Here is a 55,968-nt window from a genome sequence, read left to right as displayed (position 1 = left end):
AGACTTCTCCAAGCGCGCCCGCCTCCTGCCCGGAGATGCGTGCCGCCAGCCGCTCGGCGATGCGCTGGCCGGCCGCCCGTATGGAAGAACGCGTGGTGGCGAGCGGCACCGGGAAGTTTTCCGGCTTCAGCCAGGGGAAAACGTCGTCATGGGCGATCAGAGACAGGTCGCGCGGAATGCTGCGGCCCAGGTCGCGCGCTGCGCGCACCACGCCCAGCGCCATGATCAGGCTGGAACACACGATCGCCGTCGGCGCCTCGTCCTGCATCAGCAGGCTTCGGGCGGCGCGATAGCCGTTTTCCTCCGTCATCGCCACCGAGCGAAGCATGGTCGGCGGCAGCACCAGTCCGCTGGCGTCGAGCGCGCGCCGGACGCCGCGCTCGCGGCAGATGGCGAATGTCTGCGTCTCGTCGCCATTCACCAGCGCGATGCGCTTGTGTCCAAGCTGGACCATCAGCCTTGCCGCGTCGTGAAAGGCAGCCTCGTTGTCGATGTCGAGGAAGGGATAGTCGAAGTCGAGCTCCTCGCTGCGGCCGTGAACGATGTAGGGAATGCCCAGTTGCTGGACCAGCGCGATGCGGCGGTCGGCATGGCGCGGGGCCGAGATATAGACGGCATCCACCTGCTTGTTGGCGACGATCCGGCGATAGGTCGTCTCCTCGTCATCCGCCTCGGCCGGGGAGAGCACCAGGTCCAGCTCATGCGCCCGGGCATAGTCGCCGAGCCCGGACAGGAACTCGACGAAATGCGGATCGATGTCGACGCTGGCGCCTGTGGGCATGACATAGCCGATCATTCCGGCCTTGCCGGTGGCCAGCCGGCGCGCGCTCGGGTTGGGCCTGTAGCCGTGCCGCCTTGCGGCGTCCGCCACGCGCCGGCGCGTTTCCTCGCTCACCTCCGGATAGCCGTTGAGAGCCCGGCTGACCGTGGTCTGCGACAGGTCCAGCATGCGGGAGAGCTGTTTGAGGTTCACTGATTCTCTTCCCAAAGCGCTTCAAAAGATTTCAAAGTTGCATTCCCGCTAACACAAATCAGCATAGGCCGGACGGCACAATTTCAGAAGTGGAAATTGCCAGTGCAATGCAAAACCATGCTGCAATGCACCAGAAATACGCACTTAAATCGATTCATCCCATATGGCGCTTGACTCGTTGCTTTTTCCCCAGCGATGATACTCATCAGCCAAAGCGCTTTGGAAACTTTCGGAAGAAAGTTCGTTCGAAAGCCTGCGAGCCCGCCAGAAGCGGGGCGCCCGGGGCGGTGTCGGCGGGACGAAGGGAGGTTCGTCCGGGGAGTGACCGAACGGGAGGACAATCGATGAAGAAGTGCCTTTTTCTGGGCGTTGCACTGGCAGCACTCGCGCTCGGCGCGCCCGCGCATGCGGAGCTGAAGTTCAAGCCGGGCGAGGACACCCGCTTTCACTGGGCCGATCTGGACGAGCTGAAGAAGGTCGACCTGAAGGGCGAGACGCTGACCATCTTCGGCCCGTGGCGCGGCGAGGACGAGGCGCTGGTGCGCAACGTGCTCGAATATTTCATCGATGCCACCGGCGTCGACGTGAAATATTCCTCGTCCGAAAACTACGAGCAGCAGATCGTCATCGACACCCAGGCCGGCAGCCCGCCCAACATCGCCATCCTGCCGCAGCCTGGCCTGATCCAGGATCTTGCCTCCAAGGGTTTTCTCACGCCGCTCGGCGACGACACGGCCGCGTGGCTCAAGGAGAACTATGGCGCGGGCCAGTCCTGGGTCGATCTCGGCACCTATACCGACAAGGACGGCAAGCCCGGCTTCTTCGCCTTCCCCTACAAGGCCGACGTGAAATCGCTGGTCTGGTACTCGCCCGACAATTTCGAGGAAGCCGGCTACAAGGTTCCGAAGACGCAGGAGGAATTGCAGGCACTGTCGGACAAGATCGTGGCCGATGGCGGCAAGCCCTGGTGCATCGGCCTCGGCTCCGGCGGCGCAACCGGCTGGCCGGCCACCGACTGGGTCGAGGACATCATGCTGCGCACGCAGTCGCCCGAGACCTACGACAAATGGGTGACGAACGAAATCCCGTTCACCGATCCGGCGGTGGTCGGCGCGCTCGACATCTTTGCCAAGATCGCCACCGACGACAGACTGGTGGATGGCGGCGCTGCCGCCGTGGCCGCGACCGACTTCCGCGACAGCCCCAAGGGCCTCTTTGCGGTGCCGCCCAAGTGCTACCTGCACCATCAGGCCTCCTTCATCCCGTCCTTCTTCCCCGAAGGCACCAAGCTCGGCCAGGATGCGGATTTCTTCTACTTCCCGCCCTATGCCTCCAAGCCGGAGCTCGGCAATCCGGTGCTGGGTGCCGGCACGCTGGCCATGATCACCAAGGATTCGAAGGCGGCGCGCGCCTTCATCGAATTCCTGAAGATGCCGCTGGCGCATGAGCTGTGGATGGCGCAGGGCAGTTTCGTCACCCCGTTCAAGGCGGTCAACAAGGACACCTACGCCAGCGACGCGCTGAGGAAGCAGGGCGAAATCCTCGCGGAGGCCTCGACCTTCCGCTTCGACGGCTCGGACCTGATGCCGGGCAAGATCGGCGCCGGCGCCTTCTGGACCGGCATGATCGATCTCGTCGGCGGCAAGCCGGCGGCCGACGTCGCCGCCGAGGTTCAGAGGAGCTGGGACGCGATCAAGTAAGGGGGGCGCCTCGATCGATGCCCCTCGCCCGCCCTCCGCAATGCTCGGGCACTTTTCCGCACTGGGGCGGGGTTATCGACCCCCACTCCGGTTTGCTTCGCAAACCACCTCTCCCCCGCTCGACGGGGGAGAGGAATCGCCGTCCGCAAGCTTGGCACCCTTCCTCTCCCCTTTTGAGGGGGAGAGGTGCCGAGCGAAGCGAGGCGGAGTGGGGGTAGGTCACCGCATATGCGATTACCCTAACTTCGTAGAGAGAGGGTGGCTTGCGAAAGGCTGAGGGGGAAATTCACCAGCGCGCACACTGCCCAACAGGGGAAAAAATCCCATGACGGCACAGATCCTCTCTGCGGTCATCACGGTGCTCATTGGCGTCGGGGGTTGCGTGGTCTATTTCTGGGCCGCCAACCGCCTGCTCGATCTCGTCTTTCCCTCGCGCGGGGTCTCAGGCGCTGCCGCAATCGATAATCTGCGCCGGCAGGGCTACATCCGGCCTTGGCTGTTTGTCGGGCCTGCCCTGATCATCCTCACCGTCTATCTGATCTATCCGGTCTTCGCGACCTTCTACTATTCGCTCCATGATCGCGGCGGCCAGGGCTTCGTCGGCCTCGCCAACTATTCCTGGGCGCTGGGCGACCGCGAATTCCGGCAGGCGATCTTCAACAACCTGCTCTGGCTGCTCGTCGTGCCCGCAGCCTGCACCTTCCTGGGGCTGGTGATCGCCGTGCTGACCGACAGGATCTGGTGGGGAACCATCGCCAAGAGCCTGATCTTCATGCCGCTCGCCATCTCCTTCGTCGGCGCCAGCGTCATCTGGAAATTCGTCTATGAATATCGCGGCGACGGGCAGGTCCAGATCGGCATCCTCAACGCGATCGTCCAGTTCTTCGGCGGCGATCCGCAGGTCTGGGTCTCGACGCCGTTCTGGAACAATTTCTTCCTCATGGTCATCCTGATCTGGATCCAGACCGGCTTTGCCATGGTCATCCTGTCGTCGGCGCTGCGTGGCATCCCGGAGGAAACCATCGAGGCGGCGACGATCGATGGCGCCAGCCCCTTTCAGATATTCTGGAAGATCATGGTGCCGCAGATCTGGGGCACGATCGCCGTGGTCTGGACCACCATCACCATACTGGTGCTTAAAGTGTTCGACATCATCCTGACCATGACCAACGGCCAGTGGAACACGAACACGCTGGCGAACCTGATGTTCGACTGGATGTTCCGCGGCACCGACTACGGCCGCGGCGCCACCATCGCCATCGTCATCATGCTGGCGGTGGTGCCGATCATGGTCTGGAACATCCGCCAGGCAACCCGCGAAGACGGGGGCCGCTGACGTGGCCGGTTCGCGCGGAAAATCCTTCCTCGGCCGCTTCGGCGTCCATATCGCGGTCGCCGCCCTTGTCGTGCTCTGGACGATCCCGACGCTCGGCATCCTGGTCTCCTCGCTGCGCTACAAGGACCAGATTGTGGCCTCGGGCTGGTGGACGGCGCTGACCACCGCAACCCACACCGAAGCCGGCCGCCTCGCCGGCTCAGCCGACCAGGTGGAGAAAGACGGCAGGTTCCTCATCATGGGCAACCTGTTTGGCGCCGGCGACAGCCGCGCGCTGACCGCCTTCGGCATCAAGGCGCAGGCGCCGACCGAATTCCAGGCCGGTTCGGTGGCTGACCTCGGCGACGGCGTGACGCTACAGGTCAACGACGACGGCTCCTATGTCATGTCCTCGCCGGTGGCCTTTGAGGGCGATCGCGCCCGGCGCATCTACTATGCGGCGTCGATCCCGCCCAACTTCACCGCCGAGAACTACAAGACCGTACTGTTTTCCGAAGGCATCGGCCGTTCCTTCATCAATTCGCTGACGGTCACGGTGCCGGCCACGGTCATCCCCATCCTGATTGCCGCGTTCGCCGCCTATGCTCTGGCGTGGATGCGCTTTCCCGGCCGCGCGCTGCTGATTGCCACCATCATCGGCCTGCTGGTCGTGCCGCTGCAGATGTCGCTCATCCCGCTGCTCAAGATGTACAACGGCGTCGGCGCCTTCTTCGGCGTGCCGGTCAAGACCTATCTCGGCATCTGGCTGGCCCATACCGGCTTCGGCCTGCCCTTCGCCATCTATCTGCTGAGGAGCTACATCGCCGGCTTGCCGCGCGAGATCATGGAATCGGCGCGCATCGACGGCGCCAGCGATTTCGAGATCTTCGTCAAGATCGTGCTGCCCCTGTCGTTTCCCGTGCTCGCCTCCTTCGCCATCTTCCAGTTCCTGTGGGTGTGGAACGACCTGCTGGTTGCGATGGTGTTCCTGCGCACCGACGCCGACCAGATGGTGCTGACGGCCCGGCTCAACAACCTGCTCGGCTCGCGCGGCGGCAATTGGGAAATCCTGACAACCTCGGCCTTCGTCACCATATTGGTACCGCTTGGCGTGTTCTTCTCACTCCAACGCTATTTCGTCCGCGGATTGCTCGCGGGCTCCGTCAAGGGAGGCTGACCCCATGCAAGCCGCACGCAAGATCGAACGACCGGAACCCGCAGTCGACCGGGACTGGTGGCGCGGCGCGGTGATCTACCAGATCTATCCGCGCAGCTTTCAGGATTCCAACGGCGACGGCATCGGCGACCTCCGGGGCATCGTCCGGCGCTTGCCCTACATCGCCTCTCTGGGTGTAGACGCGATCTGGATCTCGCCCTTCTTCAAGTCGCCCATGAAGGATTTCGGCTACGACGTCTCCGATTATTGCGACGTCGATCCGATGTTCGGCACGCTTGCCGATTTCGACGCCCTGCTTGACGAGGCTCATCGCCTTGGCCTGAAGGTGATGATCGACCAGGTCATCTCCCACACCTCCGACGAGCACCCATGGTTCAAGGAAAGCCGCGCCTCGCGCGACAATCCGAAGGCCGACTGGTTCGTCTGGGCCGACGCGAAGCCGGACGGCACGCCGCCCAACAACTGGCTGTCGATCTTCGGCGGCTCGGCGTGGCAGTGGGACACGCGCCGGCAGCAATATTACCTGCACAATTTCCTCGCCGAACAGCCCGACCTCAACTTCCACAATCCGGCGGTTCAGGACGCGGTGCTGGAGGCCACCCGCTTCTGGCTGGAGCGCGGCGTGGATGGTTTCAGGCTCGACACGATCAACTTCTACTTCCACTCGCTCGGACTGGAGGACAACCCGCCGCTGCCTGCGGAACGGCGCAACGATTCCATCGCGCCGTCGGTCAACCCCTACAACTATCAGGATCACCTCTACGACAAGAGCCGGCCCGAAAACCTCGGCTTCCTGGAACGTTTTCGCGCGCTGCTCGACGAATATCCGGCCGCCGCGGCCGTGGGCGAGGTGGGCGACGCGCAGCGCGGGCTCGACATCGTCGCTGCCTACACCGCCGGCGACCGCCGCGTGCAGATGTGCTACGCCTTCGACTTCCTGGGACCAGAGAAGATCAGCGCCGCCAAGGTGCGCAATGTGCTGGAGACCTTTGGTCGGGTCGCCAGCGCCGGCTGGTCATGCTGGGCCTTTTCCAACCATGATGTGATCCGCCACGCCTCGCGCTGGGGCGAAGGCGTGGGCGACCGCACTGCCTATCTGAAGGTGCTTTCGGCGCTCCTGATGTCTCTGCGCGGCTCGGTCTGCATCTACCAGGGCGAGGAACTGGGCCTCGGGGAGGCCGAGCTTGCCTTCGATGACCTGCAAGACCCCTACGGCATCCGCTTCTGGCCGGAATTCAAGGGGCGCGACGGCTGCCGCACGCCGATGGTGTGGGAGAGCAAGGCACAAAATGCCGGCTTTTCCACCGCCAAGCCATGGCTGCCCGTCTCGCCGGAGCAAAAGGCGCTGGCGGTGGACACCCAGGCGGGTGACGAGGCTTCGCTGCTGGAGCACTATCGACGCTTCCTCGCATTCCGTCGTGCCCACCCCGCGCTTGCAAAGGGCGACATCGCCTTCCTGCCGAGCGATGGCGACACGGTCGCCTTCACACGCCGCGAGGGCAATGAGGAGATCGTCTGCGTCTTCAATCTCGGCGCGCAGCCCGCGGCGGTCGAGCTTGGCGGGTCGGCAACGCCGCTGTCCGGCCACGGCTTTTCAGCCAAGGCGGAAGCGGGCACAGTCAGGCTCGGCGCCTATGATGCCTGGTTCGGGCGACGAGCCTGATCGCCGGAGAGCAAAGGGGGGACATTATGGCCGATCTCACGCTCAGCAAGATCAGGAAGGCCTATGGCAGCCTGGAAATCCTGCACGGCATCGATCTGGATATCAAATCGGGCGAGTTCATCGTCTTCGTCGGGCCGTCGGGCTGCGGAAAGTCGACGCTGCTGCGCACCATTGCCGGGCTTGAGGACATCACCTCGGGCGAATTGCGGATCACCGGCGAGACGGTGAACGACGTGCCGCCGTCGAAGCGCGGCATCGCCATGGTGTTCCAATCCTATGCGCTCTACCCGCACATGACCGTCTACGACAACATGGCCTTCGGCATGAAGATCGCGCGCGAGAGCAAGGCCGAGATCGACCGGCGCGTGCGTCAGGCAGCCGACATCCTGCAACTGACCAGATATCTCGACCGCCTGCCCAAGGCGCTGTCGGGTGGCCAGCGCCAGCGCGTGGCCATCGGCCGCGCCATCGTGCGCAACCCGAAAGTGTTCCTGTTCGACGAGCCCCTGTCCAACCTCGACGCCGCGCTTCGCGTCGCCACCCGCATCGAGATCGCCAAGCTCAAGGAGAGCATGCCCGACACGACGATGGTCTATGTCACCCACGACCAGGTGGAGGCGATGACGCTGGCCGACCGCATCGTGGTGCTGAAGGACGGCCGCGTGGAGCAGGTCGGCTCGCCGATGGACCTCTATTGCCATCCCGGCAATTTGTTCGTGGCGCAGTTCATCGGCTCGCCGGCCATGAACATCCTGCCGGCACGGATCGAGCAGGCCGGGCGGCCGACATGCGTTTCGCTGGCGGATGGGCGCGAGGTGGAGGTGCCGGTCGCCACCCCTGGAGCGGCCGTGGGCTCGAAGGTCAGCTTCGGCGTGCGGCCGGAAGACCTGCGCATCGGCACCGGCGCGGATTGCCTGTTCGAAGGCACGGTCGACTATCTCGAGCAGCTCGGCGAGGTGCAGCTCGTCTATGTCGAGATCGGCCGGGCCAACGAGCCGCTGGTGGTCAAGCTGCCGGGCGGCGCGCCGGTGAAGCGCGGATCCGTCCTGCAACTTGCCGCCGACCCCGCCAACCTTCACCTCTTCGGCGAGGATGGCCGCTCGTTCGCCCGCAACGGCGCCGCCGTCGCGGCTGCCTAGCCTGCAGAGGCCGGCTTTCTTTCCGCACGCGCCGTCTTTGCCCGCGCATGCAGGAACGCCGCCACGAAGGCGAGGCTCATCAGGAGCACGATGGTCGGCGCCGGTGCGCTGTCGATGAAGAAGCTGAGATAGACGCCGAGGAACGACGCCGCCACCGCCACCAGCACCGAGATCGCCACCATCTGCGAAAATCGGCGGGCAAGCAGGAAGGCGATGGCCCCCGGCGCAATCAGCATGGCGATCGCCAGGATGATGCCCACGGCCTTCAGAGCGCCCACGATCGTCAGAGACAGGATGGACAGCAGGCCGTAGTGCAGAAGGCGTGCCGGCAGCCCGATGGCGCGGGCATGCTGCGGGTCGAAGGCATGGAGCAGCAGGTCGCGCCGGAAAATGCCGATGGCCCCGACCACGACCAGCGCGATGATGCCGCTTTGCGCAACGTCGCCCCAGGTGATGCCGAGCATGTCGCCGAACAGGATGTGGTCGAGATGCACCTCTGTCTCGATCTTGGTGTAGAGCACGATTCCCAGCCCGAACATGCCGGAGAAGACAATGCCCATCACCGTGTCTTCCTTGATGCGGCTGTTTTCCTTGAGGAAGCCTGTGGCGAGCGCGCAGACCATGCCCGCCGCAAAGGCGCCGACCGCAAGCGGCAAGCCGGCGAGATAGGCCAGCACCACGCCCGGCAGCACGGCATGGCTGATGGCATCGCCCATGAGCGACCAGCCCTTCAGCACCAGGAAGCAGGACAGCATCGCCATCGGCACTGCCACCAGGACGGCGATGATGAAGGCCTGCTGCATGAAGGGGAAGGCGAAGGGCATCGCCAGCATCTCGAAAAGCTCGCTCACAGCCCCGCCTCCAGTGCTTGGCGCGCCCTGCGCCGCGCCGCCAGCATGCCGTGCTTGGGCGCAAACACAAAGGCGCAAAGGAAGATCAGCGTCTGCAGCACCACGATGATGCCGCCGGTTGCACCATCGAGGAAATAGCTGGCATAGGCGCCGATGAAGCTGGTCGCCGCGCCGATGCCGACGCTGGTTGCGATCAGCCGCGGAAAGCGGTCGGTCAGCAGATAGGCGGTTGCCCCCGGCGTCACCACCATGGCGATGACCAGGAAAGCCCCCACCGTCTGCAGCGCGGCAACCGTCGAGGCGGACAGAAGCGTGAAGAACAGCACCTTGAGCCAGTCGGGGTTGAGCCCGATGGAGCGGGCATGGCTTTCGTCGAAGAAGGCGACCATCAGGTCCTTCCATTTGGCGAGCAGGACGGCGAGCGACACGCCGCCGATGATGACGAGCTGCAGCGTGTCGGCCGGCGTGATGGCGAGGATGTTGCCCAGGACGATGGTCTGGATGTTCACCGAGGCCGGCGACAGCGAGATCATGAAAAGACCGAGTCCGAAGAAGGAGGTGAAGATCAGGCCGATGATGGCGTCTTCCTTCAGCTTCGTCCGCTGGTTGAGGAACAGCATGGCGCCCGCCGCCAGCCCGCCCGCCAGGAAGGCGCCCATGGCGAAGGGCAAGCCCAGCATATAGGCGCCGGCCACGCCCGGCACGATGGAGTGCGAGAGCGCATCGCCGATCAGCGACCAGCCCTTCAGCATCAGATAGGCCGACAGGAAGGCGCAGACGGCGCCGACCAGCGCCGACACCCACATAGCATTGAGCATGTAGCCGTAGGAAAAGGGTTCGAGCAGGACCGCGCTCATTCGGCAGTCTCCGCCTTGCCGGCTTCCTCGCCATAAAACACCAGCGGACGCTCGTCGTCGGTCAGCACCGTGATCTTGCGCGGATCCGCATCCTGGTGAAGCTCTGCTCCGCCGAGAATGAACTGGCGCAGCACGCCGCCGAAGGTTTTCTGCAGATTGTCCTGGGTGAAAACCTCGGAGGTCGGGCCATAGACCAGCACGGTGCGGTTGATGAGCACGGTGCGGTCGCAGAAGCGCGGCACGCTGCCGAGATTGTGGGTCGAGACCAGCATCACCCGGCCCTCGGCGCGCAGCGCCTGTAACAGCTCGATGATGGCCTCCTCGGTGCGCACGTCGACACCGGTGAAGGGCTCGTCGAGCAGGATGATTTTTCCTTCCTGCGCCAGCGCGCGGGCCAGGAAAACACGCTTCTTCTGCCCGCCCGACAGTTCGCCGATCTGGTGCTTGCGATAGGCGCTCATGCCCACGCGCTCAAGTGCTGCATCCACCGCCTCGCGATCGACCGGGCGGGTCATGCGGAGAAAATTCATGTGGCCGTAGCGGCCCATCATCACCACGTCCTCGACGAGGACCGGAAAATTCCAGTCGACATCCTCGCTCTGCGGCACATAGGCAACGGCATTCTGCTTTAGCGCCTTTGCCGCGGGCATGCCGAGGATCTCGACCTTGCCGGCCGCCAGTGGGACGAAACCCATGATCGATTTGAACAGGGTCGACTTGCCGCTGCCGTTCACCCCCACCAGCGCCGTGATGGTGCCGGTGGGGATGGCGAAGGAGGCGTCGCGCAAGGCCGTGTGGCCGTTGCGATAGGTGACGGTGATGTGCTCGACCCTGAGCCCGCTGCCCTCGGCCGCCGCAATCGCTTTCGGGGCAGCCATGTTCATTGCACCAACGCCTTGGCAATCGTTTCGGTGGTGACGCGCAGCAGGTCGAGATAGGTCGGCACAGGGCCGCCTTCGTCGCTCAGCGAGTCGACAAAGAGCACGCCGCCATAGGCCGCTCCCGTCTCGCGCGCCACCTGCCTGGCCGGCGCATCCGACACCGTGCTTTCGGAGAAGACGGCCGGAATGTTGTTGGCGCGCACCGCGTCGATCACCCTGCGCACCTGCTGCGGCGTGCCCTGACTGTCGGCGTTGATCGGCCAGAGATAAAGCTCCTTCAGGCCGAAATCGCGCGCCAGATAGGAGAAGGCGCCCTCGCTGGTGACGAGCCAGCGCCGCTCTGCGGGAATGCCGGCAATCGCCGCCCGCATCGGCTCAACCTCGGCCTTTATCTTTTCGGAATAGGCAGCAGCATTCTTGGCGTAGGTTTCGGCGTTGGCCGGGTCCTGCTCGGAAAATGCCTTGCGAATATTTTCGACATAGATCAGCGCGGCCTCGGGCGACATCCACGCATGCGGGTTGGGCTTGCCGCTATACGGCCCCTCGGAAATGCCCATCGGCTCCACGCCTTCCGAAACCACCACGCCCGGAACGCCGCTCAGATTGGAGAAGAACTTTTCGAACCAGAGTTCAAGGTTCAGCCCGTTCCACAGGATCAGGTCGGCCTTCTGCGCCTTGATCAGATCGCCCGGCGTCGGTTGATATTCATGGATTTCGGCATTGGGCTTGGTGATCGACACCACGTCGGCAGCATCGCCGGCCACGTTGCCGGCTATGTCGGCAATGACCGTGAAGGTCGTCACCACCTGCATCTTGTCCGCAGCCTGGGCCGTGCCGATGCTCCAGACGGCAAGTCCGAGCAACATGGTCGAAACGAGGAAACTGCGCATGCGTGTCATGTAAATCCCGCTTTGTTGGACCTGCGGCCGCGGAAGGGTGCGACCCTGCCCCGCTTTGATAGAGGTCGCAATTGCACCTGTCAATGCAATTGCAAATCGTTTGCAACTAGGCGGCGGCGGGAAGTGGTCGCGAGTCGCCTCTTGCGCGGCTGCAATGGGTATTCTCAGGCAGGGCCGTCGTCGCGGCGGAGACATTTTCCAGGAGAGCCAAATGGCGCGCGACCACCCGCGCTCGGCCGCACGGCAGCAGCGCCGGGAGAGGTCACGGCCAGTCGAACGCAGGGGGTGGCTGGCGGCCAGGCTGGACTGGCCGGCGCTCGCCCGCGGGTCGGTAATGTCAGACCTTGACCAGATGCTCCACGCGGTCGTTTCCGCCGAAGATGCGCAGATAGCGCTCCATCTCGCGCAGGTCGCCGGTGGCCTTGGCCGGATTGTCGGAAAGCTTCACCGCATTGCGGCCATTGACCTTGGTGACCTTGCAGACCAGCGAGATGGCGTTGAGCCCCTTGGTCTCGTGCGGCGCGCAGCCCTCGAAATCGTTGGTCAGGTTGGTGCCCCAGCCAAACGACATGCGCACCCTGCCTTCGAAGTGGCGATAGGCCTCCTCGATCGCCTCGGCCTCGAGCCCGTCGGAAAAGATGAGCAGCTTGTTGCGCGGGTCGACACCTTTTTCGCGCCACCAGGAGATGATCTTTTCCCCACCTTCGATCGGCGGGGCACTATCGGGCCGGAAGCCGGTCCAGTCGGCCACCCAGTCGGGCGCATTGCGCAGGAAGGCGGTGGTGCCGAAAGTGTCGGGAAGCACGATCAGCAGGTTGCCGCCATAGTAGCGCTGCCAGTCCTCCAGCACGCGATAGGGCGCGCGCTGCAGCTCTTCCTCGCTGTCGGCCATTGCCGCCAGCACCATCGGCAGTTCGTGCGCGTTGGTGCCAAGCGCCTCGAGATCGGTGTCCATTGCCAGAAGCACGTTGGAAGTGCCGGTAAAGGCCTCGCCGATCCCCTCCTTCAGCGCCTCCACGCACCAGCGCTGCCACAGGAACGAATGACGGCGGCGCGTGCCGAAGTCGGAAATCTTCAAGCCCGGAAGCTGGCGCAGCCGCTCGATCTTTGCCCACAGCTTTGCCTTGGCACGCGCATAGAGAACATCGAGCGCGAAGGGACCGAACGGCCGCATCGCCGCGCGCGAACGCAGCTCGTTGATGATGGCCAGCGCCGGGATTTCCCACATCATCGTGTACATCCACGGCCCGTGGAACTCGAGATGGTACTGGCCGTCGCGCTTCGACAGCTCGTATTCGGGCAGCTGGAAATTCTCCAGCCAGGCGAGGAATTCGGGCTCGAATATCTGCTTGCGGCCGTAAAAGGTGTTGCCGCCCAGCCAGATCATTTCCTTCTTGGTGAAGCGCAGCGTGCGGACATAGTCCAGTTGCTCGCGCAGCTCCTGCTCGTCGATTTCCTCCGCCAGCCGGACCGAGGTGGTGCGGTTGATCAGCGAGAAGGTGACGTCGACGTCGGAATACATGCCCCAGATCATCTGAAGCATCAGCAGCTTGTAGAAATCCGTGTCGAGCAGGCTGCGTACGATCGGATCGAGCTTCCAGGTATGGTTGTAGACGCGCCGGGCAATATCGGTCTTGGTCATTCAGGAGAGCCTTTTCATGCGCTTTCTGCTTGTCCGACAGCCTCTTAGCATCGAAACCGCGATTTTGCCTCAACTATACCGTGCTGGACCGACAAAAAACGACGTTGCGAGACAGCCAAAGCGCGGTCCGATCACCCCGCCCGCACGAGATCCAGCCTGTCGCGCCGCAGCCAGCGCCACAACAGCAGCACGGCCACCACCGCCAGCCCGGACGACAGCCCGGTCCAGATGCCGACACCTTCCAGGCCGAGCGGGAAGGCCAGCAGCACGCCGAGCGGCAGGCCGATGCCCCAGTAGCCGAACGCCGCGTAGAGCATCGGCACCCTGGTGTCGTGCAGGCCGCGCAGCATGCCGGCCGTTACCGCCTGTGCGCCATCGACGATCTGGAACAGGCCGGCGAAGGCGAGGAAGGACACGGCCAGCGCAACGACGGCTGCGTTGTCTTGGTCGGCAAGGTCGATGAAGGCTCCGATCAGCATCTCCGGCGCCAGCACCATCGGCAGTGCGGCAAGCGACATGAACCCCACGCCAAGCGCGAAGGCCATCCAGCCGGCGCGGCTGATGCCTTCGCGGTTGCGCGCGCCGAAGGCAAGGCCGACCCGCACGGTCACCGCCTGGCCCAGGCCCAGCGGCACCATGAAGCTGATGGAGGCGATCTGCATGGCGATGGCATGCGCTGCAAGCGACGCCGCGCCGATGATGCCCATGAACAAGGCGGCGGCGTTGAAGATGGTGACTTCGAAAGCCATGATGCCGGCGATGGGCAGGCCGAGCTTCAGAAGCCCGGTGAAGCGCGGCCAGTCGGCACGCCAGAACCGCCCGAACAGCCGGTAGCGCCTGAATTTGGGCTGGAGCGTCACCACAGCCACCATGCCCACGAACATCAAGGTGCTGGACAGGCTGGTCGCCAGGCCCGAGCCGGCGATGCCCATGGCCGGAAAGCCGAGATTGCCGAAGATCAGGCACCAGTTGGCCAGCACGTTGAAGGCGACCGCGAAAAACACGATGACCAGCGCCCAGCGCGGTCGTTCCAGTGCCGAAATGAAGGAGCGCAGCACGATATAGCCGTAGAACGGCAGCACGGCCCATTGCAGCCAATGCACATATGTGGCCGACTGGCGGGCCAGTTCGGCGTCCTGGCCCATCGCCATCAGAACCGGCTGCGCTTGCCACAGGAAGGCCCATATCGGGATGCTGACGCACACCGCCAGCCACAGCCCCTGGCGTACCGTGCGGCGGATGTCACGCACCGAATGGCGCTTGCGGCCGAGTTCGATGGCCATCATCGGCGACGTTGCCAGGATGAGGCCGAGACCGAATATCATCGGCGCGAAGTAGAGGCTCGAGCCCAGCGCGCCGGCGGCAAGGGCATCGGAGCCGAGCCGCCCCATCATCATCACGCCGGTGGCCGTCATCGCGGTCTGGCCGAGATTGGTCAGGATCATCGGCCAGGCCAGCGCCAGCATCGCACGAAATTCGTGACGCCAAGGACTTGCCGGCGCCCGCGCGCCGGCTTCTATCGCAGTCATCGTTTTCATCTTTCAGGAATGGCTGCGGCAAATGATGCGCCGGCGGCCCCATTCGTTACGGAAAGCCAGTGGACTTTTCGAATCTTCGACGCCTTCTTGAACCAAACGACAACGTCAAACAAGCCGCCATCTTGGCCAACGGTTGAGCCAAGGCGGAAGAAGTCCATGGATACTGCGGGTTGTTGCGGCGGCGTCAATGCCGCCGTCGCTCAGGCGAGCTTTACGCCGGCGTCCCGCATCTTGCCCAGCATCGTTTCCAGCGAGCCGCCCAGGTCGATGGCACGGCAGGCATCCAGCCGCACGGTCGCTTCGAAGCCGAGGTCGATGGCGTCGAGTGCTGAATAGGCGACGCAGAAATCCGTCGCCAGGCCGACCAGCGTGATCTTGTTGATGCCGCGCTCCTTCAGGTAGCCGGCAAGGCCGGTAGGCGTCTTGCGGTCATTCTCGAAGAAGGCGGAATAGCTGTCGATGCCCTTGCGAAAACCCTTGCGGATGACCAGCTCGGCCTTGCTCCACTTGAGCCCTGGGTGGAATGCCGCGCCGCCCGAGCCCTGCACGCAGTGATCCGGCCACAGGGTCTGCTGGCCATAGGGCATCTCGATCGTCTCGTAGGGCTGCTTGCCGGAATGGTTCGAGGCGAAGCTGGAATGGTCGGCGGGGTGCCAGTCCTGCGTCATGATCACATGCTCGAAGCTGCCGATCATCTCGTTGATCAGGGGCACGATCTTGTCGCCCTCGGCCACGGCAAGGCTGCCGCCCGGACAAAAATCGTTCTGCACGTCGATGACGATCAGCGCTTCTTCGGCCATTTCAAATCCACTCTCCAAACCGTAGCGCCGAAACTCGGCCAGAAGCGTGCGCTCGTCAACCGCCCTTGCTGCACACCACCTATGAAACCACGCATGAAGCAACCGGGCACCGGCCGAAAGGCGCCTTGCAAAGCAACAGTCCCCTGATACCATTCGCATACAAATGATTTCTGCGACCGGTCATGCTCGGGAGGCATGGCGTGCACCGATACGCGAAACCAACGGCGCTCGAAGACGCGCTGACCCTTCTCGGACAGGATGACGGCTGGCTTCTGCTGGCCGGCGGCACCGATTTCTATCCGGCGCTCGGCGACCGCCCCGTGCGGGGCAACGTGCTCGACCTGAACGGCCTTGCCGAACTCCGGGGCATTTTTGAAACCGCCACGCACCTTGTCATCGGCGCCCGAACGACCTGGAACGACATCGCCCGCCATGACCTGGCGCCGGCCTTCGGCGCCCTGCAGGCGGCCGCCCGCGAGGTCGGCTCCATCCAGATCCAGAACCGTGCGACGATAGCCGGCAATCTCTGCAACGCCTCGCCCGCCGCCGACGGCGTGCCGGCGCTGCTGGTGCTCGACGCCGAAGTGGAGTTGCGGGCGCTGGGCTCCACCCGTTGTCTGCCGCTTTCCGACTTCATCCTCGGCAACCGCCGCACCGCGTTGCAGGCCGGCGAAATGGTGACGGCGATCCGCGTGCCGAAACAGGCAATTGCCGGCGCATCCGCCTTCCAAAAGCTCGGCAGCCGGCGCTATCTCGTCATCTCCATCGCCATGGCGGCCGCGCGCCTGGAGGTTGCGGAGGGCGTCGTTACGCAGGCCGCGGTGGCAGTCGGCGCCTGCTCTGCCGTGGCCAGTCGGCTGCACAATCTGGAGGCCGCCCTGTACGGTTTGCCCGTGGGCCCGGCTCTTGCCGAAGCTGTGGCGGAAGCCGCTTTCGATGAGTTGGCCCCCATCGACGACGTGCGCGGCAGCGCCGCCTACCGGCGCGGGGCGGCACGCGAGATCGTCACGCGGGCAGTGCGCGCCGCCGCCGATGCGGTCGATGCGAGGGCAGCAGCGGCATGAGCGCGGCGCGGATTGCCCTGAACCTCGAGGTTAATGGCGCCACCGTCGCAATCCACGTCCCACCGCTCCGCCGCCTGTCCACCGTGCTGCGCGACGAACTGCGGCTCACCGGCACCAAGGTCGGCTGCGATGCCGGCGACTGCGGCGCCTGCACCGTGCTGGTCGACGGCGAGCCGGTCTGCGCCTGCCTCGTGCCGGCGGCATCGGTGGAGGGTGCGGCGGTGCGCACGGTGGAGGGGCTTTCCAATGGCAGCCTTTCGGCGCTGCAGGCCTCGTTCCTCGCCCATGGCGCGGCCCAATGCGGCATCTGCACGCCCGCGCTGCTGGTCGCCGGAAGCGCGCTGCTGGAACAGACGCCCGCGCCTTCCGAGGAACAGGTGAAGGACGCGCTGGGAGGCATCCTTTGTCGCTGCACCGGCTACCGGAAAATCATCGCGGCGGTGATGGAGGCCGGCAGCCACGCCGGCGAACTGGACCCCCGGCTCCCCGCCGCCGGCCACGCGGTCGGCGCCTCGCCCGTGCGGCTCGACGGCATCGCCAAGGTAACCGGCGCGGAGAAATTCGGCGCCGATTCCTTCCCGAACGATGCACTGGCCGTCGCCGTGATCCGCTCGCCTTATCACCGGGCAAGCTTTGCCTTCGGCGACCTCGACGCATACCGCGCGCACCCCCCCGGCATCGTCGGCATCTTCACCGCCGCAGATATTCCGGGACAAAACCGTTTCGGCGTCATTCCCGCCTTCGCCGACCAGCCGGCGCTGGCCGAGTGCGAAGTGCGGTTCCGTGGCGAGGCGGTGGCGGTGGTGGCGGGCGAGCGCGAGGCGATACTCGATCTCGACCTCGCGGAATTCCCGATCACCTGGACCGAACTGCCGCATAGCCTCCAGCCGCGCCAGAACGACGACCTCATCCACGCCGACCGGCCGGAAAACCTGCTCACGCAAGGCTTTGTCCGGCGCGGCGACCCGGAAGCGGCGATTGCCAATGCCGCTCATGTCGTATCCGGCGAGATCGAGACCGCCTATGTCGAGCATGCCTATATCGAGCCGGAGGCGGGCTTTGCGCATATGGAGGGCGACACGCTGGTGGTCACCGCCTGCACGCAGGCGCCCTATATGGACCGCGACGACACGGCCAGGGTGCTCGGCCTGCCGCCGGAGAAGGTGCGCATCGTGCCCACCGCGACCGGCGGCGGCTTCGGCTCCAAACTCGATCTTTCGGTGCAGCCGCTGATTGGCCTCGTGGCGCTGAAAACCGGCAGGCCGGCGGCACTTGTCTACACGCGCGGCGAATCCATGGTTGCGTCCACCAAGCGCCACCCGGCCACCATGCGCGCCACCATTGCCGCCGGCGCCGACGGCCGCATCGCCGGCATGGTGTTTTGCGGCGACTTCAACACCGGCGCCTATGCGAGCTGGGGGCCGACGGTGGCCAACCGCGTGCCGGTCCATGCCTCCGGCCCCTATGTGACGCCAAACTACCGCGCGCTCGGACGTGCCCTTCACAGCAATGGCCCGATCTCCGGTGCCTTTCGCGGCTTCGGCGTGCCGCAGGCCACGATCATGCAGGAGACGCTTTACGACGAGCTGGCGCAGAAGGCGGGGCTCGACCGGCTGGAATTCCGCCTACGAAACTGCCTTCGCAACGGATCCGAAACGGTGACCGGCCACCGGCTGGAGGAAGGCGTCGGCATTGGCGCCTGTCTCGAAGCGCTGAAGCCGCACTGGCAGCGCGCGCTGGCCGACGCGGTAGCCTTCAACGCCAACAACGACGCGCGCCGGCGCGGCGTCGGCGTGGCCTCCTGCTGGTATGGCTGCGGCAACACCTCGCTGCCCAACCCCTCGACCATCAGGCTCCGCCTCTCGCCCGACGGGCATGTGGTGCTGCACCAGGGCGCGGTCGACATCGGCCAGGGCTCCAACACGGTGATCGCGCAGATCGTTGCCGACACGCTCGGCGTGCCGCTGCAACTGGTGCGGCTGAAATGCGCCGACACGGCGATCTCGCCCGATGCCGGCAAGACCTCGGCCTCGCGCCAAACCTTTGTCAGCGGCAAGGCGGGCGAGAAGGCGGCGCAGGCCTTGCGCGATAAAATCCTGCGCTTTGCCAATGTTTCGGAGCGCGCCACGCTGCATCTGGAAGGCGCCACGCTGGTTATCCGCGAGGGCCAGGCCGTCCGCCGCATCGATCTCGGCTCGCTCGCAGCAGATGCCGACGGCCTAGTGTTTTCGGCGCAGGAAACCTACGACCCGCCAACCACCCCGCTCGACGAAAACGGCCAGGGCAAGCCCTATGCCGTCTATGGCTACGGCGCGCAAATCGCCGAGCTGGAGGTCGACATGACGCTCGGCACTGTGAAGCTGATAAAAATCACCGCCGCGCACGATGTCGGCCGCGCCATCAACCCGCTGCTCGCGGAAGGGCAGATCGAGGGCGGCATCGCGCAAGGCATCGGCATGGCGCTCATGGAGGAATACATCCCCGGCCGCACCGAAAACCTGCACGACTATCTCATCCCCACCATCGGCGACGTGCCGCCCATCGAGACCATTCTGGTGGAAATTCCGGACCCGGAAGGACCATTCGGCGCCAAGGGGCTGGGCGAGCATGTGCTGATCCCGACCGCGCCCGCGATCCTCAACGCCATCCGCCATGCCACCGGCGTGCTGGTGACGAAGCTGCCGGCCACGCCGAGCCGCATCATGGCCGCGATGAACGCGACAATGGAGGGCGGGCAGGCATGAGCACTTTCATGGCAGGTGCTTTTTCGAGATGCTTTGATACCCCCACCCCTGTCCCCTCCCCACAAGGGGGAGGGGGACGATTTCGCCGCCATAGCTCCCAAGAACGGCAAAGATTGGTGCCGGGCGGCCGTGCAGCAAAATTCCCCTCCCCCTTGTGGGGAGGGGTTAGGGGTGGGGGTGATTTCAAGTGCAATTGCCCTGCCCTTTTTGCGATATCCGGCGGGACAGAGAAGAGCAACGTAGAGCTCCGATTTGCGAGGGCAGCCCCATGAGCGGGCTTTCCGAACGCTTCGACGACCCCGGCGAACAGCGCGAAGGCGAAAAACTGCGCTGCGATGCCTGCCCGGTAATGTGCTACATCGCCGAGGGCCGCACCGGCGCCTGCGACCGCTACGGCAATTTCGGCGGGCGCATCGTGCGCTGCGACCCTCTGACCATCCTCGAGCACCGCATCGAAACCGGCGGCGAGGTCGTGCACTTCGCGGGTGCCGAGGAGCCGTGGACCGGCGAGCTGATCGACCACGGCCGCCGCTTCGTCACCGCTATCGGCGCCGGCACCACCTATCCCGACTACAAGCCCGCCCCCTTCATCGTTTCCCAGGAGGTCGAGGGCGTCGACCTGGTCACCGTCGTCACCGAGGGCATCTTTTCCTACTGCGGCGTCAAGGTGAAGATCGACACCGACCGCCATCTCGGCCCCGAGACAGCCACGGTGCGCGCCGAGGGCGAGGCGGTGGGGCACGTAACCACCGGCGAATATGGCTCGCAGATGCTGTCGCTGGGCGGCGTGCACCACCTGACCGGCGGCTCCAAGGCGGAAGGCCGCGTCACCTGCGCCACCCTGCTCGATCTGTGCAACAAGAAACCGGTTGAACTGACCATTGACGGCGGCGCCAGCGTGGTGGTCGAAGCGGGCAAGGCGCCGATCATCGACGGCAAGGCCGAGCACCGCATGCGCGTGGGCTGCGGCTCGGCCACCATTGGCATGTTCGCCACCCAATGGCGCGGGCTGGTGGACGAGGTGGTGGTGGTGGACGACCACATCACCGGCGTCGTCTCCGAGCACCAGGCCGGCAAGGTGCTGGGCTGGGCGGACACGGGCATAAAGATCATCGGGCGGCGCTCGACGCCCGGCCGCTATTTCAAGGTCTCGGAGCCGGGGCTGGGCTGGGGCGGCACCACCATTTCCGACCCGCTGTCCATCCTCGGCCCGTGGAACCCGGCCAAGGGCGCGCGCGCCGGCCTGTCGCTGCTCATGGTTTCGACCACCGGCGAGCAGTTCGCCTATTACGAGCTCGACGAGGAACTGCGGCCGGTCGAAAGGCCGTTTCCGGAGCGGCTGCAAAAATCGGTGCGGCTGATCGAGGAGAATTGCGAGCCCGCCCTGTGCACCGTGCTGTTCGTCGGCGGGGCCGGCGGGTCCTTGCGCGCCGGGGTGGTGGAAAATCCGGTCAATCTCACCCGCTCGGTGCAGGGGCTGCAGACCTATGTGACTGTCGGCGGCGCGCCGGTCTATGTCTGGCCGGGCGGCGGCATCACGCTGATGGTCGACGTGACCCGCGTGCCGGAGAACGCCTTCGGCTATGTGCCGACGCCGGCGCTCGTGGCGCCGATCGAATTCACCCTGCGCCGCGAAGACTATCTCCGGCTCGGCGGCTACGCGGGCGCGATTCGCACGGTGGACGACGTGCTGGCGCAAGGCGGCGAATATTTTAATCCGCGCGAGCAGCGGGACGCGCCGGCCGGCAATCCATGGCCGCCGCTGCAGCAACTGCGGCGCTGGCCGGGCGGCAAGCCATGACCGGGCCGCAGGCCACGTGGCTGCCGGACGGAAGGCGGCTGCACCTCAACCATGGCCCCATCGACCTGATCGTCGAGGCTTTTGGCGACGCGCACGAAATGCGCGCGGCCTATGCGCAGGCGGTGGCGCGGTTCCAGACCGTGCTGCCGGAACTGGTGTCCGAGCTTGCCGAACTGCGACGACGGGCGGGGCCTGAGCCGCGCGGCTTTGCCGGGCCGGTGGCGCGGCGCATGGAGGCGGCGGTGGCGCCGCTGTCGGCCCTTTTCATCACGCCCATGGCAGCGGTGGCGGGCGCGGTGGCCGACGAAATCCTCGCCGCCATGCTTGCCGGCCGCAGCTTGCAAAAGGCCTATGTCAACAATGGCGGCGACATCGCGCTTCATCTCGCGCCCGGCGAGACCATTTCCGCGGCGGTGGGCGGCACCGGCCACGGCCTTGCCGACCGGCTGGCGGTGCGCGCAGGCGACGGCGTCGGCGGCATCGCTACTTCCGGCTGGCGCGGGCGATCGTTTTCGCTCGGCATCGCCGATGCAGTGACGGTGCTGGCAGCGACAGCCGCGCAGGCCGACGCCGCTGCCACGCTGATCGCCAATGCCGTCGACCTCCCCGGCCATCCGGGCATCACGCGCGTGCCGGCCCGCGATCTTGCTCCCGACAGCGACCTAGGCGAGCGCCCCGTAACCCGCGCGGTGGGGCCGCTGTCGTCGGCCGAGGTCGGACAGGCGCTGAACGCCGGGCTTCTGCTCGCCGAAGAATTTCGTCGCGAGGGGCTGATCGTGGCGGCTGCGCTGTTCCTCGCCGGCCAGTCGCGAATCCGCGGGCAACTGGCGTCCCAGCCAGCCGAGGCGGGCGCCTTTCCGCGTTTCCGCGCGCCCGTGGAAGGGCGGCCCAGCATCGGAGCCAGCGCATGACCGGCGAAGATGATCTCGTAAAACTTGCCGATGCCGGGGAGCTACCCGAATACCGCCTGCAGGACCAGATCGGCTTCGCGCTGCGGCGCGCGCACCAGCGCCATGTGGCGATCTTCGCCGCGCACATCGCCGACCTGACGCCGCCGCAATTCGCGGCGCTGGCGAAGCTGCACGAGATCGGCGCGACCTCGCAGAACCAGCTCGGCAGCCTGATCGCCATGGATGCGGCGACCGTGAAGGGCGTGATCGACCGGCTGCGGGTGCGCGGGCTGGTGGAGCTTGCCCCGCACGAGGCCGACAAGCGCCGGCTGCTGGTGAGCCTGACGGCGGAGGGGGGAGCGGCGGTGGAGAAGCTTATTCCGCTGGCCCGCCAGATCACCGCCGAAACGCTGGCGCCGCTGACGCGGAAGGAAGCGGCGACGCTGATGCGGCTTCTGGGCAAGCTGGGGTGAAGCGCGCGGCTATCCCACCCTCGATTGCTTACTCCACACCTGCCAGCTTCACCCTCCACGCCCGCGTCGTTTCGCGGTCGATGGCCGTACCAGACGCATCTACCACCACCCCGAACAGCTCGGCGGCCTGCGCCGGCGTATAATAGCCCAGCCGCACGTCGCGCAGCACCAGTTCGGGATCGCGGAGACGCGGGTCGCCATAGCCGCCGCCGCCCGGCGTTCCGACGCGCACGCGGTCGCCGGCCTTCAGAAAAATGTCCTGCTCCTTGGACAGATGCGGCGGCACGTGGGCTGCGCCATTGCGGAACACGGTGACCTCGTTGACCGCGCCGTCGCGTCCGCCACGCACACCCTGCGGGCCGGTTCGGCCGTGGTCCATGACGAAGGAAGCGCGCGCCTCGCCGCGCAGCAGTTCCACCTCATAGGCGAGCCCAAAACCACCGCGATGCTGGCCCGCGCCGCCGGAGCCTTCACGCAACGCATAGTGGCGGTAGAGCACCGGATAGGCCTGCTCCATGATTTCCACCGGCGGCGATTTCGAGATGCCGATGGTGGAGCAGCCATTGGACAGGCCGTCGTGCCAAAAATTGCCGCCATAGCCGCCGCCCGAGATCTGGTACATGACGTAGTCGCGCCCGCGCGCCGGATCGTGCCCGCCAAGCGCGAAATTGCCGCTGGAACCGGCGGGTGCGGCGGTGACGCGATCGGGCAGCGCCTGCACCATGGCGGCGAAGACGGCCTCGGCGATGCGCTGCGACACCTCGGCCGCGCAGCCCGAGACGGGGCGCGGATAGCGGGCGTCGAGGAACGTGCCTTCCGGCCGCCTCACCACCAGCGGCTCGAAGGCCCCGGCGCTGATCGGCACGTCGGGGAAGATGTGGCGCATGGCGAGATAGACCGACGACAGCGTGGTGGCGAGCACGCTGTTCATGGGTCCTGTGCAGGGAGGGCTGGAACCGGCAAAGTCGAAGGTGAGCGTGTCGCCCCGCTTTTCGACCGCGAGCGCGATGGTGAGCGGCTGGTCCACCACTCCGTCGGAATCGACGAAGGCTTTTGCGCGATAGACGCCATCCGGGATCGGCGCGATGTGCGCGCGCATCTGCTCGGCCGCGCGGCGGCGCAGCTCGGCGATTGCCGCGACAACGGTTTCGTCTCCGTAACGGTCCAAGATTTCCACGAGCCGGTCGCGCCCGACCATGAGGGCGGCGGCCTGCGCCTTGATATCGCCGATGCGCTGGTCGGCCACGCGAATGTTGGAGCAGATGATGGCGTAGATCTCGGGGTCCATCACGCCGCGCTTGAAGAGCTTTACCGGCGGCAGGCGCAGGCCCTCCTGCTCGACCGACGTGGCCGAGGCCGAAAAGCCGCCCGGCACCGCGCCGCCGATGTCTGGCCAGTGGCCGGTGTTGGACAGCCAGCAGAATATCTGTCCGCCGCGCCACACCGGCATGGCGAAGCGCACGTCCATGAGGTGCGTGCCGCCGAGATAGGGATCGTTGACGATGTAGATGTCGCCTTCCTGCGGGGGCGCGCAGCGGCCGTCGCGGATCATCTCGATGATGGTGCGGGTGGAATATTGCATGACGCCAACGAACACCGGCAGGCCCTGGCTTCCCTGCGCGATCAGCGAACCGTCCTCGGCCGAATAGATGCCGTCGGAGCGGTCGTTGGCCTCGGCGATGACGGGCGAGAAGGCGGCGCGGGAGAAGGTCAGGTCCATCTCGTCGCAGGCCTGCTGGAGTGCTGCCTGGATGACGGAGAGGGTGATGGCGTCGAGGGAGGTCATTTTGGCTTGGCCCCCAGACAATATTTTCCGCCCGCTCTGGCTTCATCGAGTCCGAGGCATGGATTCCCGACACTCTCCGCTCGCGCTTCGCACTCGCTCCGAGGTCGAGAATGACGGACTTCATGTCCCGCCTCGCCAATCACCAACCTGAGGGATTTGCCGAGGCGCAAAATGGAATCCGTCATTCCCGACCTCGTGAGCGACCGCAGGGAGCGGAGAGTGTCGGGAATCCATGCCTCGGACTCGGTGAAGTCAAAGCCGTTGACGAATGTCCAGCCGATGCAACTCTTCATGACGAGCCCACCTCGATCACGATATTCCCGTCAGCATCCCCGCGCGCGCGGTCGCCCGGCTCTAGAACCGTGGTCGCGTCCATCTGCTCGAGGATCGCCGGGCCTTTGAGCACAGCATCGAGCGGCAATCTTTCGCGGGCATAAACTGGCGTGTCGCGCCAGTGGCCGCCGAACCACACGGGGCGAACCTCGCGAAGCGCCCCTTCAAGCGTCGCCGCCCGGCCGGCCGGGTCGATCAGCCCGGAAAGATCGACCGCCGCACGCACGCCGGTGACCGAGGTGTTGAGGTTGACCAGATTGGCGCGGATTTCCGGCAGCTCGACCTTGAAGCGGGCGAAATAGGCCTTTTCGAACAAAGCCTGCAACTCGGCCCGCGTGACCGCGCCGGAGGGCAGCGGCACGTTGAGGATATGCGTCTGGCCGACGAACTGCATGTCGGCCGAATGGGTGACGCGGATGGATTGCGGCTTCACCGCCTCCCTCGCGATCAGCGCCTCACCCTCGGCGCGCTGCGCGGCAAGGATTTCCGCGATGCGCCGCTCGTCGAGGCTCGCCACCGGCTGGTTGACCGTGTTGACGAAGTCGTGGCGCAGGTCGGCCACCACGCAGCCCAGCGCGTTGGTGATGCCCGGCCGCGCCGGCACCAGCACCTTCGGCAGGCCGAGCTCGCGGGCCAGCGCCGAGGCATGCAGCGGCCCCGCGCCGCCGAAGGCAAACAGCGCGAAGTCGCGCGGATCGTGGCCGCGCGCGATGGAAACCATGCGGATCGCGCCGGCCATCTTGAGGTTGCCTAGCTTCAGTACCGCACCGGCCGCCGCCACGCCGTCGAGCCCGGTGGCGCGGCCGATTTTTTCGGCGAAGATTTTTTGTACGTGCTCGGGCGTGACCGGATGATCGACCGAAAGCAGCCGCTTTGGGTCGAGGCGTCCCAGCACCAGATTGGCGTCGGTGAGCGTGGGTTCCATGCCGCCGCGGCCGTAGCAGATCGGGCCCGGGTCGGCGCCCGCGCTCGCCGGGCCAACCTGGATGAGGCCGGAAGCGTCGACGCGCGCAATGGAGCCGCCGCCCGCGCCCACCGTATGCACGGCCACCATCGGCACATGGATAGGCATGGCGTATTCGATCTCGATCTCGTTGGAGACCGCCGGCTCGGCGTTGCGGATCAGAGCGACATCGGTGGAGGTACCGCCCATGTCGTAGGTGACGAGATTTTCGTAGCTGGCGCGCCGGCCCGTATAGGCGGCGGCGATGACGCCGGAAGCCGGGCCGGACATGACCGTCTTGGCCGATTCACGTGTGACGTTGCGGGCCGAGATCATGCCGCCATTGCCGTTCATGATGAGGTAGTCGCGGGCGTAGCCGCGCTCGCCCAGTTCGCGGCGCAGCCGCTCGACATAGCGCTCGAGGATCGGCTGCACCGAGGCATTGATGGCCGCCGTCACCCCGCGCTCGAACTCGCGCGCTTCCGACAACAGCATGTGGCCGGCGGTGATGTAGCCATTAGGCCAGAGTTTTCGCGCGATCTCCAGCGCGCGCAATTCATGCGCGGGATTGGCGTAGGAGTGCAGGAAATGGATGACCAGCGACTCGCAGCCGGCTTCCAGTAGCTGGCGCACCGCTGCGCGCATCTCGTTTTCGTCGAGCGGCACGCGCACCGCGCCCGAGGCCTCCACGCGCTCGGACACCTCCAGCCTTAGATTGCGCGGGATGACCGGCACGAACACGCCGGTCATGCCATAGGCCTGCGGCCGGGTGCGGCGGCCGAGCTCGATGACGTCGCGAAAACCGCGTGTGGTGATCATGCCGGTCTTGGCCAGCCGGCGTTCCAGCACGGCGTTGGTGGTGGTGGTGGTGCCGTGCACGATGAGATCGATGTCGGCCACCGCAAAGCCGGTCTCGGCAAGGGCGGCGACCACGCCGAAGGCCTGGTTTTCCGCGGTGGTGGGGGTCTTGGCGATGCGCACCCTGCCCGCGGCTGCATCAATCATGATCAGGTCGGTGAAGGTGCCGCCGACATCGATGCCGGCCACCACATTTCCTGCACTTGCCTGATAATTCTCAGCCATGTTCGAAACCCGAAACGCAGGACCAAGGATCGGAAGCAGTTTGGAAAGCTGTTCCACGCCCGGATATTGACGTCAATATCGTTTGCATACTAATAAATTGGGCACACAGAGTTACCGTTTTCGGGATTTGCGGCAGCGCGCGGGACGATGCAGTCCGGCTTCGCAAACGCCAGGTTTGCGCCGCTTTGGCGAAAGGTCCGGATTTTTCATGAACACCGCAGCAGCCCTCCACACGGCCGAGGCGAAGCCGCTTGCCTTCCCCATTCCGGCCAATGTCTATGCCGAGACCGTGGTTTCGGTGAAGCACTACACCGACCGGCTGTTCTCCTTCCGCATCACCAGGCCGCAGTCGCTGCGCTTCCGCTCGGGCGAGTTCGTCATGATCGGCCTGCCCAATGCCGAGAAGCCGGTGTTCCGCGCCTATTCAATCGCCAGCCCCGCCTGGGACGAGGAGCTGGAGTTCTTTTCCATCAAGGTGCCGGATGGCCCGCTGACCCAGCATCTGCAGAAGATCCAGCCGGGCGACACCATCCTGATGCGCCAGAAGTCCACCGGCACGCTGGTGCTCGACGCTCTGACGCCCGCCAAGCGGCTGTTCATGATCTCGACCGGCACCGGCATTGCGCCCTTTGCCAGCCTGCTGCGCGACCCCGACACCTATGAGAGGTTCGAGCAGGTCTACCTCACCCATACCTGCCGTGACGTGGCCGAGCTGGCCTATGGCAAAGAGCTGGTGGCGGCGCTGGCGGAAGACCCGCTTATCGGCGAGATGACGCATGGCCGCGTGACGCTCTATTCGACCACCACGCGCGAAGAGTCGCCCCATATGGGCCGCATCACCACGCTGATCGGCTCGGGCAAGTTCTACACCGACCTCGGCATCGAAAAGCTCGACCCCGAGACCGACCGCATCATGATCTGCGGCTCGATGCAGATGCTGAAGGACGTCAAGGAGCTGGCCGAAAGCCTCGGCTTCGACGAAGGCTCGCTGAGCCAGCCGTCAACCTTCGTCGTCGAGCGCGCCTTCGTCGGCTGATTGCGCCCTGCCTCGCGGCACCGCCGCGGGCGCGCCGACAATGCCTCCTCCTCACCCGCCAGTATGGGCAGGCCCGGCGTGCTTGCGCCGGACCGGCGAGGTGATGTGCGAGGCCAGCCGCACCAGTTCCACCTGTCGCGACACCCCCGTCTTGACGAAGATGTTGCCGAGATGGGTCTTGGCCGTGGTGAGCGCGACGCCGAGTGCCACCGCGCTCTCGGCCAGCGTCTGGCCGGCGAGCAAAGCGGTGAGCACGCGGGTCTCCATGCGGGTGAGGTCGAAAGCGATGGCCATGGCCTCGGCGCCGTTGGCGTCGTTGCTGACGGGATTGACGAAGACGGCGGCCACCGCTTGCGGCTCCAGCCGCTGCCGCAGGGTGCCGGCTCGCATCGGCAAGACGCTGCCCAGCACCGGCGCATGCCCGGCATTGGTCAGCCGCACGGCGAGCCCGGTCTTGCCGATCTCGGCCTCGTTTCGCGCGGCAAGATCGATCGCGGCGTGAAGCTCCGCCGTCGCGGAGGCGACATTGGTCTGTATGGTGCCGCCGGCGTTGCGGATCGGCTTGCCCGCCCGCAACATGGCTTCGGCTGCGGCGTTGACATGCAGGATGCGCGCCTTGCCGTCGGTCAGCACCACGCCGGCATGCAGCGTGTCGAACACCTCCCTGGCCGCTTCCGCCTCGAGCGACTTGACGTCCAGTATGTCGCTGATCGTCACCGCCCGCCTGACATGGGGCACGAGAAGCCGCCCCAGTTCCACCTCGCGCTCGGAGACGAGGCCGACGGATGCGTGCCGGCCCAGGCCGATCTGGGCATGGCGCGAGGGGCTGCGCATGAGCACCAGCGCCATGCTGTCGACGATGCCTTGCGGCGCGCCCCACTCGGCCAGATAGCGCGAGCTTTGCCGAAGTTCCTGCGGCAGGTGGCGCGAGAGCACCTGCGGCTCGTCCAGCGGCCAGGCCGTCGCCAGGGGCAGGCGCTCCCAATCGGCGACCTCCGCCGCATATTCCAGCTGCCTTTCCAGCCAGTAGGGATCGATGCCCACGCTTTTCCGCAGCGTGGGGCAGCGCTGGTCCAGATCGAACATTATGAGCTGGGCGTTCTGGCACCGGAACAACTGCTTGATCTGGTCGAGCGTGTCGTCCCACCGGCCCGGATCGAGCGCGCAGTCGTAAATGAGGCCTATGATTTCCGATAGTCTCTGAGGAGGCGGAAAGTCATCCATCGCTTCTGCCGGTTCGACCAATCACCCGCACGATAGCGGAGAAAGCGGCTATTGTCTTCGCATCCGCACGATGGCGGTCGCATTCTCCGTCCGGACCGGCGTGAAGCGCCATCCGATGCCGTCGCCCGACCTGGCGCCGAACACAACCGGCTGGATGATCGTGAGCCAATCGCTGGATTCGTTGATATCGTCGGCATCGTCGAAGATGACGAAGGCCTGATTGACCCGCACCCCGGTGGGCACCGCCTTGAACCCGTCCGCGCCGAAGGTGACCGCGGCTGCCAGGCCGCGATCGCGGCCGTTGTCGTCCAGGCCCGGCATGGGCGGCATGGCGAATTCATGACCGTGCTGCAGAAAGAAGGCCAGCACGTCGTCGAACGAATCCGTGGTCGTGAAATAGGACACCGTGCCTTCGGATGGATCGATGCCGATCTGCACCTCTTCCTGGCCGGCGGCGGCTTCGAGCTCGGGACTGGGGACGGCGGCCGGATAGGGCTGGAAGCCGGCGGCATGGGCGCCAGCAAGGGTGAGGACCGACGCCAGCGCGAGAGCCGCTGCACTTGCTGTCATCTTCATCTGGACACGAGCTCCACCCTGCGGTTCTTCGCCCGGCCCTGCTCGTCATCATTGGAGGCGACGGGCGCGCTGGAACCGGCGCCCTCGGCGCTGAGCCGCTCGGCCCCCACACCATAGTCGCCGGTCAGCGCGGCCACCACGCTGGCGGCGCGGCGGCGCGACAGGTCCATGTTGTAGTCTGTTGAGCCCTGGTTGTCGGTGTGGCCGACGATCTGGAGGTTGAGCTGCGGGTTCGAGGCCATCAGCCTGGCGATTTCGTCCAGCGTGGTCTTCGATTCCGGCCGCAGCGCATCCTTGTCGAAATCGAACAGGATGCCATAGAGGCTGATCCGGCCGTCGCTCTCGATGGCCTGCTGCATCTCGCCGGCATCGATGAACACGATCTTGTCGGCCTCCATCTGCGCGGTTTCCACCACGCGCACCACGGCAACCGAACCGCGACCGCTTTCGCCCAGCCAGATGGCGGCGTAGACCGCGCCTTCCGGCCGGTCGAGGCGGGCAAGCATGTAGCGGGCGTTCTGCTCGAACCAGTTGTGGACATAATCGTCGGCCAGCCGGGGAAGGGTCAGCGGGTCGCCGATGCTGCTGCCGAGAAAATAGGCGGCATCGGGCGACTTGCTGGCAAAGCAGCTTCCATCGGCAGCCGCGCAAGAGAACATGGGCTCGAAGCCTTTCGCGTTGAGCGCGGCCTGGTAGTTGCGCAGCACCTCCAGCGTGGAGCGCCCGGCGGGCAGCGCATAGTAGATGAGGAAGGTCTTGCCTTCGAGCGTGGCAAAGCCGCCGCCGCTTCGCGTGTCGGCCTCGACAGGAGCGAACGGGCCTTCGAGCACGGCGGCCTCGTCATAATCGGAAACCGCATAGCCGACGATCTCGGAACCATCATAGCGGCCGACAAGCGGATGGTCGCGGCTGCCCTCGGTGTCTGCCGCACCGGCGAGACCGGCCCCGCAGGCGACCGCCGCAGCCAGCACAAGGCCGAACCCGAACCGCAAACATGCCCCCTGTGAGATCATTCTCTTGCCCGCCCTCGCTTCGGCCTCGCCGGACGGAGGACGCTGCACGCTTGCCTTGGCGCCGATGTGCGGGGACCCGGCAACCTTATGCAACGCGCGACGCTCGGTTGCCGGCCCCGCCTCGAAGCCAGGAGCTTGCCACAGGGTTACGAGCGCCGCTTCCTCCGTTCGGAGGAGGAAACCGGGCGCCCTACCCTACGCCGACATAGCGCTGCAGCAGCTGGGGGTCGGCGCGAACGGCTTCCACCGCAAGGGTTTCGCGGGAGCGACCATTTTCGATGAAGGCGACGCGGTCGGCCAGAGACAGCACGGCATCCACGCGCTGCTCGACCAATATGGTGGAGACGCCGCGCTGGCGCAGGGTTGCCACAGTATCGCGGATCTTCGCGATCATCGACGGCATCAGGCCTTCGGTGGGCTCGTCGAGCAGCAGCACCTCGGGCTCCAGGCAGAGCGCGCGCGCCATGGCCAGCATCTGCTGCTCGCCGCCCGAAAGCGTACCGGAACGCTGGCCGAGCCGCTCGCGCAGCAACGGAAAAAGCTCCAGCACCGCTTCGCGCACCGCCGGCCCCTTGTGGCGCGCCATCAGCCCGATCTCGAGATTTTCGGCCACCGTCATCTCGGCGAACAGCCGGCGGCCCTGCGGCACATAGGCGATGCCCGTGCGCGGCACCTCGTGCGGCGCAAGCGCGGTGAGTTCGCGCGCGCCGAGGCGGATCGAACCGGCGCGGGCCGGCACCAGCCCCATGATCGCCTTCAGCATGGTCGTCTTGCCGGCGCCATTGCGGCCGACGACGCACAACACCTCGCCCTTGCGCAGGGAGAGATCGAGCCCGTGCAGGACCTGCACATTGCCATAGAAGCAGTCGAGGCCGGAGATGGTGAGGGCATCGATGGCGGGGGCGTGGTTCATGCGCTTTCCGTCCCCAGATAGGCCTGCTGCACGGCGCGGTTGGCACGGATTTCGGCCGGCGTGCCTTCGGCAAGGATTTTTCCGGCGTCCATGACCGTGATGCGCTGCGCCAGCCCCATCACCACGTCCATGTTGTGCTCGATGAGAAGCACCGTGGCGTCTGCCGCGATCTCGCGCACCAGCGCCATGAAGCCGGCGATCTCGCCGTCGGAGAGGCCCTGAGTGGGCTCGTCGAGGATGAGCAGGCGTGGCTTCAGCGCCAGCCCCATGGCGACTTCCAGCAGGCGCTGGTGGCCGTAGGACAGGCTTCCGGCCGCCATGTCGGCACGGTCGGCAAGGCCGGTGCGCGCCAGCGCTTCCATAACGCCCGCATGCAGCCGGCCATGCCCGCGGCCGTCGGACAGCGTGCGCTGCACGGCCAGCGCGACATTGTCATAGGCGCTGAGATTGGCGAACACCGAGGTGATCTGGAACGTGTAAGCGATGCCCAGCCGCACGCGCCGTTGCGCCGGCAGGCGGGTAATGTCGTGCCCGTCGAAGAAGATGCTGCCGGAAGTCGGCTCGATGCGACCGCAGACGAGGCTGACGAAGCTGGTCTTGCCGGCGCCATTGGGGCCGATGATGGCGCGGATCTCGCCGGCGGGCAGCGAGAAGTCGACATGGTTCACGGCGTGCAGGCCGCCGAAATCCTTGGTCAGCGCGCGGGTTTCGAGAAGCGGCGTCATGGCAACCACCGCGCCCAGCGCTGGCGCAGGCTGCCCAGCACGCCCTTGGGGAAGTAGAGCACGAGAAGGATGAGCGCGGCGCCGACGACCAGCATATAGGCCGAGGTGTAGCTCGAGGTGACGTCGACCACGTAGTACATGAACAGCGTGCCGAGGAAGGGCCCGAGCGTGGTGGCGGCACCACCGAGCAGCACCCAGAGCAGCGGCAGGATGGAATATTGAACGCCCGCGAAGGTGGAGCCGACATAGCCGAACAGCAGCGCATAGGCCGCCCCCGCCGCCGCGCAGATGACGCCGGAGGCGACCGTGGCGGCGAGCTTGTTGGCAAAAGTGTCGTAGCCGAGCATTTTTGTCCGCGCCTCGTTCTCGCGGATGGCGACCAGCACGCGGCCATGCGCCGAGCGCACGATGGCGAGCGTTGCGAAGAGGACGATTGTGAACAGCGCGAGCGCCGCCATGTAGCGCGTCATCGGGTCGGTAAGATCGAGACCGGCAAACCGGCGCGAGGCGGCGTCGAGCACCAGCCCGTCGTCGCCATGTGTCCATTCGGCGAAATAGAAGGTCAGGAGGTAAAACACCTGCGCGAACATCATGGTCACGATCATGAAGGCGACGCCGGTGGTGCGCAGGGCCAACGCGCCAATGACCAATGCGAGCGCGGCGCCGCTGGCCAGTCCGGCGGCAAAACCGGCCGCGGCATTCCAGCCGAGATGGTAGATGGCAAGCCCCGCACCGTAGAGGCCCCCCGAGAAGAACATGGCGTGGCCGAGGCTGAGCAGGCCGGTGTAGCCGAACAGCAAATTGTAGCCCATGGCAAACACCGCCAGCACCATGATGCGCGCCAGCACGCCGTGGTGATATTCCGGCAGCACGAAGCCGAGCGCGAAGAGCGCGGCGATCACCGCCACATGCAGGAGCAAGGTTTTCGAGGCGGCCCCGCTCATCGGCTCTGCGTCCCGAACAGCCCCTGCGGGCGGAACACCAGCACCATGGCAACCGCCAGCGTGGCGACGATCTTGGCGAGCGTGGGCGAGAAGAAGGCGGAGATGATGCCGTCGGACACGCCAATCAGAAGTGCTGCCACCACGGTGCCGCGCAGCGAGCCGAGCCCGCCGATGATGACGACGATGAACGACAGAAGCAGCGGGTCGAGGCCCATCAGGTAATGCGCCTGGCTGATCGGAACGATGAGCACGGCGGCGACCGCCGCCAGCATGGCACCGAGCGCGAAGACGCCGGCGTAGACGCGGCCCACCGGGATGCCGAAGGCCTTCGCGGTTTCGCGGTCATACTGGGTGGCGCGCATGACGAGGCCGATGCGCGTGCGCGAAAGCACGAACCAGGTGGCGATGAGAAGCAGGATGGAAGCGGCGATGATCGATAGCTTGTAGCCGGAATAGCCGAACCAGGGAAACAGCACGCGGTAGGTGAACGGTGCCGCCACCGGCCGTGCCTGCGGGCCGTAGAAGGTGAGCGCCAACTGCTGGATGATGTAGAGCAGGCCGATGGTGGCGACGATTGTGGCTTCCGGGTCGTAGTTGAGGCGCCGGAGCACCAGCCGCTCGGCCACCAGAGCGATGGCGCCGACAATCAGCGGGCTGATCACCAGCGCGAGCAGGAAGCCGAGGGCCGGGTGGCCCGAAACCAGCGAGGCCACCCACCAGGCCAGCACCGCGCCCAGCATGTAGAACTCGCCATGCGCGACATTGACCACGCGCATGACGCCGAACACCAGCGACAGCCCAAGCGCCATCAACGCCAGCACGGCACTGGTGACGAGGCCTTCGAGCGTGGCGAGGAAAAGATGCGGGCCGAAGGACATCAGGTTTTGTCTCGCGATGCTGGAGGCCATTGGCGTGCGACATGGATCAAAGCCAGAATCCAGACGGTCTCGTGATGAACCTCGTATACGAGACGGTAACTCCTGTGAGGAATCAGTTCCCTGGTTCCCGCTATCTTTCCGGGTCTTCCGGACTGCGGAAGATTTCCGAGCCTGGCGGCAGCGTCGGAGAACAGCTTGTCCATGCGGGCCGCGGCACCGGGATTCTCGGATGCGATAAAGTTCAAGAGTTCGGCACGGTCACGTTTCGCAGCGGGCAGCCAGATGACCTTCATTCATCGGCCTCGTCGGCCCGCCGAAGCAGTTCCGCCCGGCGTGCGGCGAACTCGGCTTCCACCTCTTCGTTGGAGAAGCCGAGTCCAGCTTTCATCTCGGCACGTGCGATCTCCACCTTCCGACGCAGGAACTCGGTGTATTCGCGCTCCTGCTTTTGGCGCTCGATGAAGTCGCGCATGAATTCGCGCACTATCTGCGAGGCCGGGCGGTCCGCCGCCGCGGCCTCGGCCATGAAGGCATCGCGCAGTTCGGCCTCCAGCTTCATCGTGAAGACAGCTTCTTTCGTCATGGCACGCTCCTGCGGGTACTGAGGACGTATATACGCCAGCAGTACCCGCCCGGCAATGAAGCCTTACAAGGGCTGCGTGGTGTAGTCGCCCTCCGGCTCGTAGAGGCCGTCCTCGATCTTGGTGCGGTGCACCACCGTCAGCTTGCCGTTCTCCAGCTTGGAGATGTTCTGGTGGCCGAAGACCTGGTGGATCTTGCCGTTGAAGATCTTGTCGCCCTGCGGGTGCTCGATGCCTTCCTTGAACTCCTTGAGCGCCTCGGTGGCCTCGATCAGCCTGGCGCGGTCGGCCAGGCCCTGGTAGCCGGCATCCTCCATCGCCTTCTTGATGACGAAGAGCGTTTCCCAGCAGCCGAACATATGGGCGGCGGTGGAGACATCCTTGGGGTCGCCGATTGCCGCACCATTGTCGTCGATGCCGACGGCGGCGCGATAGGCTTTTTGCGCCTCGCTATCGTTGGGCTGGGCGTAGCGCGGCGAGCCTTCCCAGAAATGGCTGCCGTCGAGGAATTCCAGGCCGGGGCTGTTGATGTCGACCGCTTCGAGCGAATCAATGAAGCCGAAGAGCTGCGGCCCGCCAGAGCCATAGAACTCGCCGAGTTCCTTGACGAAGGTGAGCACGGCCGGGCCCACCATGACATGATAGATCACATCCGTCTCGGCCGGGATCTGCGGGAAATAGCGCGTGAACGAGCTTTCCGTCGGTGGGATGGCGATCTGGGCGATCACTTCGGCGCCCTGCGCCTTCAGGGCCGGCGGCAGGTAGTCGCGGTGGTCGTAGCCGAAGGCATAGTCGGGGAAGATCATCGTGACCTTCTTGCCGGCATTGGCGGCGATCCACGGTGCCACGGACGTGACCTGGCAGCGCACGTCGGTGATGCCGGGCTGGACGCAGTAGCGGTTCAGCTTGCCGGAAGCGACGTGGTAGCCCTCGCTGACTACGTAGTAGGGGATCTTCAGCTCGCCGGCGGTCGGGGCCGAGCCGGTGACGACGTGGGAAAACAGCGTGCCATAGACGATGTCGGTCTTGTGCTGGCTGGCGAACTTGGCCACCACCTCGGCGCCACGCTTGGCGTCGGTGCCGTCATCCTCGATGACGATCTCGACCGGGCGGCCGTTGATGCCGCCACCCTCGTTGATGAGCTTGACGGCCGCGGCGGTGGTCTTCTCGTACCAGCGGCCGTAAGCCGCGCCGATGCCGGTGCGGTGCGACTGGAAGCCTATGCGAATCGGCTCCGAGCTCTGCGCCTGCGAATAGCGCACGAAGCCGGGCGCGGCGGCGAGGCCAGCCGAAGCGGCAAGCCCCTTCAGGGCCGTGCGGCGGGTGATGCTACGGCCATCGGGCCCCAAAATTCTGCTCTTGCTGGTCATGCCGGTTTTCCCCTGATTGCTGTCGACAGCCCGGCGGGCCAATGCTGAGCCTCACCGGAACGGAAGTTGCTTGCCTTAAACCAGAATCTCAAAGGCCATGCCTGACGATAAATGCTTCCGTAAGGGAAAGTCCCGCAGTTTTCCAGATGCAATCGTCAGCCGGCCGTCGGTGTCGACAGGAGCCAGAGCCCGAACACGGTGTAGCCGACCATCAGAACGGTCAGCGGCAGCTGGCCGAGCATGGCGCGCCAGGACGCCGGATGCAGGCGGAACGCCAGCGCATGCGCGATCAGCACCGCCAGCACATGACCGCCGATGATTGCCGCCGCCTGCGCGTTCCACAGCGCCCAGGCCGATTCGTAGCCGGCGACCACGCCGGCGCCGACCTGAAAGCCGGCCGTGCCGAATAGGTCCCAGCCGCGGGAAAAGGGGTCGGAAAGCGCGACCAGCGCATATTGCCCGTTGACCAGCAGCGCGGTCAGGTAGTGCGAGAAATGATAGGCAAGCGCGATCGGCACGATGGACCAGACCAGCAGCCCGGCAACCTGCCAGAACGGGCGGCGGCTGGCGGCAAGGCGTTCGCCCAGGAACACCGCCAGCAGATAGGCGCCGGACAGCGCAGCGAACATGCCGAGCAGCCCGGCGGTGCCGACGCCGATGACCGCAGAGCGCCCGGGAAACTCCAGCGGGTTGATGCCATTGAGCCCAAGCCAGAAGAAGGTGCGCGACAGCCCGTCGAAGGAGACGGAGCTGAGCGTCAGGATCAGGAGGAACATTCCGCTTGCCGGCAGGGCGGCCTCACCCCACAGCTTCGCCCCCGGCCAGCAGAGATTTAGTCGCGCGCGGCCTTCCGTGTCGGTCGCCTCAACGACGGCGAAGCGCGACACCATGCGAAAGAAAACCGACAGGAACTCGCCGCGCCTACTCCAATCTTCATAGCCGTAGACAAGCATCAGCACGAAGCTGAACAGCCAGTAAGTTGCCGCCGCCCAGGCAAGCCGGGCCGGATCGTCGGGCGCGGGGTCGATCAGCTCGAACCAGGCGAAGCCGAAGAACAGCACCACCGCCGGCCAATAGCCAAGGCGCACGGGCAGCCGCCGGGCTTGCACCGCCGAGGGCAGCAGGGCCGAGACGATGCGCCACGGCCCGTACCACGGGTTGATCCAGGCCCAGAGATTGCCGAACAGGCCCTGCACCAGCACCAGCCCGACCCAGAGTAAGGTCCAGATGACGAGCGGCAGCGGATTGGAGAGCGGATCGCGGCTGCCGAGAAAGCCGGCCGCGACCAGCACGGCGAACACCACGAAAGAAAGCAGGCTGACGAGCAGGCGCGCATTTTCGCAAAAAGACGCGCCAAGGGAAAAAAGCGCCAGCCGCTGCGTGGCGACGCGCTCGAGCAGCCTGGGCGGCAGCAACGCCAGCACCAAAAAACTTGCCGCCACCGCCGCCGCGCCGCCGGCGATGTAGTAGCCGGTGGGCAAGAGCAGCACGTGCCCGCGCTCGCCGGCATGGGCAAGGGCGTGGCTCGTGGCCAGGCAAGAAAGAACCCCGGCAGCGACTGCCCGCAAGGCGGCGCGCAGCGCCTTGCCGGCAAGAACATCAAATCGGTCTCCTGAACTCATGCGCCCGGTTTGCCACAGGGCCATGGGGATGAGAAGCGGGCGTCATTCTTTGCAACTGACTGTCATCTGGCGCATATTCGCGGGCATGACGACCCAGAAGAATCAAAAGCCCGACTACGAGAAAATGATGCGCAAGGCCGGCGTGCGTATCACCCGGCCGCGACGCATCATCGTGGATATTCTGGTGGGCACGGAAGACCACCCTGACGCGCTGGAGATTTTCCGCCGCGCCTCGGAAGTCGATCCCAGCATTTCGCTGTCAACGGTCTACCGGACGATGAAGCTGCTGGAGGGTCTTGGGGCGATCCACCGCCACGCCTTCGAGGGCGGACCCTCTCGGTTCGAGCAGGCTGGCGGCGAACACCACGACCATCTGATCGACATCGATACCGGCGACGTGATCGAATTCGCCTCCGACCGCATCGAGCAGCTGCAGAACGAGATCGCCGAGGCGCTGGGCTACGACATCGTGCACCACCGGCTCGAGCTTTACGGCCGCAAGCGAAAGAGAGACTGAGCCGCATCCGGCACGGGGCTTGCTCTTGTCCCGCCGCAGTTCTTCTCCATCTGTCGACACGGCGACAGGTTGACGCGGCGGCGGCGCGGGTCGATCATCCCGCGACGGGGGGAGTGCTTTTTTAGTCAATTCTCACGCGGGATACAGCAATGGAAAAAGCCGAAATCGGCCTGATCGGCCTTGGCGTCATGGGCTCCAACCTGGCCTTGAACATCGCCGAGAAGGGGCACCCGGTGGCGGTCTTCAATCGAACCACCGCCCGCACAGGCGCCTTCTTCGAGGACGCCGGCAGCCTGCGCGAGATGATCGTGCCGTGCAGCACGCTGAAGGAGCTGGCCGCGTCGATAAAGCCGCCCCGGCCCATCATCCTCATGGTGGCGGCCGGCCAGGCGGTAGACGAGCAGATCGCCGCCCTGCGCAGCGTGCTTTCGGACGGCGACATCATCATCGATGCCGGCAACGCCAATTTCCGCGACACCATCCGCCGCTTTTCCGAGCTGAAGGATTCAGGGCTCACCTTCATCGGCATGGGCGTTTCGGGCGGCGAGGAAGGCGCGCGCCACGGCCCCTCGATCATGGTGGGCGGCGCCCGCGATGCCTACGCCCGCGTGGAAAAGGTGCTGACCGACATTTCGGCCAGATATGAAGGCGAGCCCTGCGCGGCCCTTGTGGGCCCCGACGGCGCCGGCCATTTCGTGAAGACCATCCACAACGGCATCGAATATGCCGACATGCAGATGATCGCAGAGATCTACGGCGTGCTGCGCGACGGGATGGGCATGCAGCCCAAGGAGATCGGCGAGGTCTTCGCAGAATGGAACGAGGGTCGGCTGAACTCCTATCTGATCGAGATCACCGCCAAGGTGCTGGCCGCCGACGACCCCGAGAGCGGCAACCCCATGGTCGACATGATCCTCGATCGCGCCGGCCAGAAGGGCACCGGCAAGTGGGCAGCCATCGAGGCGCAGACGCTGGGCGTCTCGGCAACGGCCATCGAGGCCGCGGTTTCGGCGCGCATCCTGTCTTCGCTGAAGGACGAGCGGCTGGCGGCGGAGAAGGCCTATGACATTGCGGGCCTCGCGAAATTCCCCGGCGCCGACCGGCAAGCCGCGTTCCGCGACCTGGAACTGGCGCTCTTTGCCGGCAAGATCGCGGCCTATGCGCAAGGTTTTGCCGTAATGGACGCGGCCTCGAAACAGTTCGACTGGCGCTTGCCCATGCCCACCGTCGCCAAGATCTGGCGCGCCGGCTGCATCATCCGCTCGCAGTTCCTGGGCACGCTGGCCGAGGCCTTCGAGCAGGCGGGCACGCTGCCAAACCTGCTTATGGCGCCGGCCTTCGTCGAGATGATGAAGGAGGCGCAACCGTCGCTGCGCCGCATCGTGGCGCGGGCGGCCGAGGCCGGACTGCCGATGCCGGCGCTGTCCTCCGCGCTCGCCTATTTCGACAGCTACCGGCAAGGGCGCGGCACATCCAACCTGATCCAGGCGCAGCGCGACTTCTTCGGCGCGCACGGCTTCGAGCGCGTCGACGCGACGGGCGCTTTCCACGGCCCCTGGGGTTCCGGGGGCTGATCGGCCGGGAAAACAGCAACGGGCGCGCGAAAGGGAGGTTTCATGAACTGGTCGTTCCAACTCTACAGTGCCCGCAACTTCCAGCCATGGACACATGTGCTGGAAACGCTGGCCAGGCTCGGCTACGCCCATGTCGAGGGTTTTGCCGAGGTCTACAGCGATCCAGCCGGCCTGCGCGCCGAACTTGACCGCAACGGCCTGACCATGCCGAGCGGGCACTTTTCCATGGCGATGCTGGAGCAGGATTTTCACGCCGTGGAGCACATTTCCGAAGTGCTCGGGATCGAGCTTGTGGTCTGCCCCTGGCTGGACGAGCGCGAGCGGCCGCGTGACGCCGCCGGCTGGCGGGCCCTTGGCGGGCGGCTGGCGGCGATCGGCGACCGGGCCGAAAATGTCGGGCTGGACTTCGCCTGGCACAACCACGACTTCGAATTCATGCCGCTGGCCGACGGCTCGGTGCCGCTGGAGCTCATACTGGAAACCGCGCCGAACATCGGCTGGGAAATCGACGTGGCCTGGGTCACTCGCGCCGGCGCCAGCGCCATCGACTGGATCGAACAGCAAGGCAACCGCATCGTCGCGGTTCATGTCAAGGACATCGCGCTGGACGGGGAAGCGCGGGAGGAGGACGGCTGGTCGGATGTCGGCCATGGCACCATCGACTGGCCGTGGCTTCTGAAGGCGCTGCGCAATCGCACCCGCGCCCGCTATTTTGTGATGGAGCACGATAACCCGGCCGACTTCGAGCGCTTTGCCCGCCGCTCGATCGAGGCGGCAAAGAATTTTTGAGGCGCGGGCCAGGCGGGGCCTATCCGAGGGGGGACGAAATGGCAAAGGCACTGGGCGTCGGCGTCATCGGCTGCGGCAATATTTCGAAGACCTATTTTTCGCTGGCGCCGCTGTTTCGCGGCATGGAAATGCGCGCCTGCGCCGACCTGAACGCCGAAGCCGCCCGCGCAAGGGCCAAGGAATTCTCGCTGCGGGCGGAAACCGTGGACGGGCTTCTGCGCGCCGAAGACATCGACATCGTCGTCAACCTCACCGTGCCGACCGCGCACCATGAAGTGTCGAAGGCAATCCTCGACGCGGGCAAGCACGTCTATTCCGAAAAGCCCTTCGTGCTGTCGGTGGCCGACGGCCTCGACCTGAAGAAGCGGGCGGACGAGAAGGGCCTGCGCATCGGCTCCGCCCCCGACACCTTCCTGGGCGGCGCGCACCAGCTGGCGCGGCACCTGGTCGATGGCGGCAAGCTCGGCAGGATCACCAGCGGCACCTGCCATGTGCTGAGCCACGGCATGGAAGCCTGGCACCCGAACCCGGACTTCTTCTTCCGGGCCGGCGGCGGGCCGGTGCTCGACATGGGCCCCTACTACCTGGCGAATCTGGTCCAGCTGATCGGCCCCGTTGCCCGCGTGGCGGCGCTGACCTCCATTCCCGCCACGGAACGCACCATCACCTCCAGGCCGAGGCGCGGCGAAAAGATCCCGGTCTCAACGCCCACCACCATCCACGCGCTGCTGGAATTCGCCACCGGCGCGGTGGTGACCTTCAACGCGAGCTGGGACGTGTGGGCCAGCGGCCACGCGCCGATGGAGCTGCATGGCGAGGCCGGCACCCTGTTCATGCCCGATCCGAACTTTTTCGGCGGCGAGCTGTGCTACACAAGGCGGGACAAGCCGGTGAAGAAGCTGCCGAAATGGGAACATCCCTTCGCCCGCGACAACGAAATCCATCCGCACGCGGCAGTGGCCAACTACCGCGCGGCGGGTCTGGCCGACATGGCGCTGGCGATCGCCGAGGGGCGGCCGCATCGCTGCGGGCTCGACCTGGCACTGCATGTGGTGGAGGTGATGACCGGCATGCTGAAATCGGGCGAGGACAAGCGATTCGTCGAGATGAAGACGAGCTGCGAGCGGCCCGCGCCGCTGGGCCCGCGCGAGGCGAAGGCGCTTCTCGCCCGCACGAAATAGGTTTATCTGGCGGGCGGCACTGCGTGCCCGCCGACGCAACGAGGGACAATCCATGAGCTGGCAACCCGCCGAAAACCGCTACGAAAACATGCTCTACAACCGCTGCGGACGCTCCGGCCTGAAGCTGCCGGCGATCTCGCTGGGGCTGTGGCACAATTTCGGCGGCGACACCCCGCACGAGACAAAGCGCGCCATCTGTCGCACCGCCTTCGACCTCGGCATCACCCACTTCGACCTCGCCAACAATTACGGCCCGCCGCCCGGCTCGGCCGAGACGGCCTTCGGCGAGATCCTGCGCACCGACTTTGCCGGCCATCGCGACGAGCTGATCATCTCCAGCAAGGCCGGCTATGAGATGTGGCCCGGCCCCTATGGCGAATGGGGCAGCCGCAAATATCTGCTCTCCAGCCTCGACCAGAGCCTGAAGCGCATGGGGCTGGACTATGTCGACATCTTCTACTCGCACCGTTTCGACCCCGAAACGCCGCTGGAAGAGACGATGATGGCGCTGGACCATGCCGTGCGCTCGGGCAAGGCCCTCTATGCCGGCATCTCGTCCTACAATTCGCAGCGCACGCGCGAGGCGGCGAACATATTGCGCCAGCTCGGCACGCCCTGCCTCATCCACCAGCCCAGCTATTCCATGCTCAACCGCTGGGTGGAGGACGACGGGCTGCTCGACACGCTGGACGGGCTGGGCGTCGGCTCGATCGTGTTCTCGCCGCTGGCGCAGGGCATGCTGACCACCAAATATCTGCACGGCGTGCCCGAGGACAGCCGCGCGGCGCAGGGCAAGTCGCTGAAAGAACACTTCCTCAACGAGGCGACGCTGGCCAACATCCGCGGGCTGAACGCGATCGCGGAGCGCCGCGGCCAGACGCTGGCGCAGATGGCGATTGCCTGGGTGCTGCGCAAAGGCCGCGTGACCTCCGCCCTGATCGGCGCCAGCCGCCCGGAACAGGTGGAGGACTGCGTCGGCGCGCTGAAGAATCTCGACTTCACCGACGCCGAATTGGCCGAGATCGACCGGTATGCCCGCGAAGCCGACATCAATCTTTGGGCACGCTCAGCCGAGCGCTGACATTTGCCCTATGGCCAAAAATGAAAGGCCGGGATCAACCCGGCCTTTTTTTGTTTTTGGCTCTGTCAGCTCAAGCCGCCTTGTCGCGGACCTGATAGTCCTTGATCGCCGCGAAGCGGATCGCCTTCCAGCGCTCGGCCTCGTAATTCAGCGAGAACTCGTGCTGGGCCAGAAACACCGGGTCGTTGTCGAGGTCGCGGGCGATGTCGCCGCGGTGGCTTTCGACGAAGCGCTGCAGGTCGGCCTTGTCATCGGCGTCGATCCAGCGGCAGACCGAGAAACGCGACATCTCAAAATCGACCGGCAGCGTGTATTCGATGTTGAGGCGTTCCTTCAGCACGTCGATCTGCAGCGCCCCGACCACGCCGACGATGGCCGGCGAACCGTCTTCGGGCTGGAACAGCTGCACCACACCCTCTTCCGCCATCTGCTGCAGGGCTTCCTTGAGCTTCTTGGCCTTCATGGCGTCGCCCAGGCGCACGCGGCGCAGGATTTCCGGCGCAAAGTTCGGCACGCCCCGGAACAGGATCTCCTCGCCCTCGGTCAGCGTGTCGCCGATGCGCAGCGTGCCGTGGTTGGGGATGCCGACCACGTCGCCGGCATAGGCCTCGTCGGCGGTGATGCGCGAGCGGGCGAAGAAGAACTGCGGCGCCGACAGGCTGATCGGCTTGCCGGTGCGAACCAGCTTGGCCTTCATGCCGCGCTGGAGCGTTCCGGAGCAGACGCGCACGAAGGCGATACGGTCGCGGTGGTTGGGGTCCATGTTGGCCTGGATCTTGAAGACGAAGGAGGTCATCTTCTCCTCCGTCGCCTCGACCTTGCGGGTGTCGGCCTCCTGCGCACGCGGAGCCGGGCCGTAGTCGCCCAGCGCCTCGATCAGGTCGCGCACGCCGTAATTGCGCAGCGCCGAGCCGAAATAGACCGGGGTCAGGTGGCCCTGGCGGAAGGCTTCGAGGTCGAAGGGGCGGCAGGCCTCGCGCGCCAGCTCCAGCTCCTCGATGAAGGCCGGGCGGTCGTTGTCGGGCAGCAGGCCGGCGGCACGGTTGGAGTCCGGGCCGTGGACCGGCGTGCGCTCCTTCTCGTCGTCGCCGCGGCGCACCGCGTTTTCGGTCAGGTGATAGGTGCCGGCAAAAGTCTTGCCCTGGCCGATCGGCCAGGTGATGGGCGCGGTGTCGAGCGCCAGCTTCTGCTCGATCTCGTCAAGGATCTCGTAGATGTCGCGCGCCTCGCGGTCCATCTTGTTGACGAAGGTGATGATGGGAATGTCGCGCAGGCGGCAGACCTCGAACAGCTTCAGCGTGCGCGGCTCGATACCTTTTGCGGCGTCGATGACCATGACCGCCGCATCCACGGCCGAGAGCGTGCGGTAGGTGTCGTCGGCGAAGTCTTCGTGCCCGGGCGTGTCGAGCAGGTTGAAGACGTTGTCGCCATATTCGAAGGTCATCACCGAGGTGACGACCGAGATGCCGCGCTCGCGCTCGATCTTCATCCAGTCGGAACGGGTCTGGATGCGGTCCTTCTTGGCCTTCACCTCGCCGGCGAGCTGGATGGCGCCGCCGAACAGCAGCAGCTTTTCGGTGAGCGTGGTCTTGCCGGCGTCCGGGTGCGCGATGATCGCGAAGGTGCGGCGGCGCGCGACCGCCTTGGCTATGTCTTCGGCCATGTCGTGATGATCCTGTTGTTGCGCGGGCTTCTAGCAGGAGGGTTGCCGGCTGTCGAGAAAATGGAACATCGAGGCTCCCTCTTCGCGGGCGGGCGCGGATGCCGATTGAAAGGCAGCGAAGCCTAGGCCGCCTTTGTCAAGACGGCGGGCGGCAGGTGCTCGCGCGCGCCCAGCACTTCCATGCCGACGATGCGTCCTTCCGCGTCATAATCAAGCACGATGCCTTGCGACACTTCCTCACTGTCCTGAACAGGCTCCGACGAGAAGCGGATGTAGGCGGCATTGGCTTCCGCGTCATATTCGACTTTCAACGTCATGTCGGCCTTCTCGCCCGGCGATCGAGGAACGCTGAAATTATACGGATTTCGTCCGCCGTTTCCACACAGACCACTCGCAGCACCCGATCACCTCTTTCATGGAGGACACGAAACCGCCGTTCAATCCCAGCGTTGGCCCCATCAGCCTCCCGCCAATCCGGGAAATGGACTGTCTCCTCGATCCAGGCTTTTTCGAGTCGGCGCTCGCGAAGCACGGTCTCGGCATGTGACGTGTATGTGATCAGCTTGACCAAACTCATCCAGACCAATCCGTTGGGCGCGCACAATCTCAACCAGCTACGTCACCATTTTAAGCTAATGCATTCGCCAGGCCAAAACCATCGCCTATGCATCGCTTGCGAATTGACGAACGCCGAGAAGCGGAGGATAGAAGCCCGCCATGAACACGACCTCCCAGACCCTTCCGACCGTCGGCGTCGTCCGACTTCCCGAAGCCCGCGGTCTCGACCTGCCCGCCTACGAGACGGCCGGCGCAGCCGGCATGGACCTGCGCGCGGCAGTGCCAGAAGACCGGCCGCTGCTCATCCTGCCCGGCCGGCGCGCCCTGGTGCCGACCGGCCTGATCTTCGAAATCCCGCAAGGCTATGAGGGCCAGGTGCGGCCGCGCTCCGGCCTTGCCTTCAAGCACGGCATCACCTGCCTCAACACGCCCGGCACCATCGACAGCGACTATCGCGGCGAGGTGAAGGTGCTGCTGATCAACCACGGCGACGAGGAATTCTATGTCGAGCGCGGCATGCGCATCGCGCAGATGGTGTTCGCGCCGGTAACGCAGGTGAGGCTGGAAGAGCAGAGCCTGGCCGGCTCCACCGGCCGAGGCGCCGGCGGCTTCGGCTCGACCGGCAGCGCCTGACCGCCGGCCCCAAGACAAAAAGACCGGCTCCGACAGCGTCGAAGCCGGCCAATTCGCCTTCCGTCGCCCGACGCGCTCCGCGCGCGCCGAAATGACGAAAAACCTAGTGCTGCCCAGTGGGACAGACGAGATGCACCGGGATGCGCGTGTGCGCGCGCACCCGGTACGGCTCCTGGCTCCACATCATGCCGCGGATGAACCATGGGCGGCGCGGATCGGCGCCCATGATGATGGCGTCGCACCCTTGGCGCTTCGCCTCTTTCAGAATGCTCTTTCGGGGATTGCGGGTGGTGACGATGTGACCATCGGCATTCACGCCCGCATTCTCCAGCTGCTCGATGGCCCAGCTGACATTTTCCTCCTGCTCGGCCATCTCGCGCCTGCTGGGTCGCAGGCCGGGATTGGGCAGGCCGAAGCCGGTTCCCCAGAGCCGTGCGATGGTGAGCACCCGGGCGTTCCCGCCCTGGGCCCGCACCATGCGCACAGCCAGATCGATGACTTCGCTGTTGAAGCGCCGACCTTCCGAGGCGATCAGAACCCTCTGCGCGACCTGCTGGTCGCCGTCGGGTTGCGATCTTGCAAACAAATTCCGGATCATCCTGCCCATTCTCCGAGGCTTCCGTCAGGCCGCGATGCCCGCGGAGACGTAGCCGTCCCGTCGGTCTTCCCACTTCCGGTACCAGTAGAGCGGCAGGTACATGAACGTAGCGCCGATGCCGAGGAAGTAGTAGATCGCCTGTCCGCCGATGTATGAGTAAATGACCCCGCCAACCAGCCAGACGAAGAAGTACAGCGCGGCCAGAAGGAGCGCGATATACTTGAAATACTCCGGCAGGCGGAACGGACGGTGCACGTTGGGCCGGTCCTTGCGCAGCAGGTAGTAGGCGATCAGCACCGGCACGAAGGAGCCGAGATAGCCGACGTTCGAGAAGGAGTAGATCTCGATCGCGCCGCCCATGAAGGCAATCAGCAGGCTGGCGCCGACATTGGTCATCATGGCGCGGTCGGGCACATGGTGCTTGTTCAGATGCTGGTAGAAGCGGGGAAACTGCCCGTCCAGCGACATCTGGTAGAGCGACCGCGAGCAGCCCATCAGCGAGTTCAGCGCCGAGAGCACCAGGGCGATGATGAGCATGATCGCCATCAGCCATTCCATCACCGCACCGGCCACGCCGGGGAAGATGTTGCTGGCGAAGGTGACGAACATGGTCTTCGGATCGACCAGGGCCGGGTCGGAGATGGCCTGCGCGCCCAGCACGACGACGAAGGAGATCGGCAGCATCGTGTAGACGAACACGCCATAACCGCCCTCGAGCGTCATCGCGATCTTGGCGTCGCGGCCGGGATGCTTGCACTCGCCGATGTAGCAGGCCGCCGCCTCATAGGCGATCACCGTCCACAAAAGCGGGAATGCGTAGGCGATGTACATGATCCAGGCTGGATAGCCGCCGACAGGATCAAAGAAGCTAGATCCGTCGAGATGCGGGAAGCCGGCCAGTTCGCTCCAGTTGGCAGCGTCGAGGTTGAAGATGAAGCCGATCGACAGGAAGGTGAGCGGGATCATCGACAGCACCGCCAGGATCGTCGCCATCGAGGTGCCGAAACGGATGCCGAGATAGGCGGGGATCGACAGGATTATCAGGCCGACGGCCGTGATGCCCAGCGTCCAATACGGGATGAAGGTGCTGACCGGGGTGATGCCGCTGGTGGCGTCCAGCCCGAACAGGTGGGTGATGTAGAACGACGCCAGGATCATGTTCAGCGGCGCCACCGGCATCCAGCCCACCCAGTACATCCAGGCGGTGACGCCGTTGACATGCGGCGCGAGCCGCGGCCAGCGGTCCTTGTAGGCCGGATAGGCATAGGAGGGCGAGCCGCCCGTGCGTCCCGGCATCATTGCCGACAGCTCCGCGAGCAGCAGGCACAGCACCACGCCCGTGAGCGTGAAGAAGGTGATGAACGGAATGTAGGATGCGCCGAACACCGTCAGAAATGCCGGCGCAGCGCCCGTTACAAGAATTGTTCCGGCAAGACCGATGACGAAGGCGCCCCACCAATTCGTGCCGGTCTGAAGATTGCCCTGCTCGTATTCAAGGACGTCTACCGTCCCGCTTCCAGGGTGACTCATCTGTCCCCTCCCCTCTGTTCTGCCTGCATTCCGGAGCCGCCCTCAACCAGGCAGCCAGTTCGAGACGCGCAAGCGCCCCGTTTTCGTGCAGTTGAAGTCATCGAGTTTCCTCCTCCTCTTGACTTGTTCTTTTTTCGCTCGGGCCGGCCTTTCTTGTTGTGTGGCTGGACCGGCCATTGATTGGGGCTGTCTTTGCCCGACACCTCCGAAGTCACCTTTTATTGCCGGCCCCGGCTCCCTCCGGGACGGGCTTGCAGCATTGCTGTTCTGTCTCGATTGGCTGCGCAAAAGGCAAAAGCCTGGCTTGCCCTGCCTGACACAAGGCGCCGCCGGCGGCGAAATATCGCTGCGCCAACGTCGCTGTTGAGCCGGAACAGGGGTCCTGCTGCTGTCAGAACTGCGCGATTTGCTCGCGGTCAGCCTAGCGTTCGTGCACCACGCGCGACCAAGGCCAAGTCCCAGGATCAAGCCTGGGGAATCCTCCCCGCAACATTTCCGTTCATGGGCTGCACGGCGGCCGCTGCATGAAATACGGCCTGGACAAGCTATGGATGCCGCTTCACTCTGTCATCCATTTCTCCCCTTCGACTACCTTCAGGCGATCATCAAAGAGCCGCAGTGAGCAGGTGAAATAAAGATTCCGATGCATTCACATTAAGAAAAATTATTTCACCTGATGCAATCAGGTCACAAGATTATTGGCGTGTCAACAGGATATTGGAGGCCAAACCCCTCTCCGGGCGGTTTGTCGATCACACAAGCTAACACGCTGATTCAAAGCGCTTATCGAAGGAAGCTTTGAGCCGGATCCGTCACGCGATCGCGGCCGGGCTGCGGATTTCAGGGCCGCGGCACCGCGTGAGCAGGGCTGCCGATCGCGTGTGCCCGCGGTAGCGGCGAGTCGGGTGTGGCAGCCGGCATGCGGGCGCAAAATGCCTTTGACCGCGAGCCGAAACAACGCTTTAACTTGTCGCCGGAGCCGCTCTGGCCGGCCGGCAGGGCGGCGCTTCTTCGCCGCGGGCCGGAGCCGGGGTTGCCGAAGCGGAATTGTTGCGGCTGCATGCAAAGCTGGGGGTCGTTGCAATGGACAAGGCCACGGTTTTTCGCAAGCTACATGAGGGCCAAGGCGCCTTCGTCATTCCCAATCCGTGGGACATTGGCACGGCGAAGCTGCTCGCCGCTGCCGGCTTCAAGGCGCTGGCCACCACAAGCGCGGGCTTCGCCTTTTCGCGCGGCCTGCCCGACGGCGGCGCGCCCTTCGACATGATGATTACGCACTGCAGGGAACTGGTGTCGGCCACCAGCCTGCCTGTTTCGGCGGACCTTGAAAAGGGCAAGGGCGACAGCCCCGAAACCGCGGCTGAAACCATCTTCGCGGCCGCCGCGGCCGGGCTGGCCGGCTGCTCGATCGAGGATTTTTCCGGCGATCCGGACAACCCGATCTACGGGTTCTCGCACGCCGTGGAGCGCGTGGCCGCGGCGGTGGAGGCGGCGCGGGCGCTGCGGCGCGATTTCGTCTTCACCGCGCGGGCCGAGAATTTCCTGCACGGGCGCCCCGACCTCGACGACACGATTGCCCGGCTCCAGGCCTTCGAAAAGGTGGGCGCCGACGTGCTTTACGCACCCGGCATCACCGACATCGAGACAGTGCGCAAGATCTGCTCGGCGGTGTCGAAGCCGGTCAACGTGCTGGCGGTGCCGGGCTTCAGTGTCGCCGCGCTGAGCGAGGCGGGCGCCAGGCGCATCTCGCTGGGCTCCAAGCTGACCACCTATGCCTTCGGCATGCTGCAGAAGGCCTCGCGCGAGATGCTCGAGGACGGAACCTTCGACTTCTCGCGCGACGGCATGCCCTTTTCCACCCTGCAGGGCATGTTCTCGCACCCGGGGCGAAATTGACGCAACGGCCTGAACGATAGCGCAGCGCCGGCGTTCATTCTCCAGAGAGCAACTCACTCGAAGGAGAAAGCCAAATGCCTGACATCGCAAAAGCAAGGATCGCGATCCTCGCCACCACCGGGTTCGAGCAATCGGAACTGGAAGTGCCGCAGAAGAAGCTGAAGGAGGCGGGGGCCAGCGTGGACGTCATCTCCCTGAAGGAGGGAGAGATCATGGGCTGGCAAATGAAGGACTGGGGCCGGCCGGTGAAAGTCGACAAGACCCTCGGCTCGGTCAAGCCCTCCGACTATGACGCCCTGGTTCTGCCGGGCGGGGTGATCAATCCGGACCTGCTGCGGGTCGAGCCCGCCGCCATCAACTTCATCAAGGAGTTCCATGCCACCGGCAAGCCGCTTGCCGCAGTGTGCCACGCGCCGTGGCTGCTGGTGGAAGCCGGCCTCATCAAGGGCAAGCGCGCCACCTCCTACAAGTCGATCCGCACCGACGTGATCAATGCCGGCGCGAAGTGGGAAGACAGCGCGGTGGTGCATGATGGCAACATCATCACCTCCCGGCAGCCCTCCGACCTCGATGCCTTCACCGCTGCCATCGTTGAGGCCGTGGAAGGCCGCGGCACGACGCACCGAACCGCGGCGGAGTAGTGGCCGATCCGGCCCGAAGCCATGAGGCGCAAGCGGGCCGGCTTGACAATCGCCTCCTGCCAAAGTGCATTTGCGCCTGAGCAGGAGGCCGGCCGAATGGACACGCTGAGCGTCATAGACATGCACACCGGCGGCGAGCCGCTTCGGATCGTCACCAGCGGCTATCCGCCCATCCCGGACGGCACGATCCTTCAAAAGCGCGCCCATGTGCGCGACCACCTCGACCATCTGCGCAGGATGCTGATGTTCGAGCCGCGCGGCCACTACGACATGTATGGCGCGCTCTTGGTGGAGCCCAACTTGCCGGGCGCCGACCTTGCCGTGCTGTTCATGCACAATGAAGGCTATTCCACCATGTGCGGCCACGCCATCATCGCGCTCGGCCGCTATGCCGTCGATCAGGGGCTGGTGCCGGTGCGCGAGCCGGTGACGACGGTCAACATCGAATGCCCGTGCGGGCTGGTGGTGGCCTCGGTGGAGGTGAAGGACGGCAAGGCAGGGGCGGTGTCGTTCGAAAGCGTGCCGGCGTTTTTGTTCGCGGGCGACCTAGGTGTTGATCTTCCGGGGCACGGCAAGATCGCCTTCGACATCGCCTATGGCGGCGCCTTCTATGCGCTGGCCGATTGCCGGCAGTTCGGACTGGAATTCGGCAGGAGCCGCGCGCGTGACTTCGTCGATGCGGCGACTGCGCTGACCGAGCGCGTGAAGCGCGACTTTCCGCTTTCCCACCCCGACCATGACGACCTCGCCTTTCTCTATGGCAGCATCCTGACGGATGGCGGCGAGGGCTCGGGCGGCATTGCGACCAAGAACGTCTGCGTCTTTGCCGAGGCCGAGGTGGACCGCTCGCCCACCGGCTCCGGCGTGACCGCGCGGCTGGCGGCCATGCACGCCAGGGGTGAACTGGCGGTCGGCGAGACGCGGCTGTTCGAAAGCATCGTCGGCTCGCGCTTCATCGGGGCGGTGGCGCGCGAAACGCAGGCGGGGCCGCATGAGGCCATCGTGGCGCGCGTCGGCGGCCGGGCGTTCTATTCAGGCAGGGCCGAGTTCTTCCTCGAGGAAGACGACGAACTCGGCCGGGGCTTTCTCGTCGTCTGAATCTATCTTGCACCTACTGCCAGCCGCTCCGGCCGCGCCAGCGAAAGCTCGCGCGCGGAGACGGCCTTGTGCAGATGCACCATCATGGCGGCCGCAAACAGCGGCGTCAGCAGGTTGAGCAGCGGCACCGCAAGGAAGGCGGCGATCACCAGCCCTGCCAAAAACACCGTGCCGGCATATTTGCGGCGCAGTGCCTTGGCCTCGGCCTCGGGGCGGAAGCGCATGGCGGCGAACTCGAAGAACTCGCGGCCGAGCAGATAGCCGTTGACCACGAAGAACGCGCCGATGTTGATGCCCGGCACCAGAAGCAGAAGCAGCGCAAAAATGTTGGCGACGATGACGACGCCGAGAAACTTCAGCGTCATGACGATCGCCGGCACAATAGGCAAGGCGCGGCCGGGCGGATCGGCCGGATAGTCGGTGCGCTCGACCACTTCGGCGATGTCGTCCAGGAACAGGCCCGCCACCAGCGCCGTCACCGGCGCGATCAGCAGCGCCAGGCCCAGTGCCAGCCCGACGCCGGCGAAGATCGCGGCGATGAGCCCCAGCCAGCCGGCCCAGGCGGGAAAGCCGGGCAGCAGCGCGTCGACCCAGGGTAGCGCAAGCGCGTCGAACAGCTTGTAGAGCCCGAACCACGACGCCACCAGCGCCAGCAGCGTGATGCCCAGCGTCTTCAGGAACACGGTGCGGAATTCCGGCGAGAACAGCCTGCCGGCGGCGGCACGGGCGGCGTCGAAGATCATCGGCGGCGTCTCCTTTCACGTCGGGGCCGTTGCCGTCACAGATAAGCGGGCGGCGGTGGCCTCGCAAGAATGCGGCTTTTGAAGCTTTGCAAAATCCGCCCGACCCGCTAGATCGTCGCTCGTCCTTCCGGACGCACGACGATCCAGCCTTTTGAACGAGCATCGGAATATCCGAAAACCGGATTCCACTTTTCGGTCCGATGCTCTAGACCCGCCGGCGGCCAGCGTGCCAAAACCTATCTGCCCGGCTTTGCGGAGACCTTCATGAGCCAATACGACGTGCTTTGCATCGGCAATGCCATTGTCGACATCATTGCCCAGTGCGACGACGATTTCCTCGTGGAGAACCGCATCATCAAGGGCGCGATGAACCTGATCGACGCCGAACGCGCCGAGCTGCTCTACAGCCGCATGGGCCCGGCCATCGAGGCTTCCGGCGGCAGCGCCGGCAACACGGCGGCGGGCGTGGCGAGCTTCGGCGGGCGCGCGGCCTATTTCGGCAAGGTCAGCCAGGACCATCTCGGCGGCATCTTCACCCACGACATCAAGGCGCAGGGCGTGGCCTTCGACACCAGCCCGCTGACCGGCACGCCGCCCACCGCGCGCTCGATGATCTTCGTCACGCCCGACGGCGAGCGCTCGATGAACACTTTTCTCGGCGCCTGCGTGGAGCTGGGGCCCGACGACGTCGAGGCCGACAAGGCGGCGGGCGCCAAGGTCACCTATTTCGAGGGCTATCTGTGGGACCCGCCGCTGGCCAAGGAGGCCATCCGCCTCACCGCCGCCCATGCCCACGCCGCCGGCCGCGAAGTGTCGATGACGCTGTCCGACCCGTTCTGCGTCGACCGCTACCGCGACGAGTTCCTGGACCTCATGCGCTCGGGCACGGTGGACATCGTGTTTGCCAATGAGAGCGAGGCGAAATCGCTGTACCAGACCGAATCCTTTGACCAGGCGCTGGATCTGATCCGCAAGGACTGCAAGCTCGCCGCCGTCACCCGCTCGGAGCTCGGCTCGGTCATCGTGCGCGGCGACGAGACGGTCGAGGTCGACGCCATCGAGATCGCCGAGCTGGTCGACACCACCGGCGCGGGCGATCTCTACGCCGCCGGCTTCCTGTTCGGCTACACTGCCGGGCGCAGCCTGGAAGACTGCGGCAAGCTCGGCTCGCTGGCCGCCGGCCTGGTCATCCAGCAGATCGGCCCGCGCCCGCGGCAAAACCTGCGCGAGCAGGCCGAGCAGTTCGGGCTGCTGTAGGGCGGGCAAGCGCAGGCGCATAGAAGTCGACCCCCACTCCGTCGCGCTTCGCGCGCCACCTCTCCCCCGATCGACGGGGGAGAGGAAACGCCGTCCGCGAGCCTGGCACCCTTCCTCTCCCCTTTTGAGGGGGAGAGGTGCCGAGCGTAGCGAGGCAGAGTGGGGGTAAGCTGTGCCGTATCCGATTGTCCTGTGCGCTTCATCCCGCCCTCGTGGTTCGAGGCTCCGTTCCGCTTCGCTTCACTGCGCACCTCACCATGAGGGCTACCGTTGGCGCCCGACTCCTTCATTCTGAAGTGCTGCGCCCACCACCCTCAAGCTGAGGTGCCGCGCCAAGCTTCCTCATGCTGAGGTGCTCGCCCGCAAGGCGAGCCTCGAAGCACGCACCTATTCATCGCCACGCCCGCTTTCGCGTCTGGCCATTGTCATCCTTCGACAAGCTCAGGATGAGGAACTGGGAAGACGGGCGGTCGTCGGACGCGCTCGTTTAGGTAAATCTTGCGGCCCTTCGACCGCCCGTTCGATGCTCTTGCCCCCGCTCAGTCGCCTCCACATTCGCGTGGCCAGCCGCCGCCAAGGCCCGGGCTTGGGGGTTCATCACCCAGCAGCGCCACCGTAGCGCCACCAGCCCGGACATCGCCTGCCTCCACGTGCATCCGGTTCATGACCCGTGTTCCCGTGAGGCCGATGCGGAAGATTATAAGGGAGGCGGAAATGTGGGGGAGAAAATCAGAGACGATTTTCTCTGCGCCTCAAGCTTTTCAAGCGGTTGGGATTGAGACGGTGTCAAGTTTATCCACTTTTTTGCCGCTGCCGGAAAGCGCGTAGGGCCTCCCTTGGGGGGAAACGTCGCGCTCTGATCAGACCCACGGGTTTTCAAACAGAACTTTCGAAACCAGTTGGATAGCTTTGCGAGCATCCGCTTCATGTGCGGTACGTTGCAGCCATTGCTCGTCAACGGTGATCGCTGCCCCTGCTCGCTGATTGTAGTGAACCAAGCCGTTTCTTCGCTTACGAAGCCAGTCAAGATCTGGCACCGAAGTGAGCGTCGCAAGGGCCGCTTGTATTCCACCCTCGAAACGATTGTCAGCCTCCACCTCCCGAAGATGGGCGTCAATAATCGTACATGCGATTATGATGGCCGATATATATGCGCCCGCGCAGAATATGGCTTGCAAGTCTATGAGTAGCGCTGAAGATTGTTCGCCCATGACATGGGCACCCCCAAGCACCTCGATGTCAAATTGCGCTTCGAACCAAGCGCGGCGCCCCTCCCAATTTTTAATATCGGGAAATTCAATATGGTCCATTCACGATGGCCTAATGTTAAAACGGATATCGATACTTTGCGGCCGGTAGATATCCAAGTATACCCCTCCCGATGGCAAGGTCACAATCAGAACAGGCGACCTTGGGCCCTTTCGTTCTCGGAAAGCTCATCGAGACGAAGCACGCCCAGCAACTGCCAGATGTGCTGACGCTTGGCTTGATTTCCGATTGCAAAGGCCATGCCTTTTGTCGGGTATTCAACGTTGAATACGTGGTCCATCCAGTCGAGGACTTCGGCTTCCGTCTTTCCACGCATTCGCCCATGATAGAACATGGCATGGGCCTCCCAGTCTCCGTTTGTGTAAGTGTGCTGAGCCTCGTCGTCCCGGAAGTGGAACTTAAACTCATATGGGGTTGGCTCGAGCTTCTCTAGTTCCCGGTCGAGAAGCAAACCCTGCCGCGCGGCTCGTGCATATGCCTCACGCTCCTCGCCAAGTGCTTCGGCTGTCTTAGGTTTGTAGAAGAAGCGCGTGTTACGCGGCCTGATCAGGGCTAGCGACTGGCTGCGCCGGGAAGCCTCCCCTACGGATGGCAGGATTAATGGATCGAGCAGGTTTGAGCGCTCTTTGCGAGGCATCTGGCCGACGATCTCGATGCTACTTTCTTCGACGTTACAGCTTTCGGCGCGCTTGTCTTGTTTCGGAGGACGGTGACGGAACCGCACAATGTCCCACCGCGAGAAGGCGTTGTCCCCACTGAGGTGACGATACCGGATCGGATACAGGCGTCTCAATTGGCCGTCCGGGGTCACTCCCGCGCAGCAGACGGTCTCGCCGTATTTTTTGCTAGGCTGCGGCAGCGCCTTGACCAGAATTGTAACGCGGCAGTCGGTGGGCGTTACGGACATATCTCTCCGGGTGATCGCCGAATAGGTCGAACACCTCGAAACCGTAGTCGATCAGTCCCTCCGCGACGATTGACCGGTGACAGGTCGCCGGATCGCGCTCGAAGCACAGCAGGCAAGTTGGCTTTTCCCCCGCCACCGCCACCAGCTCCTTGAGGGACGACTGAGCGTCCTCCGAATCAAGGTGCGCAGTATAAATAGCACGAAACACGTCGTAGTGTCCCATACGGGCCGCGTCCCTCCCTGGCTTCGGGTCACCGAGTGGCTGGAATGGAAGATATTCGATTCCAGCTGCTTCTAAATGTGCTGAGAGTGACTTCTTGGAAAAGCCTCGCTTGCGTGAATGGGGGACGGCGCGTACGTCGGCCAGTCGCTCGACGCCGACAGCTTTGAGAGTGGCAACGAACCGCTCGATGTCTGTTCCCTCGTAGCCGATCGTGTACAAGACTGGCATGGCTGGCTCCCTGTTTTGGCTGGGGCATACTCGCATCAGCAGCTTGCGTCACCCATGCGGGATGATGCAATCGATATGCATTCTGTTCCCTTCGTGGTGAACGAAGTGTTTTCACGCAAGCCAAGCCGTTTGGCACGGCCGCCTCGCC

51 protein-coding genes (1 of these 51 running past the window's edge) are annotated in these 55,968 nt (G+C 65.1%); 21 read left to right on the top strand and 30 right to left on the bottom strand.

Features of this window, described 5'->3' with window-relative positions:
* Window positions 1-973, bottom strand: partial view of a substrate-binding domain-containing protein gene (locus tag AC3A4H_RS16190; protein WP_487767596.1) — the 5' portion only. It extends 50 nt beyond the left edge of the window; the window shows 973 of its 1,023 coding nt (coding positions 1-973); it begins with the start codon at window positions 971-973; its stop codon lies off the left edge, out of view.
* 344 nt (window positions 974-1,317) lie between these two features.
* On the opposite strand from AC3A4H_RS16190, the gene AC3A4H_RS16185 reads away from it, so the two are divergent.
* From AC3A4H_RS16185 to AC3A4H_RS16165, 5 genes are all read left to right on the top strand, one after another.
* Window positions 1,318-2,673 carry an ABC transporter substrate-binding protein gene (locus tag AC3A4H_RS16185; protein WP_487767595.1) on the top strand — a complete coding sequence of 452 codons (1,356 nt, stop codon included), beginning with the start codon at window positions 1,318-1,320 and terminating at the stop codon, window positions 2,671-2,673.
* Between the two features lie 325 nt (window positions 2,674-2,998).
* Window positions 2,999-4,009 (top strand): carbohydrate ABC transporter permease, encoded by a 1,011-nt coding sequence (locus AC3A4H_RS16180; RefSeq protein WP_487767594.1) that lies wholly within the window; start codon window positions 2,999-3,001, stop codon window positions 4,007-4,009.
* A gap of 1 nt (window position 4,010) precedes the next feature.
* On the top strand, window positions 4,011-5,165 hold the full coding sequence (locus tag AC3A4H_RS16175; RefSeq protein WP_487767593.1) for a carbohydrate ABC transporter permease: 1,155 nt from the start codon (window positions 4,011-4,013) through the stop codon (window positions 5,163-5,165).
* A gap of 4 nt (window positions 5,166-5,169) precedes the next feature.
* The gene (gene bglA / locus AC3A4H_RS16170; RefSeq protein ID WP_487767592.1) at window positions 5,170-6,828 is read left to right on the top strand and encodes a beta-galactosidase BglA; all 1,659 of its coding nucleotides are present in this window, start codon (window positions 5,170-5,172) and stop codon (window positions 6,826-6,828) included.
* Window positions 6,829-6,854: 26 nt separating this feature from the next.
* On the top strand, window positions 6,855-7,967 hold the full coding sequence (locus tag AC3A4H_RS16165; RefSeq protein WP_487767591.1) for an ABC transporter ATP-binding protein: 1,113 nt from the start codon (window positions 6,855-6,857) through the stop codon (window positions 7,965-7,967).
* On the opposite strand, the gene AC3A4H_RS16160 is transcribed toward AC3A4H_RS16165, so the two are convergent.
* The 7 genes from AC3A4H_RS16160 to pncA form a co-directional block, all read right to left on the bottom strand.
* A complete protein-coding gene (locus AC3A4H_RS16160) occupies window positions 7,964-8,800 on the bottom strand; it encodes a metal ABC transporter permease (RefSeq protein WP_487767612.1) in 837 nt (278 codons plus the stop codon). The genes AC3A4H_RS16165 and AC3A4H_RS16160 overlap by 4 nt on opposite strands.
* 14 nt (window positions 8,801-8,814) lie before the next feature.
* Complete coding sequence (locus AC3A4H_RS16155) at window positions 8,815-9,675, bottom strand: metal ABC transporter permease (protein WP_487767590.1); 861 nt, start codon at window positions 9,673-9,675, stop codon at window positions 8,815-8,817.
* Window positions 9,672-10,559: a manganese/iron ABC transporter ATP-binding protein gene (locus AC3A4H_RS16150; protein WP_487767589.1), complete on the bottom strand. Its 888-nt coding sequence runs from the start codon at window positions 10,557-10,559 to the stop codon at window positions 9,672-9,674. Before AC3A4H_RS16150 ends, AC3A4H_RS16155 begins: the two co-directional genes overlap by 4 nt.
* Entirely contained in the window at window positions 10,556-11,422 is an 867-nt protein-coding gene (locus tag AC3A4H_RS16145) for a metal ABC transporter substrate-binding protein (RefSeq protein WP_487767611.1), read from the bottom strand. The genes AC3A4H_RS16150 and AC3A4H_RS16145 overlap by 4 nt, the downstream gene beginning before the upstream one ends.
* A 370-nt stretch (window positions 11,423-11,792) precedes the next feature.
* Entirely contained in the window at window positions 11,793-13,097 is a 1,305-nt protein-coding gene (gene pncB / locus AC3A4H_RS16140) for a nicotinate phosphoribosyltransferase (protein WP_487767588.1), read from the bottom strand.
* A gap of 131 nt (window positions 13,098-13,228) precedes the next feature.
* Entirely contained in the window at window positions 13,229-14,626 is a 1,398-nt protein-coding gene (locus AC3A4H_RS16135; protein WP_487767587.1) for an MATE family efflux transporter, read from the bottom strand.
* 209 nt (window positions 14,627-14,835) lie between these two features.
* Window positions 14,836-15,435, bottom strand: a complete 600-nt coding sequence (pncA, locus tag AC3A4H_RS16130; protein WP_487767586.1) for a bifunctional nicotinamidase/pyrazinamidase — start codon at window positions 15,433-15,435, stop codon at window positions 14,836-14,838.
* Window positions 15,436-15,635: 200 nt separating this feature from the next.
* Between pncA and AC3A4H_RS16125 the strand changes: the two genes are divergently transcribed.
* The 5 genes from AC3A4H_RS16125 (at window position 15,636) to AC3A4H_RS16105 (ending at window position 22,407) form a co-directional block, all read left to right on the top strand.
* Window positions 15,636-16,499 (top strand): FAD binding domain-containing protein, encoded by an 864-nt coding sequence (locus tag AC3A4H_RS16125; RefSeq protein ID WP_487767585.1) that lies wholly within the window; start codon window positions 15,636-15,638, stop codon window positions 16,497-16,499.
* Window positions 16,496-19,243: a molybdopterin-dependent oxidoreductase gene (locus tag AC3A4H_RS16120; protein WP_487767584.1), complete on the top strand. Its 2,748-nt coding sequence runs from the start codon at window positions 16,496-16,498 to the stop codon at window positions 19,241-19,243. The genes AC3A4H_RS16125 and AC3A4H_RS16120 overlap by 4 nt, the downstream gene beginning before the upstream one ends.
* A 268-nt stretch (window positions 19,244-19,511) precedes the next feature.
* On the top strand, window positions 19,512-21,044 hold the full coding sequence (locus tag AC3A4H_RS16115; protein WP_487767583.1) for a 6-hydroxynicotinate reductase: 1,533 nt from the start codon (window positions 19,512-19,514) through the stop codon (window positions 21,042-21,044).
* The gene (locus AC3A4H_RS16110) at window positions 21,041-21,955 is read left to right on the top strand and encodes a UPF0280 family protein (protein ID WP_487767582.1); all 915 of its coding nucleotides are present in this window, start codon (window positions 21,041-21,043) and stop codon (window positions 21,953-21,955) included. Before AC3A4H_RS16115 ends, AC3A4H_RS16110 begins: the two co-directional genes overlap by 4 nt.
* Window positions 21,952-22,407 (top strand): MarR family winged helix-turn-helix transcriptional regulator, encoded by a 456-nt coding sequence (locus AC3A4H_RS16105; protein ID WP_487767581.1) that lies wholly within the window; start codon window positions 21,952-21,954, stop codon window positions 22,405-22,407. The genes AC3A4H_RS16110 and AC3A4H_RS16105 overlap by 4 nt, the downstream gene beginning before the upstream one ends.
* Window positions 22,408-22,435: 28 nt before the next feature.
* Here AC3A4H_RS16105 and AC3A4H_RS16100 read toward each other — a convergent pair whose 3' ends face one another.
* Both AC3A4H_RS16100 and AC3A4H_RS16095 read right to left on the bottom strand, forming a co-directional pair.
* Complete coding sequence (locus AC3A4H_RS16100; protein ID WP_487767580.1) at window positions 22,436-24,193, bottom strand: hydantoinase B/oxoprolinase family protein; 1,758 nt, start codon at window positions 24,191-24,193, stop codon at window positions 22,436-22,438.
* Between the two features lie 289 nt (window positions 24,194-24,482).
* Window positions 24,483-26,552: a hydantoinase/oxoprolinase family protein gene (locus tag AC3A4H_RS16095; protein WP_487767579.1), complete on the bottom strand. Its 2,070-nt coding sequence runs from the start codon at window positions 26,550-26,552 to the stop codon at window positions 24,483-24,485.
* Between the two features lie 208 nt (window positions 26,553-26,760).
* On the opposite strand from AC3A4H_RS16095, the gene AC3A4H_RS16090 reads away from it, so the two are divergent.
* A complete protein-coding gene (locus AC3A4H_RS16090) occupies window positions 26,761-27,588 on the top strand; it encodes a ferredoxin--NADP reductase (protein WP_487767578.1) in 828 nt (275 codons plus the stop codon).
* A 51-nt stretch (window positions 27,589-27,639) separates the two neighbouring features.
* On the opposite strand, the gene AC3A4H_RS16085 is transcribed toward AC3A4H_RS16090, so the two are convergent.
* The 11 genes from AC3A4H_RS16085 to AC3A4H_RS16035 form a co-directional block, all read right to left on the bottom strand.
* Entirely contained in the window at window positions 27,640-28,812 is a 1,173-nt protein-coding gene (locus AC3A4H_RS16085; protein WP_487767577.1) for a helix-turn-helix transcriptional regulator, read from the bottom strand.
* A gap of 48 nt (window positions 28,813-28,860) precedes the next feature.
* Complete coding sequence (locus tag AC3A4H_RS16080; RefSeq protein WP_487767576.1) at window positions 28,861-29,388, bottom strand: hypothetical protein; 528 nt, start codon at window positions 29,386-29,388, stop codon at window positions 28,861-28,863.
* Window positions 29,385-30,380 carry an OmpA family protein gene (locus AC3A4H_RS16075; protein WP_487767575.1) on the bottom strand — a complete coding sequence of 332 codons (996 nt, stop codon included), beginning with the start codon at window positions 30,378-30,380 and terminating at the stop codon, window positions 29,385-29,387. Before AC3A4H_RS16075 ends, AC3A4H_RS16080 begins: the two co-directional genes overlap by 4 nt.
* Before the next feature lie 211 nt (window positions 30,381-30,591).
* On the bottom strand, window positions 30,592-31,314 hold the full coding sequence (locus AC3A4H_RS16070) for an ABC transporter ATP-binding protein (protein WP_487767574.1): 723 nt from the start codon (window positions 31,312-31,314) through the stop codon (window positions 30,592-30,594).
* Window positions 31,311-32,039: an ABC transporter ATP-binding protein gene (locus tag AC3A4H_RS16065; protein WP_487767573.1), complete on the bottom strand. Its 729-nt coding sequence runs from the start codon at window positions 32,037-32,039 to the stop codon at window positions 31,311-31,313. The genes AC3A4H_RS16070 and AC3A4H_RS16065 overlap by 4 nt, the downstream gene beginning before the upstream one ends.
* Window positions 32,036-32,983: a branched-chain amino acid ABC transporter permease gene (locus AC3A4H_RS16060; protein ID WP_487767572.1), complete on the bottom strand. Its 948-nt coding sequence runs from the start codon at window positions 32,981-32,983 to the stop codon at window positions 32,036-32,038. Before AC3A4H_RS16060 ends, AC3A4H_RS16065 begins: the two co-directional genes overlap by 4 nt.
* Window positions 32,980-33,861 (bottom strand): branched-chain amino acid ABC transporter permease, encoded by an 882-nt coding sequence (locus AC3A4H_RS16055; protein ID WP_487767571.1) that lies wholly within the window; start codon window positions 33,859-33,861, stop codon window positions 32,980-32,982. The genes AC3A4H_RS16060 and AC3A4H_RS16055 overlap by 4 nt, the downstream gene beginning before the upstream one ends.
* Window positions 33,861-34,154: a type II toxin-antitoxin system RelE/ParE family toxin gene (locus AC3A4H_RS16050; RefSeq protein ID WP_487767570.1), complete on the bottom strand. Its 294-nt coding sequence runs from the start codon at window positions 34,152-34,154 to the stop codon at window positions 33,861-33,863. Before AC3A4H_RS16050 ends, AC3A4H_RS16055 begins: the two co-directional genes overlap by 1 nt.
* Window positions 34,151-34,444: a hypothetical protein gene (locus AC3A4H_RS16045; RefSeq protein WP_487767569.1), complete on the bottom strand. Its 294-nt coding sequence runs from the start codon at window positions 34,442-34,444 to the stop codon at window positions 34,151-34,153. The genes AC3A4H_RS16050 and AC3A4H_RS16045 overlap by 4 nt, the downstream gene beginning before the upstream one ends.
* A gap of 63 nt (window positions 34,445-34,507) precedes the next feature.
* Window positions 34,508-35,812 carry an ABC transporter substrate-binding protein gene (locus tag AC3A4H_RS16040; RefSeq protein ID WP_487767568.1) on the bottom strand — a complete coding sequence of 435 codons (1,305 nt, stop codon included), beginning with the start codon at window positions 35,810-35,812 and terminating at the stop codon, window positions 34,508-34,510.
* Between the two features lie 155 nt (window positions 35,813-35,967).
* Window positions 35,968-37,434 carry a hypothetical protein gene (locus tag AC3A4H_RS16035; protein ID WP_487767567.1) on the bottom strand — a complete coding sequence of 489 codons (1,467 nt, stop codon included), beginning with the start codon at window positions 37,432-37,434 and terminating at the stop codon, window positions 35,968-35,970.
* Between the two features lie 85 nt (window positions 37,435-37,519).
* Here AC3A4H_RS16035 and AC3A4H_RS16030 point away from each other — a divergent pair, with 85 nt between their 5' ends.
* The 5 genes from AC3A4H_RS16030 to mgrA all read left to right on the top strand — a co-directional run bounded on the left by AC3A4H_RS16030 (window position 37,520) and on the right by mgrA (window position 42,576).
* Window positions 37,520-37,951, top strand: coding sequence for a Fur family transcriptional regulator (locus AC3A4H_RS16030; RefSeq protein WP_348778874.1), 432 nt, complete (start codon window positions 37,520-37,522; stop codon window positions 37,949-37,951).
* A gap of 149 nt (window positions 37,952-38,100) precedes the next feature.
* A complete protein-coding gene (gene gndA / locus AC3A4H_RS16025) occupies window positions 38,101-39,525 on the top strand; it encodes an NADP-dependent phosphogluconate dehydrogenase (RefSeq protein WP_487767566.1) in 1,425 nt (474 codons plus the stop codon).
* A 42-nt stretch (window positions 39,526-39,567) separates the two neighbouring features.
* A complete protein-coding gene (locus AC3A4H_RS16020; RefSeq protein WP_487767565.1) occupies window positions 39,568-40,314 on the top strand; it encodes a sugar phosphate isomerase/epimerase family protein in 747 nt (248 codons plus the stop codon).
* A gap of 38 nt (window positions 40,315-40,352) precedes the next feature.
* Complete coding sequence (locus AC3A4H_RS16015; protein WP_487767564.1) at window positions 40,353-41,495, top strand: Gfo/Idh/MocA family protein; 1,143 nt, start codon at window positions 40,353-40,355, stop codon at window positions 41,493-41,495.
* A gap of 52 nt (window positions 41,496-41,547) precedes the next feature.
* A complete protein-coding gene (gene mgrA, locus AC3A4H_RS16010) occupies window positions 41,548-42,576 on the top strand; it encodes an L-glyceraldehyde 3-phosphate reductase (RefSeq protein WP_487767563.1) in 1,029 nt (342 codons plus the stop codon).
* 70 nt (window positions 42,577-42,646) lie between these two features.
* Here the strand turns inward: mgrA and AC3A4H_RS16005 are convergent, their stop codons facing one another.
* From AC3A4H_RS16005 to AC3A4H_RS15995, 3 genes are all read right to left on the bottom strand, one after another.
* Complete coding sequence (locus tag AC3A4H_RS16005) at window positions 42,647-44,239, bottom strand: peptide chain release factor 3 (protein WP_348778869.1); 1,593 nt, start codon at window positions 44,237-44,239, stop codon at window positions 42,647-42,649.
* Between the two features lie 122 nt (window positions 44,240-44,361).
* On the bottom strand, window positions 44,362-44,556 hold the full coding sequence (locus tag AC3A4H_RS16000; protein WP_348778868.1) for a DUF2283 domain-containing protein: 195 nt from the start codon (window positions 44,554-44,556) through the stop codon (window positions 44,362-44,364).
* Complete coding sequence (locus AC3A4H_RS15995; protein ID WP_487767562.1) at window positions 44,553-44,816, bottom strand: DUF4258 domain-containing protein; 264 nt, start codon at window positions 44,814-44,816, stop codon at window positions 44,553-44,555. Before AC3A4H_RS15995 ends, AC3A4H_RS16000 begins: the two co-directional genes overlap by 4 nt.
* 140 nt (window positions 44,817-44,956) lie before the next feature.
* Between AC3A4H_RS15995 and dut the strand changes: the two genes are divergently transcribed.
* A complete protein-coding gene (dut, locus tag AC3A4H_RS15990; RefSeq protein WP_487767561.1) occupies window positions 44,957-45,430 on the top strand; it encodes a dUTP diphosphatase in 474 nt (157 codons plus the stop codon).
* Window positions 45,431-45,533: 103 nt separating this feature from the next.
* On the opposite strand, the gene AC3A4H_RS15985 is transcribed toward dut, so the two are convergent.
* Both AC3A4H_RS15985 and AC3A4H_RS15980 read right to left on the bottom strand, forming a co-directional pair.
* Complete coding sequence (locus AC3A4H_RS15985; RefSeq protein ID WP_487767560.1) at window positions 45,534-46,028, bottom strand: universal stress protein; 495 nt, start codon at window positions 46,026-46,028, stop codon at window positions 45,534-45,536.
* Window positions 46,029-46,052: 24 nt separating this feature from the next.
* The gene (locus AC3A4H_RS15980; RefSeq protein ID WP_487767559.1) at window positions 46,053-47,558 is read right to left on the bottom strand and encodes an APC family permease; all 1,506 of its coding nucleotides are present in this window, start codon (window positions 47,556-47,558) and stop codon (window positions 46,053-46,055) included.
* 1,083 nt (window positions 47,559-48,641) lie between these two features.
* Between AC3A4H_RS15980 and AC3A4H_RS15975 the strand changes: the two genes are divergently transcribed.
* The 3 genes from AC3A4H_RS15975 (at window position 48,642) to AC3A4H_RS15965 (ending at window position 51,193) form a co-directional block, all read left to right on the top strand.
* Window positions 48,642-49,454 carry an isocitrate lyase/PEP mutase family protein gene (locus AC3A4H_RS15975; RefSeq protein ID WP_487767558.1) on the top strand — a complete coding sequence of 271 codons (813 nt, stop codon included), beginning with the start codon at window positions 48,642-48,644 and terminating at the stop codon, window positions 49,452-49,454.
* A 74-nt stretch (window positions 49,455-49,528) separates the two neighbouring features.
* The gene (locus tag AC3A4H_RS15970; RefSeq protein WP_487767557.1) at window positions 49,529-50,095 is read left to right on the top strand and encodes a type 1 glutamine amidotransferase domain-containing protein; all 567 of its coding nucleotides are present in this window, start codon (window positions 49,529-49,531) and stop codon (window positions 50,093-50,095) included.
* 96 nt (window positions 50,096-50,191) lie between these two features.
* Window positions 50,192-51,193 carry a proline racemase family protein gene (locus AC3A4H_RS15965; protein ID WP_487767556.1) on the top strand — a complete coding sequence of 334 codons (1,002 nt, stop codon included), beginning with the start codon at window positions 50,192-50,194 and terminating at the stop codon, window positions 51,191-51,193.
* A 2-nt stretch (window positions 51,194-51,195) separates the two neighbouring features.
* On the opposite strand, the gene AC3A4H_RS15960 is transcribed toward AC3A4H_RS15965, so the two are convergent.
* Entirely contained in the window at window positions 51,196-51,936 is a 741-nt protein-coding gene (locus tag AC3A4H_RS15960) for a sulfate transporter family protein (protein WP_487767555.1), read from the bottom strand.
* Window positions 51,937-52,200: 264 nt separating this feature from the next.
* Between AC3A4H_RS15960 and AC3A4H_RS15955 the strand changes: the two genes are divergently transcribed.
* Window positions 52,201-53,193, top strand: coding sequence for an adenosine kinase (locus AC3A4H_RS15955; RefSeq protein WP_487767554.1), 993 nt, complete (start codon window positions 52,201-52,203; stop codon window positions 53,191-53,193).
* 860 nt (window positions 53,194-54,053) lie between these two features.
* On the opposite strand, the gene AC3A4H_RS15950 is transcribed toward AC3A4H_RS15955, so the two are convergent.
* The 3 genes from AC3A4H_RS15950 to AC3A4H_RS15940 form a co-directional block, all read right to left on the bottom strand.
* Window positions 54,054-54,503 carry a hypothetical protein gene (locus tag AC3A4H_RS15950; protein ID WP_487767553.1) on the bottom strand — a complete coding sequence of 150 codons (450 nt, stop codon included), beginning with the start codon at window positions 54,501-54,503 and terminating at the stop codon, window positions 54,054-54,056.
* Between the two features lie 86 nt (window positions 54,504-54,589).
* The gene (locus AC3A4H_RS15945) at window positions 54,590-55,369 is read right to left on the bottom strand and encodes a hypothetical protein (RefSeq protein ID WP_487767552.1); all 780 of its coding nucleotides are present in this window, start codon (window positions 55,367-55,369) and stop codon (window positions 54,590-54,592) included.
* Entirely contained in the window at window positions 55,308-55,820 is a 513-nt protein-coding gene (locus AC3A4H_RS15940) for a DUF488 domain-containing protein (protein WP_487767551.1), read from the bottom strand. The genes AC3A4H_RS15945 and AC3A4H_RS15940 overlap by 62 nt, the downstream gene beginning before the upstream one ends.
* Between the last annotated feature and the right edge of the window lie 148 nt (window positions 55,821-55,968).

It is taken from the genome of Pseudaminobacter sp. Soil_N_29 (genome assembly GCF_057656055.1).
Note: the sequence above shows the minus strand (reverse complement) of the source record. Positions and strands in the feature narration are given on the sequence as shown.

Coding starts and splice junctions, on each gene's coding strand:
- AC3A4H_RS16090 (WP_487767578.1), top strand. CDS start 26,761: ATGAACACCGCAGCAGCCCTCCACACGGCCGAGGCGAAGCCGCTTGCC.
- AC3A4H_RS16165 (WP_487767591.1), top strand. CDS start 6,855: ATGGCCGATCTCACGCTCAGCAAGATCAGGAAGGCCTATGGCAGCCTG.
- AC3A4H_RS15995 (WP_487767562.1), bottom strand. CDS start 44,816: ATGAGTTTGGTCAAGCTGATCACATACACGTCACATGCCGAGACCGTG.
- AC3A4H_RS16060 (WP_487767572.1), bottom strand. CDS start 32,983: ATGAGCGGGGCCGCCTCGAAAACCTTGCTCCTGCATGTGGCGGTGATC.
- pncB (WP_487767588.1), bottom strand. CDS start 13,097: ATGACCAAGACCGATATTGCCCGGCGCGTCTACAACCATACCTGGAAG.
- gndA (WP_487767566.1), top strand. CDS start 38,101: ATGGAAAAAGCCGAAATCGGCCTGATCGGCCTTGGCGTCATGGGCTCC.
- AC3A4H_RS16120 (WP_487767584.1), top strand. CDS start 16,496: ATGAGCGCGGCGCGGATTGCCCTGAACCTCGAGGTTAATGGCGCCACC.
- AC3A4H_RS16095 (WP_487767579.1), bottom strand. CDS start 26,552: ATGGCTGAGAATTATCAGGCAAGTGCAGGAAATGTGGTGGCCGGCATC.
- AC3A4H_RS16030 (WP_348778874.1), top strand. CDS start 37,520: ATGACGACCCAGAAGAATCAAAAGCCCGACTACGAGAAAATGATGCGC.
- AC3A4H_RS16045 (WP_487767569.1), bottom strand. CDS start 34,444: ATGACGAAAGAAGCTGTCTTCACGATGAAGCTGGAGGCCGAACTGCGC.
- AC3A4H_RS16020 (WP_487767565.1), top strand. CDS start 39,568: ATGAACTGGTCGTTCCAACTCTACAGTGCCCGCAACTTCCAGCCATGG.
- AC3A4H_RS16100 (WP_487767580.1), bottom strand. CDS start 24,193: ATGACCTCCCTCGACGCCATCACCCTCTCCGTCATCCAGGCAGCACTC.
- bglA (WP_487767592.1), top strand. CDS start 5,170: ATGCAAGCCGCACGCAAGATCGAACGACCGGAACCCGCAGTCGACCGG.
- AC3A4H_RS15955 (WP_487767554.1), top strand. CDS start 52,201: ATGAGCCAATACGACGTGCTTTGCATCGGCAATGCCATTGTCGACATC.
- AC3A4H_RS15950 (WP_487767553.1), bottom strand. CDS start 54,503: ATGGACCATATTGAATTTCCCGATATTAAAAATTGGGAGGGGCGCCGC.
- AC3A4H_RS16065 (WP_487767573.1), bottom strand. CDS start 32,039: ATGACGCCGCTTCTCGAAACCCGCGCGCTGACCAAGGATTTCGGCGGC.
- AC3A4H_RS16080 (WP_487767576.1), bottom strand. CDS start 29,388: ATGAAGATGACAGCAAGTGCAGCGGCTCTCGCGCTGGCGTCGGTCCTC.
- pncA (WP_487767586.1), bottom strand. CDS start 15,435: ATGGCCGAAGAAGCGCTGATCGTCATCGACGTGCAGAACGATTTTTGT.
- AC3A4H_RS16155 (WP_487767590.1), bottom strand. CDS start 9,675: ATGAGCGCGGTCCTGCTCGAACCCTTTTCCTACGGCTACATGCTCAAT.
- AC3A4H_RS16040 (WP_487767568.1), bottom strand. CDS start 35,812: ATGACCAGCAAGAGCAGAATTTTGGGGCCCGATGGCCGTAGCATCACC.
- AC3A4H_RS16055 (WP_487767571.1), bottom strand. CDS start 33,861: ATGTCCTTCGGCCCGCATCTTTTCCTCGCCACGCTCGAAGGCCTCGTC.
- AC3A4H_RS16105 (WP_487767581.1), top strand. CDS start 21,952: ATGACCGGCGAAGATGATCTCGTAAAACTTGCCGATGCCGGGGAGCTA.
- AC3A4H_RS15945 (WP_487767552.1), bottom strand. CDS start 55,369: ATGTCCGTAACGCCCACCGACTGCCGCGTTACAATTCTGGTCAAGGCG.
- AC3A4H_RS16115 (WP_487767583.1), top strand. CDS start 19,512: ATGAGCGGGCTTTCCGAACGCTTCGACGACCCCGGCGAACAGCGCGAA.
- AC3A4H_RS16070 (WP_487767574.1), bottom strand. CDS start 31,314: ATGAACCACGCCCCCGCCATCGATGCCCTCACCATCTCCGGCCTCGAC.
- AC3A4H_RS15970 (WP_487767557.1), top strand. CDS start 49,529: ATGCCTGACATCGCAAAAGCAAGGATCGCGATCCTCGCCACCACCGGG.
- AC3A4H_RS16005 (WP_348778869.1), bottom strand. CDS start 44,239: ATGGCCGAAGACATAGCCAAGGCGGTCGCGCGCCGCCGCACCTTCGCG.
- AC3A4H_RS16160 (WP_487767612.1), bottom strand. CDS start 8,800: ATGCTGGCGATGCCCTTCGCCTTCCCCTTCATGCAGCAGGCCTTCATC.
- AC3A4H_RS15975 (WP_487767558.1), top strand. CDS start 48,642: ATGGACAAGGCCACGGTTTTTCGCAAGCTACATGAGGGCCAAGGCGCC.
- AC3A4H_RS16050 (WP_487767570.1), bottom strand. CDS start 34,154: ATGAAGGTCATCTGGCTGCCCGCTGCGAAACGTGACCGTGCCGAACTC.
- dut (WP_487767561.1), top strand. CDS start 44,957: ATGAACACGACCTCCCAGACCCTTCCGACCGTCGGCGTCGTCCGACTT.
- AC3A4H_RS16110 (WP_487767582.1), top strand. CDS start 21,041: ATGACCGGGCCGCAGGCCACGTGGCTGCCGGACGGAAGGCGGCTGCAC.
- AC3A4H_RS16015 (WP_487767564.1), top strand. CDS start 40,353: ATGGCAAAGGCACTGGGCGTCGGCGTCATCGGCTGCGGCAATATTTCG.
- AC3A4H_RS15980 (WP_487767559.1), bottom strand. CDS start 47,558: ATGAGTCACCCTGGAAGCGGGACGGTAGACGTCCTTGAATACGAGCAG.
- AC3A4H_RS16085 (WP_487767577.1), bottom strand. CDS start 28,812: ATGGATGACTTTCCGCCTCCTCAGAGACTATCGGAAATCATAGGCCTC.
- AC3A4H_RS16035 (WP_487767567.1), bottom strand. CDS start 37,434: ATGAGTTCAGGAGACCGATTTGATGTTCTTGCCGGCAAGGCGCTGCGC.
- AC3A4H_RS15965 (WP_487767556.1), top strand. CDS start 50,192: ATGGACACGCTGAGCGTCATAGACATGCACACCGGCGGCGAGCCGCTT.
- AC3A4H_RS16180 (WP_487767594.1), top strand. CDS start 2,999: ATGACGGCACAGATCCTCTCTGCGGTCATCACGGTGCTCATTGGCGTC.
- AC3A4H_RS16150 (WP_487767589.1), bottom strand. CDS start 10,559: ATGAACATGGCTGCCCCGAAAGCGATTGCGGCGGCCGAGGGCAGCGGG.
- AC3A4H_RS16000 (WP_348778868.1), bottom strand. CDS start 44,556: ATGACGTTGAAAGTCGAATATGACGCGGAAGCCAATGCCGCCTACATC.
- mgrA (WP_487767563.1), top strand. CDS start 41,548: ATGAGCTGGCAACCCGCCGAAAACCGCTACGAAAACATGCTCTACAAC.
- AC3A4H_RS16135 (WP_487767587.1), bottom strand. CDS start 14,626: ATGACTGCGATAGAAGCCGGCGCGCGGGCGCCGGCAAGTCCTTGGCGT.
- AC3A4H_RS15940 (WP_487767551.1), bottom strand. CDS start 55,820: ATGCCAGTCTTGTACACGATCGGCTACGAGGGAACAGACATCGAGCGG.
- AC3A4H_RS15985 (WP_487767560.1), bottom strand. CDS start 46,028: ATGATCCGGAATTTGTTTGCAAGATCGCAACCCGACGGCGACCAGCAG.
- AC3A4H_RS16145 (WP_487767611.1), bottom strand. CDS start 11,422: ATGTTGCTCGGACTTGCCGTCTGGAGCATCGGCACGGCCCAGGCTGCG.
- AC3A4H_RS16185 (WP_487767595.1), top strand. CDS start 1,318: ATGAAGAAGTGCCTTTTTCTGGGCGTTGCACTGGCAGCACTCGCGCTC.
- AC3A4H_RS15960 (WP_487767555.1), bottom strand. CDS start 51,936: ATGATCTTCGACGCCGCCCGTGCCGCCGCCGGCAGGCTGTTCTCGCCG.